General features: G+C 48.7%; 20 protein-coding genes and 1 pseudogene (1 of these 21 cut by a window edge). 14 read left to right on the top strand and 7 right to left on the bottom strand.

Going from position 1 to position 46,085, the window contains the following annotated elements:
* The 3 genes and pseudogenes from QL234_RS12860 to QL234_RS12850 all read left to right on the top strand — a co-directional run.
* Positions 1-725, top strand: a pseudogene (locus QL234_RS12860) (hypothetical protein); the annotation flags it as partial.
* 529 nt (positions 726-1,254) lie between these two features.
* Positions 1,255-1,656, top strand: coding sequence for a flagellar basal body rod protein FlgB (flgB, locus tag QL234_RS12855; protein WP_281558238.1), 402 nt, complete (start codon positions 1,255-1,257; stop codon positions 1,654-1,656).
* A gap of 447 nt (positions 1,657-2,103) precedes the next feature.
* Positions 2,104-2,400, top strand: a complete 297-nt coding sequence (locus QL234_RS12850) for a SymE family type I addiction module toxin (RefSeq protein WP_281558237.1) — start codon at positions 2,104-2,106, stop codon at positions 2,398-2,400.
* Positions 2,401-2,602: 202 nt separating this feature from the next.
* On the opposite strand, the gene QL234_RS12845 is transcribed toward QL234_RS12850, so the two are convergent.
* The 4 genes from QL234_RS12845 to QL234_RS12830 all read right to left on the bottom strand — a co-directional run bounded on the left by QL234_RS12845 (position 2,603) and on the right by QL234_RS12830 (position 5,759).
* Positions 2,603-3,484 (bottom strand): hypothetical protein, encoded by an 882-nt coding sequence (locus QL234_RS12845; protein ID WP_281558236.1) that lies wholly within the window; start codon positions 3,482-3,484, stop codon positions 2,603-2,605.
* A gap of 425 nt (positions 3,485-3,909) precedes the next feature.
* On the bottom strand, positions 3,910-4,665 hold the full coding sequence (locus QL234_RS12840) for a hypothetical protein (RefSeq protein ID WP_281558235.1): 756 nt from the start codon (positions 4,663-4,665) through the stop codon (positions 3,910-3,912).
* A 1-nt stretch (position 4,666) separates the two neighbouring features.
* Positions 4,667-5,440: a hypothetical protein gene (locus QL234_RS12835; protein WP_281558234.1), complete on the bottom strand. Its 774-nt coding sequence runs from the start codon at positions 5,438-5,440 to the stop codon at positions 4,667-4,669.
* 157 nt (positions 5,441-5,597) lie between these two features.
* Entirely contained in the window at positions 5,598-5,759 is a 162-nt protein-coding gene (locus tag QL234_RS12830; RefSeq protein WP_281558233.1) for a hypothetical protein, read from the bottom strand.
* A 1,083-nt stretch (positions 5,760-6,842) separates the two neighbouring features.
* Between QL234_RS12830 and QL234_RS12825 the strand changes: the two genes are divergently transcribed.
* From QL234_RS12825 to QL234_RS12810, 4 genes are all read left to right on the top strand, one after another.
* The gene (locus tag QL234_RS12825) at positions 6,843-6,995 is read left to right on the top strand and encodes a hypothetical protein (RefSeq protein WP_169749411.1); all 153 of its coding nucleotides are present in this window, start codon (positions 6,843-6,845) and stop codon (positions 6,993-6,995) included.
* 71 nt (positions 6,996-7,066) lie between these two features.
* Entirely contained in the window at positions 7,067-7,231 is a 165-nt protein-coding gene (locus tag QL234_RS12820; RefSeq protein WP_160298308.1) for a hypothetical protein, read from the top strand.
* A gap of 258 nt (positions 7,232-7,489) precedes the next feature.
* A complete protein-coding gene (locus QL234_RS12815; protein ID WP_160298309.1) occupies positions 7,490-7,657 on the top strand; it encodes a hypothetical protein in 168 nt (55 codons plus the stop codon).
* A 71-nt stretch (positions 7,658-7,728) separates the two neighbouring features.
* Positions 7,729-7,929 carry a hypothetical protein gene (locus QL234_RS12810; protein WP_281558232.1) on the top strand — a complete coding sequence of 67 codons (201 nt, stop codon included), beginning with the start codon at positions 7,729-7,731 and terminating at the stop codon, positions 7,927-7,929.
* A 526-nt stretch (positions 7,930-8,455) separates the two neighbouring features.
* On the opposite strand, the gene QL234_RS12805 is transcribed toward QL234_RS12810, so the two are convergent.
* From QL234_RS12805 to QL234_RS12795, 3 genes are all read right to left on the bottom strand, one after another.
* On the bottom strand, positions 8,456-21,457 hold the full coding sequence (locus QL234_RS12805) for a non-ribosomal peptide synthetase (protein ID WP_281558231.1): 13,002 nt from the start codon (positions 21,455-21,457) through the stop codon (positions 8,456-8,458).
* Between the two features lie 376 nt (positions 21,458-21,833).
* Positions 21,834-23,522 carry a cyclic peptide export ABC transporter gene (locus QL234_RS12800; RefSeq protein WP_281558230.1) on the bottom strand — a complete coding sequence of 563 codons (1,689 nt, stop codon included), beginning with the start codon at positions 23,520-23,522 and terminating at the stop codon, positions 21,834-21,836.
* Positions 23,519-25,972: a penicillin acylase family protein gene (locus QL234_RS12795; protein ID WP_281558229.1), complete on the bottom strand. Its 2,454-nt coding sequence runs from the start codon at positions 25,970-25,972 to the stop codon at positions 23,519-23,521. Before QL234_RS12795 ends, QL234_RS12800 begins: the two co-directional genes overlap by 4 nt.
* A gap of 1,120 nt (positions 25,973-27,092) precedes the next feature.
* Between QL234_RS12795 and QL234_RS12790 the strand changes: the two genes are divergently transcribed.
* The 7 genes from QL234_RS12790 to QL234_RS12760 form a co-directional block, all read left to right on the top strand.
* Entirely contained in the window at positions 27,093-27,602 is a 510-nt protein-coding gene (locus tag QL234_RS12790) for a VOC family protein (protein ID WP_281558228.1), read from the top strand.
* Position 27,603: 1 nt separating this feature from the next.
* A complete protein-coding gene (locus QL234_RS12785) occupies positions 27,604-28,926 on the top strand; it encodes a PLP-dependent aminotransferase family protein (RefSeq protein WP_281558227.1) in 1,323 nt (440 codons plus the stop codon).
* On the top strand, positions 28,913-29,941 hold the full coding sequence (locus QL234_RS12780) for an Ldh family oxidoreductase (protein ID WP_281558226.1): 1,029 nt from the start codon (positions 28,913-28,915) through the stop codon (positions 29,939-29,941). The genes QL234_RS12785 and QL234_RS12780 overlap by 14 nt, the downstream gene beginning before the upstream one ends.
* A 41-nt stretch (positions 29,942-29,982) precedes the next feature.
* The gene (locus QL234_RS12775) at positions 29,983-30,504 is read left to right on the top strand and encodes a cytochrome b/b6 domain-containing protein (RefSeq protein ID WP_281558225.1); all 522 of its coding nucleotides are present in this window, start codon (positions 29,983-29,985) and stop codon (positions 30,502-30,504) included.
* 139 nt (positions 30,505-30,643) lie between these two features.
* Positions 30,644-37,360 (top strand): non-ribosomal peptide synthetase, encoded by a 6,717-nt coding sequence (locus QL234_RS12770; RefSeq protein ID WP_281558224.1) that lies wholly within the window; start codon positions 30,644-30,646, stop codon positions 37,358-37,360.
* On the top strand, positions 37,351-44,295 hold the full coding sequence (locus tag QL234_RS12765; RefSeq protein ID WP_281558223.1) for a non-ribosomal peptide synthetase: 6,945 nt from the start codon (positions 37,351-37,353) through the stop codon (positions 44,293-44,295). Before QL234_RS12770 ends, QL234_RS12765 begins: the two co-directional genes overlap by 10 nt.
* Positions 44,296-46,085: the beginning of a non-ribosomal peptide synthetase gene (locus QL234_RS12760; protein WP_281558222.1), read on the top strand. It continues 8,893 nt past the right edge of the window; 1,790 of the gene's 10,683 nt are visible here — the first part of the coding sequence; it begins with the start codon at positions 44,296-44,298; the stop codon falls past the right edge of the window. It begins immediately after the preceding gene.

The following is a 46,085-nucleotide window of genomic DNA, read 5'->3' as shown; positions in this document are numbered from 1 at the left end:
ACGATAATATTCTGTTAGGCCTGTCTGGCAATGATACTTTAACGGGTAAAAGAGGTAATAATATCCTGAAAGGCGGTGAAGGAGATGACCTTCTGCGCTTAAATGGTTCAACGTATCTCCCTAGTTATGCCGGCTACACGAATGTTTTCGAAGGTGGTTTGGGGAATGATATCCTGCAGGGGGATTTAGGTGATGAAACTTATGTCTTTAACCGCGGGGATGGTCAGGATACGATAAGAGATTATGGAGGTATGGATACCCTCTCCTTCGGCGCCGGGATCAAACGGGAGCACTTGAAAATTACCGAAAGCGGTTCGGCTGATGTACTGATCCAGTTAACAGATGATGCCGGAGTGCTCACAGGTGATCAAATTTTAATAGAAAAAGCAAACAGCAGTGACAGTTATCTTATTGAGTCTATTGTTTTTGCTGATGACACCCATATGGTCTGGAAAGATGTTTTTGCTTTAGCTCAGGCAGAAAACCATACTACGGCTTTGGCGTCATTGGGTTCAGGTGAGCTGGGGGAAACAGTGGCGTCCGGCAATGGACTAACTTCGGATACACCACCGGCCATTGCTTCAATGACTCGTTCACTGAATGCCGCGCTAAATCAGCTGGTGCAGTCTCATACCATGTTTGGTGCTGGCAACCTGGAGGTAGACATGGCGCGGCCGGTGGTAGTTGCGCCTGACTGGCAGGCTCTCATTTCGGAGGAAAACTGATCTGATGGGGGCTTTGACTGGATTGCCGGGATTTTAAGTGAGTCTTCCGGCTAGGTCTTTGACGTGTAAACTTATCTGGTGGTGTCTTCCGACCCGGGGACGCTGTCAGATGAATTTATTTGGCGCGATAAGCGCCAAGGCGCTGTTGTAGCACTTAACTGCCGGCTGCTTGGCGTTCGGTGCCCTGCCTTGTTTCCTCATTTTCCGTGAAACCCATGAAAATCAGGTGTTGTGTTGACTCGACAGTAATTCGAAAACCACCGCCTGTATTTCCTGTTAACCAAGAAATATAGCGACAATAGCTAAAGCTAACTCACATACTCTCAATCAAATTAATCGTGTATTTAAAACTTACTTGCTGAATAAAAACAAACACCCCAAGTGCTATTAATAGCAAGAAAAATCAAAAAACGATTGAGCATTTTTGCCAAACTTGCCCTGCAGTTACCGATAACCAGAGAAATACGTACTGCACTTATTCGTTATTCATCATTAGACGAAACCAGTAACGGGCAAAAGAGAGGTACTTATGGCAATTAACTTAGACAATATATTTAAACCGAAAACAGACTTATTACTTTTGCGGGAAAAAAAAGCCGAGGTTATTTCATCGAATATTGCTAATGCCGATACGCCCGGCTATAAAGCTGTCAGTGTTGATTTCAGTGCGGCTTTAAAGCAGGCACAACAAGTACAGTCGGTAAAAATGCTTGCCACTCATGAAGCCCATATCAGCCCTGATAATAATATGAACAACAATATTAAGTATCAAATCCCGGAACAACCGGATACCGGTGACGGCAATACGGTAGATGTGGCAAAAGAGCGTAATGACTTTCTGCAAAACTCGCTTGAATATCAATTTACGTTACGCAACATTGACGGGCTGATTAAAGGGATAAGCAAGGCATTAAAAGGCGGAAGTTCATAACGGCTTTTTCAGGATGCTAACTTGTTAATGGTATTAAGTGAATATTCACTCACTTTTGGTTTTTCATTAAATTGTTAGGAAAATCATTACTATAAACTTGGCCGTGTTAATAAATGACGAGCATGGCCATATCTTTATATCCTCATATTCAGGTAATTATTCCCTTGGCAAAACGAAGGGATTTTAGCGAATATTTTTGTTACTTTTACCTGTACAGCAACCCATACAATAGTGACAAAACAGCCATAAAATGATCTGCCAACCCGGCCTGACTTATCTTGTAAATTGGTCTTTTATTAATAGTGCTATCCAAGCCAAACAGGAGAGCGCCTATTCCAAAATTACTTATCTGTTAACTGCTGCTTACAGCAGCAACCAAAGTCGCAACCCCTGAGTGCTGACACACCCAGAGGTCGCTAACCACAACGAACTAAACAGGAGTACGTCATGGCTGAATGTCATCATACGTCAGAGCCAGGCTCGGCAAAAGTAAAATATCCCATTTATCGGCAACTTACCGTGCAGGAGACTGTTTGCGGCTCGGCACCGAAAAGCCGCAATATAGGTATTAGCTATGCGCCGATACAGCTTGAACCCTGCATCATACTTAGGGGAAAGTGGCTCAGTAAAGCCGGTTTTCTCAAAGGGCAAAAGGTCAGCATCAGGGTAAATCAGGGAGAAGTGGTTATTTCACCTCAGCCGAAAGATATCACGGGTGATAATAACCGGGTAACAGAAGACTAATGTTGTTACACGGGAAATTAAGCTGCCGTGTTAACAAACGACACGGCAGCTTGTGTGGCCGGATAATGATTTTTGTGCCAATTAACCGTTGGGTACGCGCAAGAGAAGGTCACCGCCGCGCCAATGAAGCATTCAAAGCATGATGCCGTCTCTTTATCTTGAGAAGGCATCAATACTTTTAGGGCACATTTGTCTGCGGTAGTTACTGCCTTTGCGCAACTATCCTGCTGGTGTGATCGCTTAAATTCGCCATCGGCAAATAGGAGAAAGGCGGCACGGGAATACGGGTAATGGTGGTGGTGATGGCCGGGCCAATTGCGTATTCCACTTCAAAATGAAAACGGTTGGCCAGGCGGTTGTTGGTGCCCTCTTTACGGAAATAGAATACCAGGTTGCCGCCCTGCAGCCGCACGCCTTTTTCTATCTCGTAGGTTGCGCCGGGAATGGGCAGCCAGGTAGTGCCGTCTGTGGTGTATTGATATACCTGGTCGGCGATAACAGAACCCGCTGTCAGCGGCCTGCGCAGAATTAAGGCCGGGTTGCCGATGGAATGGTCATCCCGGTTGATACCGCTGTCGGCTCCGGCATTGGTAGTGGCTCCCTGGGTAAAAGTCAGGGGAATAGAACCACATAACACCGCATGAAAAGGCGCGGCTGCCGGATTTGTTCTGTGGGTTACCTGTTCCCGGGTACCCACATTTGCCAGCGATCCCATATGGCCGTTACTGCTTTGCCAGGTGAGTTTATGGCGGTGATAAGCTCGCACCAGGTAGTCGGTCTGACCGGCGAATGGACCTTTGGCGACTTTATAAGACTCGAATTCCATTTTCGGTTTACAGGGGGTGGCATCCACCAGGCCGGGCAAGAACTGTTTCAGGTACATGGAAGCGCCGGCATATTTGGTTTGCTTGGCATAGGGAACGGCGCCCCATAATGCCTGTATCGCCGGTAATTGTGTTGCACCAACTGCATGCAGACCGGCCAAATGACGTTCCAGCGGGCTCATGGAGCTGTCTTTATGCTTGGCATATTTGTCGTTGGCCATTTTGAGATATTGTCGAAAGGTATCGATGCTAAAGGGCATAGGTGTCGTCCATAATGTTGGTGAGTTACTGAATTAGATTCAGGCGTATTATGTAATCAGTCTAACTTATCAAGAAAGTTATTTTTAATTTTTTACCGGATATCATTAGTTAAAATGATCATAGGGTATATTCTTGGTAACACTTCGTTGGGATAAGTTGCATATTTAGATCATTTTTTTAGTTATTTTGCTGTTTAGTGTCATTTCACCGGGCTGGAGATAAGGTGATTTGACATTCTGTCCAGGCTAACTTTTATGTCAGCAAAGGAGAATGCCGGTATGGGTTAACAAAACCAGGCGGCATAATCTATTTTGGCAGGGGCTGGAATATCTCAGGCCGGAGGCTAAAAGCGGATCTGGTATTTCGGTGTTAGCTCAGTTGGTGAATAACCAAGCTAACTTCCCCATGCCCTTTTTTGTTTTTTCTATACTAAGGAAGCTGTCCTTTGTGGATGCTTTATTGCTTTGCTCTGATTTATGCCGAACTCTGGTTCTGTCAGCTTGTTATGAAGCTTTTCGATATAGCTTTTCGGGTTCACTAAGCCCCGATATTCGACAATACGTTTTGTTTTTGGCTCAACGAAAACTTGTTTCTTTTTAATGCCGTGGTCAACAATGATATTGAGTGACATCGACATCTGGGCCGGCGGGCTTTGTGTATGAAGATCTTTTGATTGTTCCATATAAAGCACTGAGCCTTGCTGCAAGGTGAAATCGCCAAGATAGTCGATATCTATTAACTCACCTTCGACATACTCGCTTCCTTTGTGCTGGTATGAGTACATATGGGTGGTATAGCCACTTCCGCATAATCCCAAAGACATCAACTCAAAATTATGATCATGGCATACGCCATAAGCAAACAGCTCTTCATCCGCATGGGAAAAATTGTCCCCCTCTCTTGGTTCCCACACAACCAGGCGCAGCATCACTGTGTTATCTCTATACAAGACAAAGGAATTCTTGCCGTAGGGGTTGGTATTCGGGTTGTCATCGGTTTTTGAGAGCGAGGCTGATATGTGTTCGAGAATACTGGCCGTGTTGTGCTGTACTCCCATCAGCTGTTCGACTAAACCTTGGGTATCACACAGCCGGCGTTCTTCACTGATATTGTTTTTGATAAAGTCTATTAAACCGTCAATGGAAGTCGGCTCAACAGTTTTGGGTGAATAGAATTCCATGTTATGCATTTATCCTTTCAAATTCAGCTAATTGCGTCATGGTTGCATTGGCTTGCGCTCTTATTGTCGGGCACTGATCCTGCAAAAATGAGACTAAAATATGTTTCGCACGCTCGTGGTCTAATTTGAACAGCTCAACCAGGGCGTGCCAGCGAATGGCGTTCACCGGGTGTTTGGTTAACTGCTCTAAAAAAGGGCTCCCTGTGGTGCCAAACTGATGCATGATACCGATAAACATTTTATATCGATCCAAATTATGGGTACCGGAATAGGCAGCAAGTTTCTGTCCTGTTTTGCTGCAGTATCGGGCACAAACCTGTCTTTTTATTGACTTGTTGTGCAAAGCGACCACTACCTTTTCTTTCGGCTTGTAAAATTCATAGGCAAAGCCGCTTGATAATAATTTGAGTTGCCGTGTGGTTATGGGATTTTTTTCATCTGTTACTTGTATGCCTTCATCGTCTTCTGGATACGCATGCAGCACATAGCGGTGATTTGAGATAACACTGTACAATGACTCTGACGAAAAGGTGACAGCGACATTAGGGTCGGTTGTTAAAGCATCAAGCGTTAATAACATCCGCCATTGCTTGTCCTCATAAAGCACAATGCCATCATTCCTTACCCTGCCTAGGAGTTCATAGTCTTGTTTGTCTATTAATTGCTGAATTTCCTGCTTGAAATTTCGTTGCTCTACATATTCGAAAAAAGCAGTTTCTATACTATCAACAGAATCGCTTTTAGCTAATACACTGAAAAATTGATCCATTTCCATACTATTACCTGGTGTATAAATCCATCGCAACGATAGAAAAGATCACTGGGCAAGCGAAATATTGCGATGATGGGAAGGTCGCCATTTAACATTGTTAACAATATCGTTTTAAAGGCGGTAGGATGGAAGTAGTGGGATTACCACTACTTCAAGCATGCTATAGTTCTTCGATCGGCGGTTCCTGATAACCGATGAAAGGCGGAATGCCACCGCCGGAAACAAACTCAGCGTCTTCAAGGGTAAGTTCTTTCATTGTTTCCGGCTCGAAAACATTTAATTTGCTTTCTTGGTTTTCAATTTTATTGTCATGTTTTTTCATAAAAAATCCTGATTAATAATACATATAACGACAATTCCTTTGAGCAAAAAACACGGCAGACTGAAAATAGCAAACCGTTTTCATTACTTGCCCGCAGGTATGTCTCGTTGAAAAATCAGAACCAGGGATAAGATAAATTACCTGCATAGTTATTTTAACGTTTTGCAATGTTAAATTTACTGAAAATAGCTGGCAGTTAATGCGCAAACTTTCCTTGAGAACCGGCAAATTATGCTGGCGTGCAGGATATAGGTATCCCTGTCCGTGAACGACGCGTTCTGGTATAACCATTTGTTTTACTATGATTAAATTTGAAACCTCCCGGGTTCGCCTTGCAGAGTACTCAAGTTGAAAAAAGCTGTAAACTCGTAAATCTAACAGGTTTTTGGGGTTGTCCTATAGGCTTTGTTTAAAAACATTCATTTTCATTAATCCATACCACTATCATCATTTCGGCGATCAGTGTTTTACCTTGATTGGACAGACGAAACATTAAGTTAACCTAAGGTCAATTGTGTGTAAGCAAAAATTGACATATCAGCGTAAGCTGATATGGTATAGATCCTATTGGCATTGGCTAATAGGATCTTACAGCAAATTTATCAGTGTAAACCGATATGATATAAAACCTGTCTTATCTGCATTGGCCGATAAGGGATAAATCTGTCTTATCTGCGTCAGCCGGTAAGGGATAAATCTGTCTTACTTGCGTCAGCCGGTAAGGCATAAACCTGTCTTATCTGCGTCAGCCGGTAAGGCTTAAACCTGTCTTATCTGCGTCAGCCGGTAAGGCTTAAACCTGTCTTATCTGCGTCAGCCGGTAAGGCTTAAACCTGTCTTATCTGCGTCAGCCGGTAAGGCTTAAACCTGTCTTATCTGCGTCAGCCGGTAAGGCTTAAACCTGTCTTATCTGCGTCAGCCGGTAAGGCTTAAACCTGTCTTATCTGCGTCAGCCGGTAAGGCTTAAACCTGACTTATCTGCGTCAGTCGGTAAGGCATAAATCTGTCTTATCAGCATCAGCCGATAAGGTCTATTTCTGTGCTATTAAACGACATAGAAAAATAATAAAAAAGGATGTTTCAATGAAACTTAAATTGAATAAAAAGAAACTTAAAAACTTGTCAAAAGATAAAAAAAGCCTGCCTGCTGAAATGACCCCACAAGTTGCCGGCGGTATAAATGACTTTCCGGTTGCTACCGGGTGTGCGCGCTATTGTGCGTCTGATATCTTGTAAGGCTGCATTATTTTAATTTGATTTATGCATTAAAAATCAATGCATAACCCTAGTCGAATAAGGATGTAATTATGAAATTAAAACTAAATAAGAAAAAACTTAAGAACTTGTCAAAAGATAAGAAAAGTCTTCCCGCTGAAATGACTCCACAAGTTGCCGGCGGCGGCATAACGGGTCCGTCATCAGGCGGACGTTATTGTGCGTCTGACATTATGGACTGCATGCAAATGAAATAATAAAGCTGAAACAGACGCTGAGCGTCTATAAATTTCAGCAAGCAAATCTTAGCAAAATAATATAAAAAAAGTCACGGTTAAACCTGCAGGTAAACTGTGCATTTACAACCCCTGGTTGAGCCGGGCTTGAACTCTTTTGCCATTTTTTAGTGCAAATAAAAAAGAGGCGTCCGGATATAAATCAGGCGATAGTGTTTAGTTATGCTATCTCGTTATATTGCTAATTAATATCAATAAAAGAATAACAAGGATATTTCAATGAAACTTAAACTGAACAAAAAGAAACTTAAAAACCTGTCAAAGGATCACAAAAGCCTTCCGGCGGAAATGACCCCGCAGGTTGGCGGCGGTATCAATCAACAAGAACTGCCGGTTCATTCCCAGGGGGGGCGTTATTGTGCCTCTGATATTATGGATTGCAAATAAGCAATATCGCAATAAACTGATTTATTGGTGCATTAAACATGGATGCATCATTTAAACTTAATAAGGAAGTCATGATGAAACTAACTTTAAATAAAAATAAACTGAAAAATCTTTCAAAAGATTACCAGGCGTTACCGGCTGAATTGACACCTAATATCGGCGGCGGCCAGCCAATGATGCTTGCTAAAGATACCGGACCAAGTTTCTGCACCCAGCAGCAGTTGGCCGGGCATACCGGACCGACCCTTTGCACCGCTGCAAAAGAAGCTTAGTCGTTTATAGCGGTTATTTTTACTGATGTGCCTGCACGGCAAGCCTAACGCTGCTTTGATATTAGCAAGGAGTCTGCTGGCCGGGCAGGGCGTGGTAAAACGGCTGCAGCAAGCTTGGCATTTATCGCCTTGATGTGATTATTTGTTAACTTGCGACAAATGAAACCCGATCTGAAAAGATCGGGTTTTTTTATGCATGGAGGTCTTTCAGCCTGTTTTCAGGTGGAGAGGGCTTCCGGCGTAAGCCAAGTACTTACATCCGGTAACTACTCCTGCGATCATATGGATATGAAAGCATAGCGCTTGGTCGAAACTATCACCTTAAATGAGTGATTGATAGTAAAAGGCTTTCGTGACGCTTAGCCGGTAATGCTGACATTTTTGTCCAGCCAGGTTATCTGCGCTTTTGACAGGGGCCGCAGGCTATTCTTGAGCCGATATGACATAAAAAAAGCGGCCCAGGAGCTACTCCCAAGGCCGCGACGTTTATAAACCGGCTGTTACCCTGAGTGGGTAACAACAGGAATTAGAGTATCCATTCTTCGGCTTCTTCCTCCTCTTCCGGCTCAGCGGTTAATGCGCTGTTTATCGCCAGTTCCGCTTTGATATGAGCAGCCAGGTCAAAAATGGTCGGTCTTTCAAACGCCAGAATAACCGGCAGCTTGATTTGCCATTGTTCATTTATCTGCGTCACTAAACGTGAAGCCAGTAACGAATGTCCGCCCAGTTCAAAGAAGTCGGCCTGGATGCTGATATCGCCGGGATCAAGCGTCAATAACTCCGACCATATCTGTACCAGTTCTTTTTCAATGTCCTGCTCGGGGGCAACATATTCCGCTTGCAGTAAAATGCCCTCCAGGGGGAGTAAGGCAGTTTTATCTACCTTGCCATTAGTCGTTAACGACCATTCATCTATCATCACAAACATATTCGGTATCATATAACCGGGTAGTGAACCTGAAAGTGTTGCCTTTAAGGCGGTGACAAATGCTTTTTCATCCTCCGGGGTCTCATGCGTGAGATTGGCTTTCACATAGGCAACAAGTTGCTTATCTGCGCTGCTCTCTCCTTTGGTCAGTACCACGGCTGAATGTACGCTTGGACATGCATTGATCTGATGTTCAATCTCTGCCAGCTCAATTCTAAAGCCGCGTACTTTCACCTGGTCATCGATCCGGCCGACAAATTCTAAATTACCGTCGCTTAGATAACGGACCAGGTCGCCGGTTTTATACAAACGATCGCCGCTGTTATCACTGAACGGGTTGGCTATAAAGCTCTCCTGTGTTGCCTGCTCGCGGTTAAGGTAACCGCGGGCAACCCCATCGCCGCCTGTGTATAATTCCCCGACCGCGCCTGCAGGCGTCAGGCCACCGGCCTTGTTTAATACATAAGTGCTGGTATTTTGCACTGCTTTACCTATAGGTACGCTGGTACCGGGTCTGTTGTTATCCGTGATCTGGTAACAGGTGGTAAAGGTGGTATTTTCTGTCGGACCGTAACCATTAACCACACATATACCGGGGATATTATCCAATACCCGGTTTACCGCATCGACATGCAGCACATCGCCCCCTGCCAGTACATACTTGACGCAGCTTGCCCGGGCCGACATTTCGCTCCACTGCTCGAATAACCCCGCCGTTAGCCATAGGGTATTCACCTTATGTTTGACGATAAAGTCGGTCAGCTGCTTTAAATCTACCGGTTGCGGCGCAAAAATAATACACTGGCCGCCGTTTAACAACGGCCCCCATATCTCAAGCGTAGCGGCATCGAAGGCGACAGGCGCCGAATGCAAGAACCGGGTATTTTCGTCCAAAGTCACAAAATTACAGTTGCTCACCAGGCGGGTCACGTTATGGTGTTCCACCTGCACCCCTTTAGGCTTGCCTGTGGTTCCCGAGGTATAAAGCACATAGGCCAGGCGGTTGCTAAAGTCTGTCTGTTCCTGTGTCAGTTCGGTTGCCGGCTGTGCCTGAACCTCGGCCTTAATTGCGGCATCGTCCAGACAAAGCAGCTCAATGTCGACATTATCCTTATCAAAAGCCAATACATCCGCCAGGTCAGTGGCTGTCAGCACATGTCGCAGCCCGGTATCGGTTAAAATATGTTGTAAACGGGACTCGGGGTAAGTCGGCTCCAGCGGCACATAGGCGCCACCGGCTTTGAGTATTGCCAAAATCGACATTGTCATCTCTATCGAGCGGTTGAGACACACCCCCACCAGGGTTTCCCTGCCAACCCCTTGTGCCGACAGGTAATGGGCCAGGCGGTTGGCGCTTTCATCCAGTTCACGGTATGTGAGCTGCTGCTCATCGGTCACCAGGGCGATATTGTCCGGGGTCTTTTTGGCCTGAGCGGCAAATAATTCATGAATGCCTTTATCCTGCGGGTAATCCGCGGCGTTGTCATTGAGCTGATGCAGCAAATAATCCTGCTCCTGCTCTGGTAACATGGTCAGGGCATTGAGCTCGGTCGCTGCTGCCGGCTGAACTTGTGCCATGGTTGTTAGCAGGGTTTCCAGGTGTTCGTTAAACTGGCTGACATGCTCCCGGGTAAAGATGCTGGTATCAAAGGTCCAGTTTAGCTCTACCCCGTGTTCATTGATATTAAGCTCGATATCCAGGTCAAATTTTGCCGTGATAACATCGCTGGATAGCGGCGACAGGGTCAGGTCGGTTAATGCCAGCTTATTGTCTGCCGAGGTATCCCCTAAACCAAAATCGTTGTTGGTGGACAAGATGATCTGGAATAACGGCGTATGGGCGGTGCTGCGGGGAATATTTAACCGCTCCACCAGCTGCTCAAACGGTACGTCCTGATTATTTTGCGCATCAAGGTGAACCTGGCGTACATGCTGTAAGTAATCCTCAAGTCCGGTGTGGCCGGTATCGACGCGCAGTACCAGGGTATTGACGAAGAAACCGATCAGCGGCTCAAGCTCTGCCTGTCCCCGGTTGGCAAACGGGGTGCCGATAACAATATCCTGGCTGTTGCTGTGACGCGACAACATCAGCGACAGGGCGCCGTGCATCAGCATAAAGGGGGTTAACTGGTGATGTGCGGCCAGGGCCTGCAATTGCTTGGCTACCTCGCTTGATAACCGGCCACGTACCTTGTCCCCAAGATGTTGTTTTACCTCGGGTCTTGGCTTATCCAGGACTAAAGAATGCACCGGCGGCACATCGCTCAGTTGTTTGTCCCAGTAATTCAATTGGTTTTCCAGTACTTCCCCCTGCAGCCATTCACGCTGCCAGTGGGCATAATCCGCGTATTGAATTTCCAGCGGCGGCAAAGGATTGTCCTGCCCGGAGGTCAGCGCCTGGTACAGGGCGACGAACTCGGCAATCAAGACATCCATCGACCAGCCGTCGGAAGCAATATGGTGCATATTAAATAATAATGCTCCGCTAGCTGGTTCTTTATCCAGGGCGATATAGCTGGCACGTATCATTAAATCACTTTTTAAATCAAAAGCTTGCTTCATATCTTCATCAATGAAAGCTTTTAATTGATGTTGACGCATGGCTTGATCCAGGCCGGTGAGATCATGTCGGGTAAGGGTAAATGCCGCACCTGGCAGAATTTTTTGCATCGCCTGTTTGTTATCTTCAAGATAAACCGTACGCAGCACCTCGTGACGTTCGATGATGGTGGCCAGCGCCAGCTCGGCGGCGTTACAGTCAAAATCACCTTTGACTTCGAAGGCGGCCGGCATATTGTACTCCGGGCTTGCTCCCTGCATCTGGTCAATAAACCATAATCTTTGCTGGGCAAAAGATAACGGCATCAGATCGCTTTCCCGCTCAACCGCTTTAAGTTGCTGGCTTAAATCCGCCGGAGCGCCGAGTTTAACTACCTCGGCCAGGGTTTTGATGGTAGGGGCATCAAACACAGATTTTACCGAAATTTCCACTTCCAGTTGTTTTCGGATCTCCGCCACCAAACGCACGGTTAACAGCGAATGACCGCCCAGTTCAAAGAAATCGGCATGGGTGCTGATTTCATCTGCTTCAAGGTTCAACAGCTGAGCCCAGATTTGTACCAGGGCTTTTTCAAATCCTGTTTCCGGTGCCTGGTAATTGCCGCCGGATAAACCGCTGCCGGGAACGGGCAGGGCTTTTTTATCGATTTTATCATTGGCGGTCAGCGGCCATTGGTCGATCACGACAAAGGCCGACGGCACCATGTAATCGGTCAGGCTCTCTTTCAGGCTTTGACGGATCTTGTCTACACTTTCCTGTTCGTTTTCTTCACCAGCTTGCAGTTGCACATAGGCCACCAGGCGTTTTTGACCCGGCTGATCTTCGCGCGCCAGTACCAGGTTGCTGGCTACTTGCGGGCAGGCGGCCAGTTGCTGCTCTATTTCTCCCAGCTCGACCCTGAAGCCGCGGATCTTCACCTGATCATCTTTACGGCCTTTAAATTCAAGCTCGCCGTTAGGCAGGTAACGCACCAGATCGCCGGTTTGATATAAACGCTCGCCGCTGCCGCTGTTAAACGGATGGGGGATAAAGCGCTCCCGGGTCAGATCTTCACGGTGCAGATAACCCCTTGCCAGGGCGCTGCCGCCGATATACAACTCGCCCACGGCGCCTTGCGGCTGCAGGTTCAGGTCATCATCAAGCACATAGAGGCTGACATTGTCCAGGCCCAGGCCTAAGGATGACGGCGCATCGGCCGCTTGCGGGTGGCAGACACAAAACAGTACCGCTTCCGTCGGACCATAAAACTGCAACAGGGTCACCTCAGGCAGGGTTGCTTTTAGCGAGGTCAATAACGACTCAGGCACGGCATCGCCGCCGGTGGCGATATATTTCAGCCCCGGATAATCTTTGGTTGCCTGCTCGCGGATAATTTCATCCAACCAGAATTGGGCCAGGCTGGGCACCATATGCACGAAAGTGCAGGTTTTCAGCTCTTCTTTTAGTTCGGCGACATTGATGATTTTGCTGCGCGGCAATACCTTGACTTCTGCGCCGCAGGTCAGGGGATAGATCAGCTCCAGCAGGGAAATATCGAAAGCAAAAGAGGCTATGCTCGGCACGACATCGCCGCTGCCAAGGCCAAATGCCCGGTCAAAGGTATGCAAACGGTCCACAAAGGCATGATGCTCGACAATGACCCCTTTAGGATTTCCGGTAGAGCCGGAGGTGTATATGGTATAGGCAAGGTTGTCCGGCGTTAGCTGGTCGCCCCTGCCGAGGTTGTCGGTCGGGTAAGTATTTAGTGCGTTTACCAGCTCCTGGTTATCCAGGTCGACAAACTCCGTGCCAGGGTCAAAAGCGAAGTCTTGAATAAGGCTCGCCTTGGTCAGCACGCCTTTTACGCCGCTGTCCTGGATCATATATTGAAGGCGTGCCTCCGGGTAGCTGGGATCGAGCGGCACATAGGCGCCCCCGGCCTTAAGCACGGCCAGCATGGCAATCAGCATTTCCTGCGAGCGCTCCAGGCAAATACCGACTAAGGTTTCCGGGCCTGTGCCTTGTGCTTTGAGGTAATGGGCCAGGCGGTTGGTTTTTTCATTGAGCACCCGGTAACTCAGCGTTTCCCCTTCAAAAGATAGGGCGATATTATCCGGCGTTTGCATCACCTGGGCTTCAAACAATTCATGGATCAGCTGGTCTTGCGGATAATCAACCCGGCGATCATTAAGCGATTCAAGTAAGTGTTTACTTTCATCAGACGACAGCATATTTAATGACGCGAGCGTGGCCTGGCCGGCAGAGGCATTTTCCAGCGCCGCCATTGACGATAATAACGTCATCAGGTGGTTATTGAGCTGGCTGATATGCTCGGCGGTGAAAATACTGTTGTCGTAGGTCCAGTTTAGATCGACGCCGGTTTCGCTGATATTGATGCCAATATCGAGATCGAAATGGGAGGCGATATTGTCATGACTTAACGCCGATAGTTCGACCCCGGGTAAGCTTATCTGCGACTGGTTGCCGCCTTCATTTTGCTTGGTGTTACTCGATAACATGATCTGGAACAGCGGCGTATGGGCGGTGCTGCGGGCGATATTTAACCGCTCCACCAGTTGCTCGAAAGGCACATCCTGATTGTTTTGTCCGTCTAAATGTACCTGGCGCACATGGGCGAGATAGTCTTCAAGCTGCTGATGATTGGTATCCAGGCGCAGCACCAGGGTATTGACGAAGAAACCGATCAACGGCTCAAGCTCCGCCTGCAGCCGGTTTGCCACCGGGGTGCCGATAATAATGTCCTTGCTGTTGCTGTGGCGCGACAACACCAGTGCCAGCGCGCTGTGCAGCAGCATAAACGGGGTCAGCTGATGGCGGGCGGCAAGCTGCTTTAGCTGGCCTGCGACATCGCCGGATAACTGGCCGGTAATACTGGCGCCCGTGTGTTGTTTCATTTCCGCTCTTGGCTTGTCCAGCGCCAAAGAGTGTACCGGCGGCACATCGGCTAACTGCTTGTCCCAGTAACTGAGCTGGGCTTCCAATACTTCACCCTGCAACCATTCCCGCTGCCAGTGGGCATAATCTGCGTACTGGATTTCCAGCTCAGGCAAGTCACTTACGCTACCGGTGCCGATGCTCTGGTACAGGCTGACAAATTCGCGGATCAAGACTTCCATCGACCAGCCGTCGGAAGCAATATGGTGCATATTAAAGATCAGGGCGCCGCGGGTTTGATCTTTATTGCTTTGCTCAAAAGTGACAAAGCTGGCGCGTACCATTAAATCTTCTTTTAAATTAAACGGTTTTTGCATATCGGCATTAATCAATGCCGTTAACTCTGCCTTTTGCGCCGTCTCGTCCAGGGCGGTTAAGTCGTGGCGGGTCAGGGGAAAGGTAAAGTTTGCCAGGATCTGCTGGTGGGTTTGCTCGTCCTGTTCGATATAAACCGTACGCAGAACCTCATGGCGACGGATAATTTCCGACAATGCCTGCTCGGCGATATCGGCATTAAAGTCGCCGCGTATTTCAAAGGCGGCAGACATATTGTATTCCACGCTGCTGCCCTGAAGCTGGTCGATAAACCATAATCTTTGCTGGGCAAAAGAGAGCGGCATCTGATCGCTTTCACGCACTACGGCCTGTACTTGCTGTCTCAGGCTTGTTTGCGAACCTTGTTCGATGACTTCGGCCAACGCCTTAATGGTGCTGGCTTCAAAGACAGATTTTACCGTAAGTTCAACTTGCAGCTGTTTGCGGATCTCTGAGACCAAACGTACCGACAGCAGCGAGTGTCCCCCCAGGGTGAAGAAGTCGGCACTTGTGCTGATCTTGGTTTCATCCAGGGTTAACAGCTGTGCCCAGATTTGGCACAGGGCTTTTTCGGTGTCGGTTTGCGGGGCGATATATTCTCCCTGCAATAAACTGGCATCGGGCGACGGTAGGGCTTTTTTATCTATTTTACCATTGCCGGTCAGCGGCCAGGCATCGATTAGCACAAAAGCCGAGGGCACCATGTAATCGGGCAGGCTTTGTGCGAGCGCCGTTTTTAAGCCGGCGATAAAATTGGCTTGATCTTCTGATGCCAGATCAAGCTGTTCTGCCTTAACATAAGCGACCAGCTGTTTGTTGCTGCTGCTTTCTCCCTTGGCCAGTACCACGCCTGAGTGTACTTGCTGACATAAATTAAGCTGGTGCTCGATTTCCGACAGTTCAATCCTGAAACCGCGTACTTTCACCTGGTTATCGGCCCGGCCGATAAACTCTAAAGTACCGTTGCTTAAATAGCGCACCAGATCGCCGGTTTTATATAAACGGTCGTCACCCTTGTCGCTAAAAGGATTGGCGATAAAGCTTGCCTGTGTCGCCTGCTCCTGGTTCAGGTAGCCGCGGGCCACCCCGGCGCCGCCTGTGTATAGTTCCCCGACCGCACCAAAAGGTGTCAGTGCCAGGGAGTCGGTCAACACATAAGTGCTGGTATTTTGGATCGCTTTACCGATCGGAATATGCAAGCCTTGTCTGTCTTGCTCGTTCACCCGGTGACAGGCGGTAAAGGTGGTATTTTCTGTCGGGCCGTAACCGTTGATAACTTCGATGCCCGGGATATTCTCTATCACCCGGTTGACGGCATCGACATTGAGCACATCGCCCCCTGCCAGCAGGTACTTGATATTGCCTGCCTGGGCGGACATTTCACTCCACTGCTCAAATAAGCCCGCCGTTAACCATAAGGTATTAACCTCATGGCTATTGATAAAGTCCGTCAGTTGCTGCAAATCTATGTGTAATTCGTCATAGATAATACACTGGCCGCCGTTAAGCAGCGGTCCCCAAAGCTCAAGCGTGGCGGCATCAAAGGCGATCGGCGCCGCCTGTAAAAAGCGGGTGCTTTCATCCAAAGGTACAAAGTTGCTCTTGGTCACCAGCCGGGTTACGTTATGGTGTTCCACCATCACCCCTTTGGGTAGTCCGGTGGAGCCCGAGGTATAAATGACATAGGCCAGCTTGGCGCCTGAATTTGCTTGTGCTTGTTTGTTTTCAAGCTCGCTGTCTGCTTGTGCCTCTATTTCGGCTTTGAGAGTGTCATCATCGAGACAAAGCAATTTAACGTTGGCATCATCAGCCCCGGCAAGCACGGAGGCCAGCTGGGAGTTGGTCAGCACATGTTCTACCCCGGTATCGGTTAGAATATGCTGTAAACGGCTCTCGGGATAAGCGGGATCGAGCGGCACATAGGCGCCACCTGCTTTGAGTATCGCCAAAATGGCTACGACCATTTCAGGGGAGCGGTTTAAACAGACGCCGACAAAGGTTTCCTGACCAACCCCTTGTGCCCGCAGGTAACGGGCCAGGCGGTTGGCGCTTTGATCCAGTTCACGGTAGCTGATTTGGCTGTTGTTTGCTACCAGGGCGATATTATCCGGGGTTTTGATCACCTGCTGTGCAAAGAGTTCATGAATGCCTTTATCCTGCGGATAGTTCACGGCGCTGTCATTGAGGTCATGGAGCAGGTAATGGCGCTCCTGCGCCGATAACATGCCTAAGGCGTTTACTTGCGTGTCTGCTGCCGGCGTCAGCTCTGCCATCGCCGTTAACATGTTGATCAGGTGGTCGTTGAACTGGCTGACATGCTCCTGGCTAAAGATAGCACTATCAAAGGTCCAGTTGATGTCCACCCCGTCGTTATTGAGGTTAATGCCGATATCCAGATCAAACTTAGCCGTGATGGTATCGCTTGCCAGCGGCGTTAAGGTGACGCCGTCAAGTGTCAGGGCATCGGTTTCGCCCGCCAGGCCATGTTCGGTATTGGTGGTCAGCATGATCTGGAACAGCGGTGTATGGGCGGTGCTGCGCGGGATATTTAACGCATCCACCAGCTGCTCAAACGGCACATCCTGGTTGTTCTGGGCATCGAGATGCACTTGGCGTACATGGGCCAGGTAATCATCGAGCTGGCGGTGGCCGGTATTGACCCTCAGTACTAAGGTATTGACAAATAAACCGATCAGCGGCTCAACTTCCGTTTGCATCCGGTTGGCGACCGGGGTGCCGATAACGATATCCGTGCTGTTGCTGTGGCGCGACAATACCATCGCCAGGGCACTGTGCAGCAGCATAAAAGGGGTTAACTTATAGTGCGCGGCGATATCCTGCAGTTTGCTTGCAACTTCGCCGGACAGTTGTTGTGATACCCGGGCGCCTGAATGTTTTTTGATCTCCGGGCGCGCCTTGTCCAACACTAAAGTATGCACCGGCGGAACATCGGCTAACTGCTGCTGCCAATAACTCAGTTGTGTCTCTAATACTTCCCCCTGCAGCCATTCCCGCTGCCAGCGGGCATAATCGCTGTATTGAATTTCAAGCGGTGCTAACGGACATGCTTGTGCATTTTCCTGTGAGTTTTCCTTTGCGCTTTCCTTTGTACGTGTGATTGCCTGGTACTGGGTGACAAACTCTTTGATCAGGACATCCATAGACCAGCCGTCGGCGGCAATATGGTGCATATTAAATAATAATACCCCGTTGCCCTGGTTGTTATCCAGGCGGATATAGCTGGCGCGTACCATTAAATCTTCAGATAAATCAAAGTTATGGCAGGTGTTGTCTTGGATTAAGGCCGTTAACTGCTGTGTCTGGGCGGCTTCATCTAAGTCTGTTAGATCATGTTGAACCAGGGTAAAGCCGTAGTCAGCCTTAAGGCGTTGCAGGGTAACATCATCTTGTTCGATATAAACAGTGCGTAATATTTCATGACGCTCGATAATCGCGGCAAAGGCCTGCTCGGCGGCTTTGCTGTCAAAATCTCCCCGTACCGAGAAGGCGCCCGGCATGTTGTACTCTGAGCTGCCTCTCTGCAGCTGGTCGATAAACCATAACCTTTGCTGGGCAAAAGAAAGCGGCATAGGCGCATTCTTATCTGATGCGGCGGTGATCTTACCGCGCAGGTTACCTTGTGAGGCTTGCTCTATCACGGCGGCCAGCTCTTTAATGGTGGCGGCATCAAAAATAGATTTTACCGAAATTTCCACCTTAAGTTGTTCCCTGATTTCCGCCACTAAGCGCACCGACAGCAGTGAGTGCCCGCCGAGGGCAAAAAAGTCGGCATCGGCGCTGATTTTTTCGGCCTCTATCGTTAACAGCTGCGCCCAAATCTGACACAGGGTTTTTTCTGTGGCTGTTTGTGGCGCGATATATTCTCCCTGTAAAGCACTGGCATCGGGAGAGGGCAGGGCTTTTTTATCGATTTTGCCATTGGCGGTCAGCGGCCATTGCTGCATAAAGACAAAAGCTGACGGCACCATGTAATCAGGCAAGGTGGTTTTCAGTGCCTGTTTATAGCTTTCGACGAGCTGTATTTGCTCATCTTCTGTCGGCTCGCTCTGCTCAGGTTTGACATAAGCCACCAACTGCTTTTGACCCGACTGATCTTCCCGGGCAGCCACCAGGCAACTGGCGACTTGCGGGCACAGGGCTAACTGGTTTTCAATTTCCCCCAGCTCTACCCGGAAACCGCGGATTTTGATCTGATCATCGATACGGCCCAAACATACCAGGTTGCCGTCCGGCAGCCAGCGCACCAGGTCGCCGGTGCGATAGGCTTTTTCGCTGGCAGGATCCTGTGTCTGATAGCTATTGGTTATAAATTGTCTGTCGGTTAAATCCGGGCGGTTTAAATAACCCCGGGTCACGCCGCTGCCGGTGATCAACAGCTCGCCGGTGGCGCCGACCGGGGCCAGTTCGCCGGCGCGATTGACCACATAAAATTGCGTATTATCTATGGGTTTGCCGATTAAGATGTTTTCATCATCGCCGTGGATCCTGTGGACACTGGACCAGACCGTGGTTTCTGTCGGGCCGTACATGTTCCAAAGCTCAATATTGGCGTTGCCGGTTAATTGCTTCGCCAGGCTCAGGCTCAGGGCTTCGCCGCCGCATAAGATCTTGATGTGCGCTTGTGGCTGCCACTTGCTGTCAAGCAGCATGCGCCAGGTGGCCGGTGTCGCCTGGAAGATATTGATCTGATGCTGCTCGATCAAATCCATCAGCTGGCTGGCATCCGAGGTGGCGGCTTTTGATGCCACCACTAATTTTGCGCCGCAGATCAAAGGTAAGAACAGCTCCAGGCAGTGGATATCAAATGAGGTCGAGGTGACCGCCAGCAGGCTGTCATCGCCGCTCATGCCGGGCTTGTCTTGCATGGCAAACAGGAAGTTGACCAGGTTGGCATGTTGCACCAGCACCCCTTTGGGATTGCCGGTAGAGCCTGAGGTATAGATGACATAAGCCAGGCGGTTTTTGCCGCCGGGCACCAGCTCGGTGAGGTTTTCACCGGATAAATCGCTGCACAGATCCTGGCCGTGGTTAAGATCGGTAATATGGACCTCGGCTTCTGTCAGGGTGTCTATGTCCAGCTGCGACCAGTTCACCAGGTGTTTTAACCCTGTGTCTTCAAGAATATATTGCAAACGGGCCTTAGGGTAGCTGGGATCAAGCGGCACATAAGCGGCGCCTGTTTTGAGGATCGCCAATATGCTGATCACCATTTCCGCCGAGCGGTCAACACACACACCGACCAGGCTGTCGGGTTTAACCCCCTGTGCCTGCAGGTAGCGGGCCAGGCGGTTGGCGCGAGTATTAAGTTCGCGGTAGCTCAGTTGCTCGTCTTTAAAAATTAACGCGGTTTTATCCGGGGTCTGCTCGACCTGCTGTTCAAATAATTCATGGGCCAGCAGGTTTTCGTCTCGCTTGACCTCTATGCCCCGGGCGAAGCCGTTTAAGATATCAAGCTCTTGTTGCGGCAGGATCTCGACCTGCTCCAGGGAAGTTATTTCCTGGCCGGCGACTTGTTTGATAATGGTTTCAAACCTTGCCGACAGTAGTTTGGCATCGGCTTTCGAGATATAGCTAAGGTTATGATCCAGCTGAATTTCTACATCCTGATTTTCACCGTATTCCCAGACGGTAAACATCAGCGGCGTCTGCTCGTGGTTGTGGCTCAGGTACACCAGATCCGCTTCATGCCCTTCGACCTCTAACTGACTGTCAAGTTTGAGGTAATTGAAGGCGATGTCATACAGGGAGCCGCGGTGTTGTCCGTTTTGCGCTTCCTGGTGCATATTGCCTATCGGGTAACGCTGATGACGGTAGATATGCTTGAGGCCCGACGACAGGTTTTCGCATAACTGGTTAAAGTTTTGGCTCAGATTGACTGAGACCCGAAGCGGGCTGACGCCGGTGAAGATGCCGACCATGTTTTTATCCGCCTGGCTTCTGCGGTTATGCGAAGGAATGCCGACAATAAATTCTTTGCCGTTAAGCAGCCTGGAAAAATAGAGGCTGAGAATCGCCAGGTAGGCTTGGGAAGCACTGGTATTGGCTTCTTTTGCCTTTAATGCCAGTTGCTGGTGCAATGCATGGGGGATAGTTAATATTTCCCGGTGGCTCGGCGGTGTTTTCGTGTCCTGGTATTGTTCCTGATACAAAGGGGGCAGGGCCGGCTCCGGCAGGTTTTCCAGTTCACTTTGCCAGAAAACTTTATCTTTTTGGTAACGCTTGCTTTGCTGGTAAGCCAGATCGCTGTCCGCCACGCTTTGCCAGTCACCTGAGATATGTTCCGGTTCGTTGTTATAGATGCAGCCGAGCTGTTTGGCCCAGTTGGCAAACCCCCAGCCGTCTAAAATCAGGTGATGGGCAAAACCGACATACTGATATTGCTCATTGGATATTTTCAGTAAATAAGAGCGGAACAGCTCGCAGTCATCTATGTCCAGGGCGGTTTCGAACAGGTTTTTTAGCCACAGCTGCGCCGCTTGCTGCGGGTTGCTTTCGCTGCTGAAATCGATCAGCGGCAGATCCGAAGTGCGCTTTTTGCTGACATATTGTCCCAGGCCGGTTTCCGATTCAACAATGCGCAAACCAAAGGCATCATGCTGGCTCACTAACTTTTTATGTGCCGCCTGCAGCCGGGGAATATCCAGTTTTTTAAAACGGATCACGCCGCCGATATTGTATAAGGGGCTGCCCTGATGGTGGAGTTGATCAAAATATATATCTTGCTGGGCTAAGGTTAAGGGATATACGTTATTTTTATTGTCATTGTTCATTCTATAATAACCTGGATTCTGGCTAAGGAAACAAGTCTCAAATCACGCTGGATGTTAATGAGTTTACTTATTTCGTTATCTATTCTTTACCTGTGGTTGAATACCAATTTTATTAAATATCTAACCATCTTCGGATGGTCTAAATCTCCAAGTTCTGCGTTGTTTTCAATCACAATAGCTTGCTATTGCTCAATCAAACGCCTTGCTCTTGAAAATTTATCCTCACCGAATCTTGGTCATCTACTTAATGCAATTGGTATAAGTCTCGCTATTGGCGAAAACCGTTAAATATTATGAACCCAAAGAAAGGGTTCACAATATTAATTGATAAAAATCAAATGCTTATTTTTATTATTGTATTTGTTGCCTTGGCAGGTTAACTGACCTGGGCAAGGTGTAAGCTTGATTCCTCATAGTCAACGAGTTTGCCCTGGTCCATGACCAGTATTTTATCGGCGACGTCAAAATACTTGTCATCATGACTGATGGCGATAACGGCTTTGTTTTTGGCCTTTAAGTTGGGCAATATTTCGGTATAAAAGACATTTTTAAATACCGGATCCTGATCTGCCGCCCATTCGTCGAACAGGTAAAGATCTTTGTCTTCCAAAAATGCCACCAGCAGCGCCAGCCTTTTACGTTGTCCGTCGGATAATGAGGTTGTGGAGAACTGGCCGTCGACTATTTTCACCTTTTTGTCCAAATGTAAGGTTTTTAAATAATGCTGGGTTGTTGCCAGCACTTCATCGGTTAACTCCACCAACAGGCGGTCAAAGAGGTGGTAATCCGAGTAAATCGCCCCGATAGTCTGCCTGTGGCTGACAATAGAGTCAGGGGAGACTCGTTGATCGCCAAATAAGATGTCACCTGAGGTCGGCAGGTAATGCAGGGTTAATAATTTACTTAACGTTGATTTACCCGAGCCGTTTGCCCCGATAATAAAGGTGATTTCTCCCTTATTAATTTCCAGGTTGAGCGGGCCGACTTTAAACCCGGCTTCACCTGCCACCATAGGGTAGCTGTATTCTACCTGGTCAAATTTCATGCTTTGCCACTCGCCAAGCTGGTTAACCTGCTCATTGCTGTCTTCCTGCGGGATTTCTGCAATAAGTTTTTCCATTCTGCGGTATGAAACCGAGGCGATCGCCAATTGGGGGATCGAACCTAATATGATGGAAATAGGGCCGGTAACATAAAGCAGCGCCATGACCACGCCGACAAGTTCCTGCTGGCTGATGGAATAATAATTGACGAAGATAAAGCACACCGCACCGATAACAAAAAAGGAGATCAGGTCGCCAAAACACATGGTCGCCCGCATGATGGTTTCTGCTCTTTTATTATTTTTTAAAATGTTGTCTTCGTGGTTCAGCAAAGTATGTTTAAAAAAGTGCCGGCGCTTTAAAGTATCGAGTTTGAGCTCTTTGGCGCCATAGATCAGGCTTTTGATCGACTCTTGCAACTTGTCCTGCTCTATCCGGGAGGTCTGGAACATGCGGCTGCCGATAGTGATCGGGATCTGATAGCAGATCACGCCGACAAAAATAGCCATCATCACGAATTTAAAGACTTCAAAGTTGAGATAGACCAAAAAGCCCAACATGCCGACTAAGGTGATGGTGTTGATCAGTATTTCCGGGATCACCCGGGCGCCGCCGATGATCCTCGGGACATCGATATTCACCGCCGCGGTAAAGCGGGCCGAGCCGATTTTTTCCTGGGTCGCCAAAGGCGCACCGGCAATGCGGTAATAAAACTTAGTGCGCAGGTCTTTAGCGACATTGCTCGATACCCGGATCAACATGACTTCTGATGAGCTGCGCATTAACAGGATCAGCACACAGCTGAACAGGAACATCAGCGCCAGTTTATAATTGCTGACATCAAACGAGAACAGGGTCTCGGTTACCGTATCGGCTTTTGGAAAAGCGGGATCTTCCGGGTTGATGCCCGAGAGCACCAAAGGAATAAGCGCCGAATAAAGCATACCGGCAAGGGCACCGAGTAAAATCGAGATAAAGACTTTATTCGGCGCCTCCTTGGTAAAGGAATTAAAAATTTTCACTGGGATGCTCCTTCCTGGTTATTCGGTTGCAAAGTGATGGACTGCACATAAGGCACTTCCTTGGCAAAGTTGATATATTCGACATCTCTGAAACGTTCGACCATATCGTCGTAATAGTCACTTGCCAGCTGTCCGGATTGTCCGGTGGAGTTCATTAACAGCTGGACAGGCTCCTGCTCCGATAAGCGGATGATCTGACGGAAACCGGCGCCAAAGTCTTGCAGGTAACCTTTGTCTTCATCAAAGATGCCGCTGGCGACATTGATGGTATTGGCTGAGCCGCCGTTGCCGATTTTTCGCTCAAACACCTGGTCCAGTAATTTCATCTGGCTAAAAGGCGTATGCTGATAGCGGGTATACTGTACGTCGCCCCAGCGCCAGTTATCCATGTCGGCCCCGGCAAACTTGCTCATTTCCTTAAGCGCCGAGTTTAATGACATGCCGATGATGTTACTGCAGCTTTCTTTCTTTTCGGTGTTGATGTTATCGCACCAGGGGCTGTTACTTGCCAGCAGAGCCGCCAGTTTATCTGCCGGTACTTTTTCTTTCAGGTTTCGCAGATAACCCTGAAGCTGGTTTTTGTTCCAGTAGCTGGTGAGTTCGTCATTGAAGACATAACTCTTCAGATGCCGCAGCCAGGTATAATAAATGGTGGCGGCAATACTTTCTCTGCTTGCTTCGCCGTCCCACTGAGCCAACAATGCCAGGGCTTGTTGCTGCTCAGGGAAGTCAGCCGCGAGCTCTTTTAATAGGGCCAACATTTTTGTCGTTGATATATCTTTGACATCTCCCTGCATGGTTTGCATATCGCTAAGGGTTAACTTGTCTTGTTTTTCTTCGATTAACGCTTCAATTCTGTCTGCCCTTGCCGGCGGAGCAAAGTCGGCGGAGATAAAGTAAGGATAACCTGGTGTTGTATTTACGTTGTTGGCGTTTATCAGGTAACCTTCTTCGGGATTATAACGTCTTGGCATCTCGGCGTAGGGAATATAGCTGTGCCAGTGGTTAGCCGAGTCGGCACCGGATACCGGTAACAGCCCCTTGCCCTGGTTGCGCAGGGGAATTTTTCCTATGCCGGTAAAACCGATATTATTGTGATTGTCGGCATAAAATAAATTCAGTGCAGGGGAGACATACTGCTCAAGCGCCTGGTTATATTCCTGCCAGTTGCTGGCATAACTTAACTGGTAAAAAGCGTTGTAGGTAGTGTCTTCACTGTTAAGTGCGGTCCAGCGCAGGGATATCGGCTGTTCGAACCCCTGGATAACATCACTGATCACCGGCCCGTGTATGGTAGTGCGCACCTGAACTTCGACATCTTTGATCGGATCTTTCAGGAATGCCGGAGATTCTGCTTTTACCTTGATTCTTTCGTTTCTGGTTTCAAAGTCGATAAACTTACCATCTACTTGATATTGCAGACTATTATTTGGGTTTACCTCTTCTATATACAGATCCTGCGCATCCGCCATCATGTTGGTGCCGCCCCAGGCTATGTCCTTGTTTTTCCCGAAGACAACCACGGGCAGTCCCACCAGGCTCATGCCGGAAGCCGCCAGGTTTTTACCTTCCTGCTTAACGGAATACCAAAGGGAAGGCAGTTGTAAACCTAGATGGGGGTCATTTGCCAGGATGGGAACGCCGGATTGCGTCAGTTCACCTGAAACTACCCAGGCATTACTGCCGACATAACTACCGCCAATCTTGTAGGTTTGCTGCTGCTCGGTTTGCAGGGCATCAAAGCGGGCAAATAAATCTTTTAGTTTTTCTTCATCCTTGATCCTGGCTGTCATCGGGCTGTCTGCCAGTTCAGGATAGAAGAGGCTGAGCTGTTCATCCGACAAATATTGCGCGCCTATATAAGCCTCAATTTCGGAATGAAGGTTGTGAGCCAGATTTAATGAAAAGACCTTAATCCAGGCTAAAGAGTCGGTTATTGTCCACGGCTCCGGGCTAATATCGAGCAATGAGAACTCAACCGGCAATTGTTCCGCCGACTGTATCCAGCTATTGATCCCGGCGGCATAGGCTTCTAATGATGCCTTTGCCTGTGGGCTTAAAGCAGGGATACTTTTACTTGCCGCCTGATAAAGGCCTAAAGTACGAAACCAGATATCCTGATGGACTGAAGTTTTACCAAATATTTCACTGAGCCGTCCCTGACTAATTCTGCGTTGTAGTTCAAGTTGCCATAATCTGTCCTGGGCATGGACATATCCCATGGCAAAATAAACATCTTTATCAGTTTCTGCTTTGATTTTTACCAGACCGTGATTATCACGTTCTATGCTTACCTTATCATCCAAACCATTGACAAATTGTCGGGTTGTTTTATCGGGAAGCGGGTCCAGAAAAAATAGTTTATAACTGTAAATAACCAGAAAAAACAAAGGGATAAAGACAAACAGAGTAAATCTGAATGTCAGCGGCATTTTATTAAAAACGCGCATTACACAATCAACCTATTAGAGTTTAAGAGAAGGCAATACTAATTAATCAAAAAGCCAAAGGCAATACACTAAAGGGAATGATTTTGTGATTTCCCGGGTTATTGTCCGGTTTGACTGCCGGGATCTGTGGCAATAAAAGCGGTGTTTATTTCGGTCTTTAAAGTGCATCAGTACTGGCTTGGCAATAAATTTAGCAACGGCTTTTTCTGGGAGATAAAAGCAGATAAATATTTTTTTAAATTTTTTTATTTTTTATTGAAAGTCTTTTGACAGGGATGATCTCACGTATGAGATCTTTGCTTCGACGATGTTGTTGGTTATAAGCTCTCACGCATGAGATCTTTGTTTCGGTGATGTTGTTGGCTACCAGTTCTCACGCATGAGATCTTTTGCCGGTTTCTTCGGTTTAAATAGAATCTCTCACGCGTGAGTTGTCTATTGAAAGCTGATGTTAAAATATTTGATTTTTTTAAAGAGTAAATTGATACCTCAGATAACCGCTTGATGCCAGCAGAATGTAATAATTTATAAAGTACTTATATTCCAGTAGCTTGCCTGTCTTTTGAACGGCTTGTCGCCGGCCTTGATTTACTAAAGATCTGGTCGTTATTTACTCTATTATTGCCGTTGTAATTATAAATTTTTTGTTAAAATATAAAAATCGCTATGTAAAAATAAATTTTTTTATGTATACTCGTGCCGGTAACAACAAAATCGATGTAAAAATCATCACGCTGAAAATACCAGGTTAGCTAGCTGAAGTTAAATGCTTTCGATCCCAGTATTATTTTGATTGAAATTTAATAAACTTGATTTTAATCAATGGCTTACGGCTGGTGTTTTTTGATCTTATTCGTCAGCTATCAGCTAAGAACTGTTGTTATTTAGTGAAAGAGTAAACATTACAATAATAAAATTAATCTTATGGTTAACATGCCAGATGATGCACACACTCCGGATATGGGGTTGGTGATCTTGTCCCTGTTGATAATGATGTGATCTTTATCATCTACAGGCAGCAAGTCATTGCCCGGCCATATCTGTCGGTTTTGTGCTGAGTCTATTCCTATGTCTGGTGAACAGTTGCTACATAAGGCTTACAAAAAAAAAGGATTATAAAATGGTATTACCTCCGTTGAACATTGAAAGTATGGCAAACATCTATTCCAAAATTGACCATGTTGCAGTTGCAGTTCTGGATTTGGACAAGGCCATTGCGTTCTATCAGCAAATGTTGGGTTTTGAGTTTCAGGGCCGACGCGAAACCTTAGGAAAAAATTCGGGTATGATTTCTGCCGTAATGGGCAGTGGTAACTTTACAATCGTCTTGATTCAGGGGTTGGAGCCAGAATCTCAGGTATCCCGCTATGTTGAGCAATACGGTCCCGGTGTCCAGCATATTGCGCTTGAAGTTAATGACCTTGAAAGTGCAACAAAACTTATTGAAGAACAAGGGTTTACATTTGCTACTGGCATTATCAAGGGCCAAGGCTTGCGTCAGATATTTTCCAACCGTGATGAAAACAGCGGCATGATGTTTGAAATTATTGAGCGTACCGGCAATGAAGGTTTTGAAGACGACAGCATCCAGGATCTGTTTAATCAGTTAGAGGAGGCTGAGTTAGTTTAATATGGACCATAAATTAACTTTGCAGGCCAGCGAGCTGGCCTACCGTCCCCAGCCCCAACTGGAAGTGATGAATTTTCTTAATGAAGTTGCCGAGAAGTTTCCCGGCGCCATCTCTTTCGCTTCGGGCCGTCCGTCGGAGGCCTTCTTCGATGTGCCGGGATGGTTGGAAAAAATACAGCTGTTTGTTGACCATACCAGCGAAGCCCGGGATGTTTCCCCGGCTTCGGTCTATACCTCTTTGGGGCAGTATGGCCGCACCAACGGCATTATTAATCACTTGATCGCTCAATCGCTGCAACTGGATGAAAAGTTCACGGTCGATGCCGATGATATCCTGGTGACCAATGGCGCGCAGGAAGGCATGGCATTGTGTCTGTCGACTTTATTTACCCCCGGCCGGGATGTATTGCTGATCACAGATCCCACTTATATCGGTATTACCGGGCTGGCGCAAATCAAGGGCATTGAAATTGCCGTGGTTGAAAGTGATGACCAGGGGCCAAACCTGGAGCATCTGCAGCAGGTTTGTCAGCAAATTAAGGCTGAGGGGAAAAATCCGCGTTCACTTTACCTGATCCCGGACTTTAATAATCCTTTGGGCACTTCTATCACCTTGGCGCGCCGCCGGGAATTACTGGCTTATGCACAACAAAGCGAGCTGTTGCTGATTGAAGATAACCCCTACGGCGCTTTTCGTTTTGAAGGGGAGCCCCTGCCGACATTAAAGGCGCTGGACACCGGCGGCCATGTAATTTATATCGGCACCTTTGCCAAAACTATCTGTCCGGGCCTGCGGGTGGGTTACCTGATCAGCGATCAAAAGCTGCGTAGCGCCGACGGCGGTGAAACGCCTTTGATCGAAGAATTTTCCAAAGTGAAAAGTCTGATCAGCGTCAATACCGGGCAAATCGCCCAGGCAATTGTCGGCGGCCTCTTGCTTGAGGTGGACTGTTCCGTCAACAAGGCAATTGAACCTTTAGTTTCCCTGTACCGGGATAACCGGGACGTGATGCTTGAAGCGCTGGAGCAGCATTTCCATCAAGGCCCGGCGGCTTTGCAACAGGTAAGCTGGAATCGTCCGGAAGGTGGTTTCTTCTTAACCCTGAAATTGCCCATGTCCTTTACCGAGCAGCAAGTGTTTGAGTGTGCGGAAAAGTTCGGCGTGATTTGTGTGCCGATGAGCTTTTTCTCCAATGCGGGTGGCCATGAGCATTATATCCGTTTGTCTTTTAGCTATGTAAACAAGGAACAAATACGCTCGGGTGTCAAAGCCCTGGCAGATTATTTGTTGCACCTTGATGGTAAGTCTCATGAAGCAGCATAATATTTCGGTTGAATCCCTGAGCACGATTATCAGCGCCTCGCTGGCAAATTTTGATCTCAGTGACAGACACAAGGCCTTTATCAGCAGTGGTTTGCTTAATCCCTCTTTATGGGGGATAGACTCCCATGGGGTCGGGTTATTAGCCACCTATTTGCAGGAACTTAAAGGCGGCAGGGCAAAGAGCAGGCCGGATATCCAGTGCCACCACAAATTTCCTGTGGTCGGGCAACTCGATGCCGATCAGGCATTGGGCCTGGTTGCCGGTTTTGAAGCGGTAGAAAAAAGCATGGAGCTGGCGAAAGACTTTGGTATTTCTGCCATCGGGGTGAAGAACTCCAATCATTTTGGCGCCGCTGCCAACTATACCTATCATGCAGCCAAGCAAGGTTATATTTGCCTGTGTGTCAGTAATGCCGACTCCCTGGTGTCGCCCTATAACGGCACCGATAAATTATTCGGCACTAACCCGTTGAGCTTTGCCGCGCCGGGGGAAAACGGCGATGTTTTTTGTCTGGATATGGCCACCAGCCAGGTCTCTTTATCAAAAATCATGCGTCACCTGGCCACCGATATGCCGATAGCAGACGACTGGGTCAGTTATGTCGACCGGGAAAGCCGGGAAATCGGTCCGTTAAAACCCCTGGGAGGTTATAAAGGTCAGGGTCTGGCGATGATGGTGACGATTTTAACCAGTGTCCTGAACCAGAGCCTGTTCGACTGGGAATTAAGTCACCTCTATGCCCCGCCTTATGATGAGCCGCGGCAAGTGAGCCACTTTTATATCACCATCAATATCGAAGCCTTTATGGAAAAAGCCATGTTTGAAAAAAGGCTGTCGTTATTGCTGGAAAAAGTCAGGGAAAGCGGTGCTGTTGGTGGGGAAACCATCTTTTGTGCCGGGGATAAGGAGTCGCAAACCGCCGCGTTGAGGCGGGAGCAGGGCATTCCCCTGACACAGGAGCAGTGGCAGTTTTACCGCCAGCTGGCACAAGAATTACAACTTAATATTGGATAAACAAGAAGATTATTTTGTGGTGAGAGTTAAAGGATATCGTCGTGATAGCTTCAAATGAAAAATATAATAAGAAAACAAGGTTTTTCCATTGGCTCAGTGCTGTGGTGATTTTATGGGTGACGATCTCGGGATTTTACGTCACCTTGTTCGAGGTTGATGCCGATCTTAAGAATTCGGTGTTGGCGCTAAACGTGTTGCTGAATACCTTTTTTATCCCGGTATTTATGTTCCGTGTTTTAAACTGGGTTAACAATCCCGCCCCCGAAGACTATCAAGGCCTGTCGCTGCGCTCGCGTAAAATTGCCGACAAGGTGCATGCCGGCATGTATCTGTTGATCTTTATTGTTTTACTCTCCGGGGTATTGATGATGGACAGAAAGGTTGAGTTTCTCGGCATGACCCTGATCCCTTATTTACCCTTTGCTCCGGCGCTGAAAGAGTTTTTTACCCAGCTGCATATATTTTCTGTGTGTGCTCTGGCGTTTTGTGTGGCGCTGCATATTGCCGCGGTGATCAGGCATGAACTTTCGGGTTTGAGAATATTAAAAAGAATGTTGGGCTAGGCCTGCTTTTTACCTGTGCTTTTACCTGTGCTTTTACCTGTGCTTTTGCCCGGATATAAGAGCAGCGTAATGAAATTTTAAGACTTCATCCTGGTAAGGCAAGCTTTGCCGGGCATCCGGGATGAACAGGAAGATAGATATGAGTGAAGTTAACGTAAAAGATATCCTTATCATGCTCGCGGGCAAAGGGGTGAGTTTAGCCGTAAAAGATAACCGGCTGAGCGTCAAAGGCAAATTGAGCCAGTTAGATGCCGACGACAAGGCATTATTGCAGTCTCACAAGAGTGAAATCATCGCTTTTATCCAGACGCGGCAGCAATCGGAGCAAACCAGTATCCCGGTTCGCACCCAGCAGGAGAATCTACCCTTATCTTTTGCCCAGCAAAGACTCTGGTTTGTTGACCAGCTACAGGGCAGCAGCGAAGAATATAATATGCCGTCGGCATTCGAGGTCGAGGGAGATTTCAACGCGGATGTTGCTGAGCAGGTGCTGACAGAAATCATCAAACGCCATCAGGTATTACGTACTGTTTATATTGACGGTGATGACGATACGGTGCAGGTGATCCGCGACGACTACGACTTTAGCCTGGGGCGCTTTGATTTAACTTCATTGGATGCGCAAAACCGCCAGAACCGGTTGATGGCGCTGATTGATGAAGATATGAAGCAGCCGTTTGATCTGGCCCGCGATCTGATGATACGCGCCAGCTTTATCGCCTTAGACAGCGGCAAAGGTGTCTTGCTATTTAACATGCATCATATCGCTTCCGACGGCTGGTCGATGAATGTCCTGGTCGGGGAATTTATTGCCTTGTATCAGGCGATCATTTCCGGCCAGGCAAGTCCGTTAGCCCCGCTGGATATTCAATATGCCGATTATGCCCTTTGGCAGCGGGACTACCTCAAAGGAGATGTGCTGGAGCAGCAGCTGGGCTACTGGGACAAACAATTGGCGGATATGCCGCCGGTGCACACCTTAGCCCTGGATCATCCCAGACCAGATATCAAGGGACATAGCGCCGATCGGGTCAGCCGCCAGCTATCCGGTGATATCGCCAAACAGCTTCAGGATATTGCCGGCCGTTATAAATTAACGCCTTTTATGCTGATGCACAGTGCATTAGCCCTGGTATTGTCCAGACACAGCAACAGCACGGATATCGTGATCGGTACCCCGGTAGCCAACCGGATGCAGTCGGAACTTGAGCCGCTGATCGGCTTTTTTGTCAACAATTTAGTGCTTAGGTTGGATACAAGCCATGCCCGGCTGGATGATTATTTGGCCCATGTGCGCCAGGTACATTTTGACGCGCAAAACAACCAGGATGTGCCGTTTGAACAAATCGTCGAACGCTTGAATATCCCCCGCAACAGTGCCTATACGCCGTTATTCCAGATCATGTTATCTACCAATAACGATTTTGCCTTAGGGGAGACCTCCGCCGGTGAGGTCATGGATCTAAACGGGGCAAGACTTTCTCCTTTAGCCAGTGATACCATCAGCGCAAAATTTGATCTGGAAGTGGCCATCAACATCTCCGAGCAGGGGGTGGGGCTGGACTGGATTTATGATACCAATCTGTTTAACCGTGAACATGCCGAGCAGTTAATTGAACACCTGGCGATCCTGTTAACTTCAATGGCGCAGAGCAAGGGGCTGGCAGAGACCGAATTAGCTTTCCTTGACATCATGTCCGAGCAGGAAAGTGACTACTTACTTAATGTGCTTAACGATACCCGTCAGGAATATCCGCAGGATAAACTGATCCATGAATTATTTGAAGCGCAGGCGGCAGCAACGCCGGATAATCTTGCGCTGAGTTTTAACGGCACCGAGCTGAGCTACCGCGAACTGAACGAAAGGGCCAACCGCCTCGCCCACTATCTGCGCGAGCGCGGCGTACAGACAGAAGATTTTGTCGGTATCTGCCTGGAACGCTCCCATGAAATGCTGGTGGCGATTTTAGCGGTCCTTAAAGCCGGCGGTGCCTACGTGCCCCTGGATCCCGCCTATCCGCAGGCACGGCTGGAGTATATGCTTGCCGATACCGGCCTTAAATATGTCATCAGCCAGGCTGAGCTAAATGCCAGCCTTTTCGATAGCGATAAAATCGAAGTGATCGAGCTGGAAACCTGGCAGCAGCTGTCCAGAGATTTTTCCTGTGAAAATCCTCTTATTGCCAAAGATCTCGATGCCAACAGCCTGGCTTATGTCATCTATACCTCAGGCTCAACCGGGCAGCCCAAAGGGGTGCTGCTGGAGCACAGGGGCGCAGTGAATTTAGGCCTGAGCCAAAGCCAGGCTTTTGCTGTGCAAGAAAACAGCCGGGTATTACAGTTTGCTTCCCTTAATTTTGATGCGGCAACGTCCGAGTGGCTGATGGCGTTTGTCATTGGAGCGGCGCTGGTGGTATGCGACGAGCAAACCCGGCAGTCGGCGGATACCTTACAGCAGGTGTTACTTAAAGAAAGCATCAGCCATGTCACCCTGCCGCCGGCATTACTCGCTTTATTGGATCACCACCGGGATTATGCCCTGGAGAGCCTGATTGTCGCCGGCGAAGCCTGTGATCCCGCGCTGGTAAAAATCTGGGCGTCAAAATGCAGGATGTTTAATGCCTATGGTCCTTCCGAAGGCACGGTGTGTGCGAGTATTGCTGAGTTGGAGCCGCAAGGGCCTGTGTCTATCGGACGGGCGATGGCCAATGTCTCGCTTTATGTGTTTGATCAGGCCTTCAGATTAACCCCCAAAGGTTGTATCGGCGAGCTTTATATCGGCGGCGACGGCGTTTCCCGCGGTTACTTAAATAAAGCGCAGTTAACACAAAAGAGTTTTATTCAAAACCCGTTTTCCGACAAGGCGGAAGATCGCCTATATAAAACCGGGGATCTGGTGCGCTATTTGGCCAACGGCGATCTGGACTTTATCGGCCGGGTGGATGACCAGGTGAAAATCAACGGCTTCAGGATCGAGCTGGGAGAAATTGAAAACCAGTTATCAAGCTGTCAGGGCCTGAGCTCCTGTCTGGTGACTACCCGGGAAGTGCAGGCGGGACAAAAGCAACTGCTGGCCTATATTACACCTGAAATCAAGGACATCACCGAAGAGCAGCAAACCTCTCTGATCGAATCGTTGAAACAGACATTAACCGCATCTTTGCCGCATTATATGGTACCGGCGATGTTTGTTGTTATCTATGACTGGCCGGTGACCGCCAACGGCAAGGTGGATAAAAAAGCCTTGCCTTCGCCTGATGCTGCCTTATTGCAGGGCAATTACCAGGCGCCGCAAACCGAGCTTGAAAGCAAGCTGGTGAACATCTGGGCACAGCTGTTAAACCTTGAGGCCGATAAGATCAGCACAGGAGCAGACTTTTTTGCCCTGGGGGGCCATTCGCTGTTAACCATACGCCTGGTGGCGGAGATCCGCAAACAGCTGGAGGTTGAACTGGCGGTAAAAGCGGTCTTTGACGCCGGTACTATCCAGGCGATGGCACAGCTGATCGAAGCGGATGTCCGGACGCCGTTAAGGCTCCAGGTGCTGCCGGTTACCCGGGGACAGGAGACCATGCCGTTATCTTTTGCCCAGCAAAGGTTATGGGTGATCGACCAGTTGCAGGGGGGTAGCCCGGAATATAATATGCCAGCCGCCTTTGAAGTGCAGGGGGCTTTTGATATTCATGCCGCAGAGCAGGCCCTGAGCGCCATTATCAAGCGTCACCAGGTGCTGCGCACGGTTTATATTGAACAGGACAAGCAAACACAGCAAAAAATCCTGTCAGATTTTAGTTTTGCGATAACCCGGCATGATTTTACCGCGCTTGAGCAGCAAGTGCAGCAGCAGGAGTTGCTTCAGTTAATTGAACAGGATGTGCAAAAGCCGTTTGTGCTGTCGACAGACTTAATGGTGCGCGCCAGTTATGTTGCATTAGAAAACAGCACCAGTGAAAAACAGGCCAGGGGCGCCTTATTATTTAATATGCACCATATCGCCGGTGACGGCTGGTCGATGAGTGTGCTGATACGGGAATTTGTTGCTGCCTATCAGGCGATCACTAAGGGACAGACTATCTCGCTGCCTGAGCTTGATATTCAATATGCCGATTATGCCCACTGGCAGCAGGAATGGTCGCAGGGAGAGCAGTTTGCGTCACAGCTTGATTACTGGCAGCAGCAACTGGCGGAAGTACCGCCGGTACATTCTTTAGTGCTGGATAAAGCACGGCCCGAGGTGCCTTCACACCTGGGGGCAAGTGTTCGCGGACAATTACCTGCCGATATTGCCGCCTCGCTGCAGGCGCTGGCCGGACAATATAAGCTCACGCCTTTTATGCTGTTACACGCCGCGCTGAGCCTGGTGTTGTCCCGCCATAGTAACAGTAACGATATTATTATCGGTACCGCTGTGGCCAACAGGATGCAGGCGGAGCTTGAACCTTTGATCGGCTTCTTTGTGAACACCTTAGTATTGAGGGTCGATACCGGCCATCAGCTGCTGGCAGACTATTTACGTCATATCCGCCAGGTACACTTAGATGCCCAGGCAAATCAGGATGTGCCGTTCGAACAACTGGTTGAACAGTTAAAAGTGCCCAGGGGCACTTCCTATACCCCCTTGTTCCAAATCATGATGGGAACAAATACCGACTATGGACTGGGGGATAATAGCCTGGCAATGGCAGATACCAGCCTGACGCCGCTATCAAGCGAGCACATCAGTACTAAGTTTGATTTGGATATCGATATGGTGCTCGATGAGCAAGGGGTATCTTTAAACTGGACTTATGATACCGGCTTGTTTAGCCATGAACATGTCAGCCAGTTTAATGAACATTTGCTCAATGTGTTAAATGCTATGGCACAGCTGCAACAACAGGGGGCAGATGTTGCCGGGACACAAGTCGCTGCTTTGGCCATGTTATCTGAGCAGGAAAGTGAGCAGCTGCTTGCCCCCGTGAATGAGTGCCGGGCGGATGAGCCGCAAGAGATGCTGATTCATGAAATCTTTGAAAAGCGGGCGGCGGATACCCCGGATAAAATCGCATTAACCTTGGCGGATGAAGAGCTCAGTTACCGTCAGCTTAATGAAAGGGCCAACCAGCTCGGTCATTATTTAAGGGAGCAGGGAGTACAGGCGGGCACTTTAGTCGGGCTTTGCTTCGAGCGCTCGCTGGAAATGGTGATCGCTATGCTGGGAATATTAAAAGCCGGTGGCGGATACGTACCGCTGGATCCCGGCTATCCCGAAGCAAGGTTAAATTATATGCTGGATAATTCCGGGGTAAAACATCTTGTTACCCAGGCGCATTTATCCGAATTGTTGCAGCTAAACGGGGAAACCCGGGTCGTGAGTCTTGGCGGCGGCCAGGAGACAGATATTGACCGTCAACCAAAGACGAACCTGGCCTCAGAGCACAGCAGCGACAATATTGCCTATATGATTTATACCTCAGGCTCCACCGGGCAGCCTAAAGGGGTGATGATAACCCATAATAACTGGGCCGCTTACCTGGAAGGGATCGAGCAGGATTATCAGTTGACCCCATCGGATCGAGTGCTGCAATTTTCATCGATTTCATTTGATATTTTTATCGAAGAATTAAGCGCCTCACTCTTGTGCGGCGGAACCTTAGTGTTGCCGCCTCCGGGCAAGCTGCCGAGTTGTCAACAATACTGGCAATGGCTGAAAGAATATCAGATCACGCTGGCATCATTGCCTACCGCCTATTGGCACCAGTTATGTGTCGATGAACAACTGGCCTCTGATAGCCGGGATACATCGCTGCGCTTGCTGATCACCGGCGGCGAGGCCATGTCGGGCAGTCATCTGCAGCAATGGCAGCAGCATGTGGCGGGGGAGATCAGGTTATTAAATACCTATGGACCGACAGAAACCACAGTGATCGCGACTATCTGCGATGTCACTTGTTATCAGGATGACGGCCGCTCTGTGCCTATCGGCAAGCCCTTGAAACACAGCCAGGTATTGTTGCTGACACAGTCCCTGTCACTGGTGCCTGAAGGGGCGGTCGGAGAGGTCTATGTCACAGGCGCCATGGTGGGGGCCGGTTACTTTAATGATAAGGAAAAAACCGACAAACACTTTATTGCCAATCCGTTTAGCAGTGAAAAAGACTCGATATTATACCGCACCGGAGATTTAGCGCGTTATGGCAAAAACGGCGAGCTGGAGTTTGTTGGCCGGGGAGATAACCAGGTCAAAATTCGCGGCTTCAGGATTGAAGTAGAAGAAATCGAGTCTCAGCTTGCCTTATGCGAGGAGGTTGCCAATAGCCTGATACTGGTGCGGGAAGACGAGCCGGGAGATAAGACTCTGGTGGCTTATGTCACTTTGGCGGAGCAGGCGGCTGCCCAGGCAGAAAAAGAGCATGAAATCACCCAGCACATCATGGCGCAACTGCAGGCGAAGTTACCGGCCTATATGCTGCCTTCGGCTGTGGTTGTTATGGATGAACTGCCGTTAACGGCAAACGGTAAGTTGGACAAAAAAGCCTTACCGGCGCCGGATAATAGTTTGATACAAGGTGAATATGTCGCACCGCAAACCGAAACCGAAACCGCTCTGGCGCAGATTTGGGGCAAGTTGCTTAAACGTGACGCAGATACACTCAGTACCCGGGCAAGTTTTTTTGCCTTAGGGGGACATTCTTTGTTGGTGATTAGAATGATCACCGAGATCAAAAACCATTTTGACGTTGAAAGTACCGTGGCAAAGTTATTTGAATCTCAGACGATTCATAATGTTGCAACTTATATTGATAATTTATTACTGGCTAAAACCATAGACGCAGGTCTGGACGATGCCGAAGTAGGGGAAGAAGGATGGCTATAAAAGCGGAAAGCATTATTGAAAAAGCATTGGATGAAGGGATTCACCTTTTTTTAGAGGATGGTAAGTTAGGTTTCAAGCAAAAAAAAGGCAGTGTTTTTTCTCCTGCCCTTAAGCAGGAAATCGTGGCGAACAAGGCTGAAATCATTGATTTCCTCGGCCAGTACAGCTCACAGGATAAAGTAGCGAGAACCAAAGTAACCCGGTTTGAACGCAGCGGAGCGCCGGTATCGCTTTCTTTCTCCCAGCAGCGTTTGTGGTTTATGGACAAGCTTAATGGCGGTAGTGCCGAATATAATATGCCCGCAGCCTTTGAAGTGGTGGGGGATTTTGATCTGGCTACCGCCGAGCAGGCACTGGAGCGTATTATCAAGCGCCATGAAATCCTGCGCACCGTTTATATCGAAAACCAGGATGAGACCCTGCAGCATATCCGGGAGGACGTAAACTTTCAGTTCGCCCGCCATGATCTGAGCAGCTTGAACGAGCAAGAGCAGGCGGAGCAGCTATCGGCATTAATTGCCCGGGACTTGCACCAGTCTTTTGATTTAACAAAAGATCTTATGGTACGCGCCGGTTTTGTCACTTTAAGTGAAGGTAGCGGCGACCAGGCAAAAGGGGTACTGTTATTTAATATGCATCATATCGCCTCCGACGGCTGGTCGATGGATGTGTTAATACGTGAGTTTGTCAGCCAATATCAGGTGATTTCTCTGGGGCAGGCGGATCCGTTTCCCCCCCTGGAAATCCAATACAGCGATTATGCCCAATGGCAAAGGCAGTGGCTGCAGGGGGAAGTCCTGGACAAGCAGCTGGCTTATTGGGATAAGCAATTGGCGGATGCCCCGCAGGTACATAACCTGGTGTTGGATAAGCCAAGACCTGAGGTGCAGCAGCATATGGGAGCTTGTGTTTCAGGCCAGCTGCCTAAGTCGGTGGCACAGTCGTTACAATCCCTTGCCCGGCAATTTAATTTAACGCCCTTTATGTTATTGCACAGTGCCCTGGCCCTGGTGTATTCGCGTCACAGTAACAGTCATGATATCGTGATCGGCACTTCGGTAGCCAACCGGATGCAGTCGGAACTTGAGCCGCTGATCGGCTTTTTTGTCAATACTTTAGTATTGAGACTTGATACCAGTTACCAGCGTTTGGATCAGTATTTACAGCATGTGCGCCAGGTGCATCTTGATGCCCAAAACAACCAGGATGTGCCGCTTGAGCAGCTGGTGGAACGTTTAAACGTGACCCGGGATACCTCATATACCCCGTTGTTCCAGCTGATGATGGCCAGTAACAGTGATTATGCCTTAGGCGATAAGCCTGCGGACAATAAACTGGAGCTGGCGGGGATCACCCTGTCGCCACTGGCGGGGCAGGAGATCACCTCCAAGTTTGATATCGATGTCGACTTATGCATGAATGACGACGGTGTGGCGCTCACCTGGACTTACGATACCAGTATCTTCAGCCATGAGCATATCAGCGAGTTTAACGAGCATATGCTTAACCTGCTAACCGCCTATGCCAAAGTAGCGGCCGAGCTGGGGCGCGGCGAAGAAGTCAACACCGCAGATCTGTCTATGCTGTCAACAGCGCAAGAGCAATATTTGCTGGAAACCCTTAACGATAATGCGCTTGAATATGCCAAAGACAAACTGGTGCATGAGTTATTTGAACAGTGCGCTGCCGCGCGTCCTGATGATACCGCCGTTGTTTTTGGCGACAGCAAACTCAGCTACGGCCAATTGAATGAGCAGGCCAACCGCTTAGCCCATTACCTGCACGGGCAGGGGGTTAAACCGGACTCCCTGGTCGGTATTTGCCTGGACCGCTCGCTGGAGATGACGGTGGCCATTTTGGCGATATTGAAGGCCGGCGGCGCCTATGTGCCGCTTGATCCCGCCTATCCGCAGGAAAGATTGTCACATATGCTTGATGATGCCGATTTAAAACTGGTGATCACCAAAAGCTCACTTGGCGCGGCGCTGGATTTAACCGGCCGTATCGGATTTTGCCTGGATCGGGAAGATTTGGCGCAATACCCGGCAGAGAATTTATCGTCATCAGTTACCGGGGTCACCCCGGGGAACCTGGCCTATGTGATCTATACCTCAGGTTCTACCGGGCGCCCTAAAGGGGTGATGGTGGAGCACCGTCAGCTTAACTGTTTCCTGAGTAATGTCAGGGATCGTTACCAAATCCGGGCTGAGGATAATGTTTTACAGTTTTCCACCATCAACTTTGATATTTTTGTCGAAGAGTATTTCGGCGCCTTATGTCACGGCGCAACCCTGGTATTAAGGGATGAGGATTGCATGGGGGATCTGGTGGCCTTTTACCAGTTTTGCCGTTTATACCAGGTTTCCATCGTCAGTTTACCGACTTCATTCTGGCATCAGCTGATGTTAAATGCTCGGGTATCGCCGCCAGAGGCGTTACGTCTGGTGATTGTTGGCGGAGAAGCCTTGCAGCTGCCCCTGGTTAAAGCCTGGTTAAGCGAGCCTGACGCACCTGAGTTGATCAATACCTACGGGCCGACCGAAGCCACGGTTACGGCATGTGGTTACCATATCAAGGCCGGGGAGATCAGCTATAATACGCCGCCAATCGGCAAGGCGAACAAAAATGTTGCCTTGTACGTGCTGAACGAATTTAAACAAGTGACGCCTTTTGGCAGTGTCGGCGAACTTTATATCGGCGGCGAAGGGGTTGCCCGCGGTTATTTGAACCAGGCGCAGCTGACACAAGAGAGCTTTATTGCCAGTCCGTTTAGCGAAAATGGCGATGAACGTCTTTATAAAAGTGGTGACCTGGTGCGTTACCTGCCCGACGGTAACCTGGAGTTTATCGGCCGGGCCGATGATCAGGTGAAAATCCGGGGATTCCGTATCGAGCTGGGAGAAATTGAAAACCAGCTGTCCCGCTGCGATAATGTCGCCAGCACCCTGGTGCTTGCCCTGGAAGATGAAACCGGGCAAAAACAGCTGGCGGCTTATGTCAACCCGCAAACCTTTGAAGCTTCGGCCTCAGGGCAGGCGGCGTTTATTGAGTCGTTAAAAGATACGCTGCAACAGACCTTGCCGGAATATATGGTGCCGGCGGCTTTTGTGGTAATGGAGCAATGGCCTTTGACCGCCAACGGTAAGATAGATAAAAAAGCCCTGCCGTCCCCGGACAGCAATGGCGCACAAGGGAATTATCTTGCCCCACAAACGCCGGTCGAGCAAACCCTGAGTGAAATCTGGGGCCGGTTATTAAAAATGGATGCCGGACAAATCAGCACAGATGCCAACTTCTTTGCCCTGGGGGGACATTCGCTGCTCACCGTACGTTTAGTAGCGGAGATCAGAAAGCAGCTGAAGGTAGAAGTCTCGGTGAAAGCCGTGTTTGATGCCGGTACTATCCTGGAGCTGGCACAGGTGATCGCCGAGAAGACATCCGCCAGCCTGATACCCCAGGTAAAACCGGTTGCCCGAAATAACGATACCATGGCGTTATCTTTTGCCCAGCAAAGGTTATGGTTTATCGACCAGTTGCAGGGGGGCAGCGCCGAATACAATATGCCGGTGGCGTTTGAAGTCAGCGGCGCATTTGATGCGGATATCGCAGAGCAGGCGCTTGGCCGGATTATCGACCGTCATGAAATCCTGCGTACCCGTTATCTTGAAAAGAGTCCGGAAAAGAGCCCGGAAAAGAAGGTTGAAGACAAAGCGACTGACAGTTTTGAAAGCAAATTTGAACAGCACTTTGAAGACAAGTTTGAAAATAAACTGGCAAAAACTTTAGAAAGCAAATTTGACAGCAATGAACACAACAGCCCGGCGCAGCAGCTTGTACAAGGCGGCGAAGCGTTACAGCAGATTATGCCGGAAGCTGACTTTAAACTGACCCGACATGATTTGTCCGGTCTGGATGCCGGTTTGCGCCAGTACCAGTTAAGCGCCCTGATTGACGCTGACATGAGGCAGTCTTTTGATTTAACTAAAGATTTAATGGTCCGTGCCAGTTATGTCGCCCTGGATAAGGAGTCGGGCACCGGAGCGTTGTTATTTAATATGCACCATATTGCCTCCGATGGCTGGTCAATGGAAGTACTGGTACGTGAGTTTGTCAGCCAATACAAGGCGATAGCTTCAGGCCAGGCCAATCCTTTGCCGCCGCTTGAAATCCAATACGCCGACTACGCCCATTGGCAGCGACAGTGGTTGCAGGGTGAAGTGCTGGAAAAACAATTGAGTTACTGGGACAAGCAATTAAGCGATGTGCCTGCGGTGCATTCGTTAGTGCTGGACAAGGCCAGACCGGAAGAGAAACAGCATGTCGGGGATATCGTTTCCGGCAAGTTATCGTCCCGGGTGGCGCAGCAGTTACAGGCGCTGGCCAAGCATTATCAGCTTACGCCGTTTATGCTGCTGCACAGCGCCCTGGCACTGGTACTTTCCCGCCACAGCAACAGCTCGGATATCGTTATCGGCAGCCCGATAGCAAACCGGATGCAGGCGGAGCTTGAGCCGTTGATCGGCTTCTTTGTCAATACTTTAGTGCTGCGTCTGGACACAGCTCATGACCAACTTGAAGATTATTTCCGTCATGTGCGCCAGGTGCATCTTGATGCCCAAAATAATCAGGACGTGCCATTTGAGCAACTGGTAGAGCGCTTGAATATTCCGCGCAGCACCGCCCATACGCCGCTGTTCCAGATCATGTTATCCACCGACAGCGATTATGGCATGGACGGGGACAATAGCTTAGAGCTGGACGGGGTGACCTTATCGCCGCTGGAAAGTGATTGTATTACCGCAAAATTTGATTTAGATATCGGTATCAGCATGAATGCGGACGGGGTGGACTTACAATGGACCTTTGATACCAGTATCTTTACCCGGGAGCATGTCGGCCAGTTCAATGCCCACCTGGAAACCCTGTTAACGGCGATGGCAGAGCTTAGTTCGGCAGACAAACCGGCAGCCGATACTAAGGTCAATGCTTTAGCCATGTTAACGGCTCAGGAAAGTGATTACCTTATTCATGGCCTTAATAACAGCGCCGTGGATTATCCGCAAGATAAAGGTATTCATGAACTGTTTGCCGCACAAGCCTTACAGACCCCGGATAATATCGCCCTGGTTTGTGAAGATCACCAGCTCAGTTATCGCGAGCTTAATGAAAATGCCAACCGCCTGGCCCGTTACCTGTCGGCGCAAGGGGTTGAAAAAGAAACTTTTGTCGGGGTGTGTTTAAACCGCTCTGCCGAGATGGTGGTGGCCGTTTTAGCCATACTCAAAGCCGGTGGCGCTTATGTGCCGTTAGATCCCGGGTATCCCCAGGCGCGTTTACAGCATATCTTAACTGATACCGGCGTGCGCCATGTGCTTACCGCCACTCACCTGGCGGCTGCGCTGAATGTTGAACAAGACGGTGATATTTCAGCTGCAGGTCTCGAATTGCTTTGCCTCGATGATGCTGAGCTGCAAGCGAAGGTACTGACATACCCTTGCACCGAAGTTGAAAGCAGCGAAGGTGCGGGACAAGCAGGCGCCGATCTGGCCTATGTTATTTATACCTCGGGCTCCACAGGTCTGCCCAAAGGGGTCATGGTCGAGCATCACAGCGTAACCCGCCTGGTGCACAGCAGTAATTATGTGCCTTTGGATGAAAATACCCGCTTCTTGCAGTCGGCGCCAATTGCCTTTGATGCCGCCACGCTTGAACTTTGGGGACCGTTACTTAACGGCGGACAATGTATTATTTATGGCGAACAGCAAATTGATTTGCAGCAGCTGACCGATTTTGTCGTCAGGCATGAGGTCAATACCTTATGGTTAACCTCTGGCTTATTCGAACAGTGGAGTGAAATGCCGATACCCCCCAGCGCTATCAAGTATTTGCTGGCGGGAGGAGATGTCCTCAATGTCGATGCGGTTAACCGGGTGAGGGAGAAAATTCCAGGCATTTGCGTGATTAACGGTTATGGTCCGACAGAAAATACTACGTTTACCACTTGTTACTCGGTTAACAATGATGTTACACTCAATTCGAATATACCGATAGGTAAAGCGATCCAAAACACCAGCACTTATGTGTTAACTGACTCTCTGACCCTGACACCTTTAGGCGCAGTAGGGGAATTATACACAGGTGGCGCAGGGGTTGCCCGCGGCTACTTGAATCAGGAGCAGGCAACACAGGCAAGTTTTATTGCCAACCCCTTTAGCGATAACGAGGATGACCGCCTGTATAAAACCGGCGATCTGGTGCGTTATCTCAGCGACGGTAATTTAGAGTTTATCGGCCGGGCGGACAACCAGGTGAAAGTACGCGGTTTCAGGATTGAGCTGGCAGAAATTGAACACCAGCTGAATTTATGTCAAACAGTGCATTCTGCCGTAGTCCTTGCCAAAGGAGAGGGCAGCGGTGATAAACAACTTGTTGCTTACGTGAAAGGGGATCTCACGCATGAGAGCGAAGAAGAAAAAACCGCGTTTGTTACGCAGTTAAAAGTTTCTCTTGCGCGAGCCTTGCCCGACTATATGGTGCCGGATGTTTTTGTGGTTGTTGACGAATGGTCGTTAACGGCAAATGGCAAGATAGATAAAAAGGCATTACTCGGTCTTGAAGGGGTAGTACTGCAAACCGAGTATGTTGCACCACAGACGGATATTGAAAAGTCTCTGGTGCAGATCTGGTCTTCGCTGTTAAAGCTGGATGCGGATAAAATTAGCATAACCGCCAATTTCTTTGAACTTGGGGGGCATTCACTTTTAGTTACCAGATTGAAAGCGTTGATCGAATCCGAGTTCGGGATGGAATTTAACGTCAAAGATCTGTTTGAACTTTCAGATATAACAAGTGTGGCACAAGTCATAAGCAAGAATTTGCTTAAGCGCGATCTGGATTCAGTTGAAAGTGAACTTCTTGATGAGGTTGAGTTTTAAATGAAGGAAGCACAAACCCTTGTTCGGCAATTAGCCGAACAAGGTATCGAAGTCTATTTGCAGAAAGGTAAGTTAAAGGCGAGAGCATTAAAGGGCGGCTTAACCCCCGAATCTACTTTGTTGATTAAAAATAATCTCGATAAGATTATTGAATATCTGCAGTTAACGCAGGAAAAAGATGTTTTAAAATCAGCCAAAGCTAAGATAGTGCCCGCCGGCGACCAGAGCAAAGTTCTTTCCTTTGCCCAGCAGAGGTTATGGTTTATCGATCAGCTCCAGGGAGGCAGCGCCGAATATAATATGCCGGCCGCCTTCGAGGTTGAGGGGGAGTTTTCCCCCGAAGCCGCCGAGCAGGCGCTGTCGGTTATTATCCAGCGCCATGAAGTCTTGCGTACCGTTTATCTTGACAGCGACGAAGAAGCCAGGCTGGAGCTAAAGACTGAGCCGAGCTTTGCCCTTAGCCAGCATGACCTGACTGCGTTAGAGCAGCGGGCCAGGCAGGAAAGGTTAAGGGCGTTAATAGATTACGATATGCAAAAACCATTTGATTTAAAACAAGATCTAATGGTTCGCGCTAGTTTTGTTGCTTTAGAAAAAGCCTCCCAAGCCGGACAAAAACCGGCAAGGGGGGCGTTATTGTTTAATATGCACCACATTGCTTCCGACGGCTGGTCAATGGAAGTGTTAGTTCGTGAATTTGTGGTTTTATATCAGGCAATTACTCAAGGTCGCGCAGCACCGCTGCCGCCTCTGGAGATCCAGTATGCTGATTATGCCCACTGGCAAAGAGAATGGCTGCAGGGAGAGGTGCTGGAAAACCAGCTGAGTTATTGGGACAAGCAGCTGGCGGATGTGCCGCCGGTGCACACTTTGCCGCTGGATAAACCCAGGCCGGAAACCAAGCAATATCTTGGTGATAATGTCTCCGGGCAGTTATCCGCCGGAGTGGCAAGAAGGTTACAGATTCTGGCCACCCGTCACCAGTTAACCCCCTTTATGTTGCTGCACAGCGCCCTGGCACTGGTGCTGTCACGGCACAGCAACAATAAGGACATTATCATCGGCACCCCGGTGGCGAACCGGATGCAGGCGGAACTTGAGCCGTTAATCGGCTTCTTTGTCAATACCCTGGTGCTGCGGCTCGATACCGGCCATCAGCGGCTCGATGATTACCTGGCCCATGTGAGGCAAGTCCACCTAGACGGGCAAAATAATCAGGATGTACCTTTTGAACAATTAATTGAACGCTTAAATATTCCCCGCAGCAATGCACATTCACCTTTATTTCAGATCATGTTATCCACCAATACTGATTATGGTCTGGCTGATAAAGGCTCAGGCAACAAGCTGGATTTAGCCGGCCTGTCACTTTCTCCTTTATCCAGCGACGTGATCACCGCCAAGTTTGATTTGGAAATCAGCATTAGCATCAGCGACCAGGGCGTCGGATTGCACTGGACTTACGACAAGAGTATTTTTAGCGGCGAGCATATTAACCAGATTAATAACCATCTGATGACGTTATTAACCTCAATGGCCGGAATTGAAGCTAGTGCAGGTGATGATGTTAAACTTGCCTCTCTGGCAATGTTGTCATCCGATGAAAGTAAATACTTACTTGAAACCCTTAACGATCGCCAACTGGATTATCCGCAAGATAAACTTATCCACGAATTGTTTGAAGCCCAGGTTGAAAAAAATCCCGATAATACAGCTTTATCCTTTGAAGGACAATCTCTTAGTTATCATGAGTTTAATGAAATGGCTAACCGATTGGCTCATTATCTCTG

Source organism: Thalassomonas sp. RHCl1 (assembly GCF_947387555.1).
Lineage (GTDB): Bacteria > Pseudomonadota > Gammaproteobacteria > Enterobacterales > Alteromonadaceae > Thalassomonas.
The sequence above is the reverse complement of the archived record's forward strand: the minus strand, read 5'-3'. Positions and strand labels throughout refer to the sequence as shown.

Coding starts and splice junctions, on each gene's coding strand:
- flgB (WP_281558238.1), top strand. CDS start 1,255: ATGGCAATTAACTTAGACAATATATTTAAACCGAAAACAGACTTATTA.
- QL234_RS12850 (WP_281558237.1), top strand. CDS start 2,104: ATGGCTGAATGTCATCATACGTCAGAGCCAGGCTCGGCAAAAGTAAAA.
- QL234_RS12845 (WP_281558236.1), bottom strand. CDS start 3,484: ATGCCCTTTAGCATCGATACCTTTCGACAATATCTCAAAATGGCCAAC.
- QL234_RS12840 (WP_281558235.1), bottom strand. CDS start 4,665: ATGGAATTCTATTCACCCAAAACTGTTGAGCCGACTTCCATTGACGGT.
- QL234_RS12835 (WP_281558234.1), bottom strand. CDS start 5,440: ATGGAAATGGATCAATTTTTCAGTGTATTAGCTAAAAGCGATTCTGTT.
- QL234_RS12830 (WP_281558233.1), bottom strand. CDS start 5,759: ATGAAAAAACATGACAATAAAATTGAAAACCAAGAAAGCAAATTAAAT.
- QL234_RS12825 (WP_169749411.1), top strand. CDS start 6,843: ATGAAACTTAAATTGAATAAAAAGAAACTTAAAAACTTGTCAAAAGAT.
- QL234_RS12820 (WP_160298308.1), top strand. CDS start 7,067: ATGAAATTAAAACTAAATAAGAAAAAACTTAAGAACTTGTCAAAAGAT.
- QL234_RS12815 (WP_160298309.1), top strand. CDS start 7,490: ATGAAACTTAAACTGAACAAAAAGAAACTTAAAAACCTGTCAAAGGAT.
- QL234_RS12810 (WP_281558232.1), top strand. CDS start 7,729: ATGATGAAACTAACTTTAAATAAAAATAAACTGAAAAATCTTTCAAAA.
- QL234_RS12805 (WP_281558231.1), bottom strand. CDS start 21,457: ATGAACAATGACAATAAAAATAACGTATATCCCTTAACCTTAGCCCAG.
- QL234_RS12795 (WP_281558229.1), bottom strand. CDS start 25,972: ATGCGCGTTTTTAATAAAATGCCGCTGACATTCAGATTTACTCTGTTT.
- QL234_RS12790 (WP_281558228.1), top strand. CDS start 27,093: ATGGTATTACCTCCGTTGAACATTGAAAGTATGGCAAACATCTATTCC.
- QL234_RS12785 (WP_281558227.1), top strand. CDS start 27,604: ATGGACCATAAATTAACTTTGCAGGCCAGCGAGCTGGCCTACCGTCCC.
- QL234_RS12780 (WP_281558226.1), top strand. CDS start 28,913: ATGAAGCAGCATAATATTTCGGTTGAATCCCTGAGCACGATTATCAGC.
- QL234_RS12770 (WP_281558224.1), top strand. CDS start 30,644: ATGAGTGAAGTTAACGTAAAAGATATCCTTATCATGCTCGCGGGCAAA.
- QL234_RS12765 (WP_281558223.1), top strand. CDS start 37,351: ATGGCTATAAAAGCGGAAAGCATTATTGAAAAAGCATTGGATGAAGGG.